At 32.2% G+C, this 57,671-nt stretch carries 49 protein-coding genes, 7 tRNA genes, 1 pseudogene and 2 riboswitches (1 of these 59 only partly in view); of the genes and pseudogenes, 14 read left to right on the top strand and 43 right to left on the bottom strand.

Annotated elements, in window-relative coordinates; genetic code table 11:
• Both ACWJJ7_RS10055 and ACWJJ7_RS10060 read left to right on the top strand, forming a co-directional pair.
• A protein-coding gene (locus ACWJJ7_RS10055; RefSeq protein WP_462962016.1) for a SulP family inorganic anion transporter crosses the window boundary here: on the top strand, positions 1-1,449 show its 3' portion. Its footprint begins 225 nt before the window's first position; 1,449 of the gene's 1,674 nt are visible here — the last part of the coding sequence; the start codon falls outside the window, past its left edge; the stop codon is at positions 1,447-1,449.
• A 259-nt stretch (positions 1,450-1,708) separates the two neighbouring features.
• Positions 1,709-3,709 (top strand): fructose-1,6-bisphosphatase, encoded by a 2,001-nt coding sequence (locus ACWJJ7_RS10060; RefSeq protein WP_462962017.1) that lies wholly within the window; start codon positions 1,709-1,711, stop codon positions 3,707-3,709.
• Between the two features lie 122 nt (positions 3,710-3,831).
• Here the strand turns inward: ACWJJ7_RS10060 and ACWJJ7_RS10065 are convergent, their stop codons facing one another.
• From ACWJJ7_RS10065 to ACWJJ7_RS10080, 4 genes are all read right to left on the bottom strand, one after another.
• Positions 3,832-4,023, bottom strand: coding sequence for a hypothetical protein (locus ACWJJ7_RS10065; RefSeq protein WP_462962018.1), 192 nt, complete (start codon positions 4,021-4,023; stop codon positions 3,832-3,834).
• A 136-nt stretch (positions 4,024-4,159) separates the two neighbouring features.
• On the bottom strand, positions 4,160-5,449 hold the full coding sequence (locus ACWJJ7_RS10070; RefSeq protein WP_462962019.1) for a S1C family serine protease: 1,290 nt from the start codon (positions 5,447-5,449) through the stop codon (positions 4,160-4,162).
• A gap of 400 nt (positions 5,450-5,849) precedes the next feature.
• On the bottom strand, positions 5,850-7,076 hold the full coding sequence (gene pepT, locus ACWJJ7_RS10075) for a peptidase T (protein ID WP_462962020.1): 1,227 nt from the start codon (positions 7,074-7,076) through the stop codon (positions 5,850-5,852).
• 179 nt (positions 7,077-7,255) lie between these two features.
• Positions 7,256-7,846: a DUF1836 domain-containing protein gene (locus ACWJJ7_RS10080; RefSeq protein WP_462962021.1), complete on the bottom strand. Its 591-nt coding sequence runs from the start codon at positions 7,844-7,846 to the stop codon at positions 7,256-7,258.
• Between the two features lie 381 nt (positions 7,847-8,227).
• On the opposite strand from ACWJJ7_RS10080, the gene trhA reads away from it, so the two are divergent.
• The gene (gene trhA, locus ACWJJ7_RS10085; protein WP_462962022.1) at positions 8,228-8,881 is read left to right on the top strand and encodes a PAQR family membrane homeostasis protein TrhA; all 654 of its coding nucleotides are present in this window, start codon (positions 8,228-8,230) and stop codon (positions 8,879-8,881) included.
• A gap of 128 nt (positions 8,882-9,009) precedes the next feature.
• Here the strand turns inward: trhA and nth are convergent, their stop codons facing one another.
• The 10 genes from nth to ACWJJ7_RS10135 form a co-directional block, all read right to left on the bottom strand.
• Complete coding sequence (gene nth / locus ACWJJ7_RS10090; protein ID WP_462962023.1) at positions 9,010-9,645, bottom strand: endonuclease III; 636 nt, start codon at positions 9,643-9,645, stop codon at positions 9,010-9,012.
• Positions 9,646-9,664: 19 nt separating this feature from the next.
• A complete protein-coding gene (locus ACWJJ7_RS10095) occupies positions 9,665-10,624 on the bottom strand; it encodes an L-threonine 3-dehydrogenase (protein WP_462962024.1) in 960 nt (319 codons plus the stop codon).
• Positions 10,625-10,722: 98 nt separating this feature from the next.
• Positions 10,723-11,916 carry a glycine C-acetyltransferase gene (locus ACWJJ7_RS10100; protein WP_462962025.1) on the bottom strand — a complete coding sequence of 398 codons (1,194 nt, stop codon included), beginning with the start codon at positions 11,914-11,916 and terminating at the stop codon, positions 10,723-10,725.
• Between the two features lie 222 nt (positions 11,917-12,138).
• On the bottom strand, positions 12,139-12,846 hold the full coding sequence (locus ACWJJ7_RS10105; RefSeq protein WP_462964975.1) for a lysophospholipid acyltransferase family protein: 708 nt from the start codon (positions 12,844-12,846) through the stop codon (positions 12,139-12,141).
• Between the two features lie 38 nt (positions 12,847-12,884).
• Positions 12,885-13,877, bottom strand: a complete 993-nt coding sequence (gene queG / locus ACWJJ7_RS10110; RefSeq protein ID WP_462962026.1) for a tRNA epoxyqueuosine(34) reductase QueG — start codon at positions 13,875-13,877, stop codon at positions 12,885-12,887.
• Positions 13,878-13,891: 14 nt separating this feature from the next.
• Entirely contained in the window at positions 13,892-14,485 is a 594-nt protein-coding gene (epsC, locus tag ACWJJ7_RS10115; protein ID WP_462962027.1) for a serine O-acetyltransferase EpsC, read from the bottom strand.
• A gap of 188 nt (positions 14,486-14,673) precedes the next feature.
• Positions 14,674-15,585, bottom strand: a complete 912-nt coding sequence (cysK, locus tag ACWJJ7_RS10120; protein WP_462962028.1) for a cysteine synthase A — start codon at positions 15,583-15,585, stop codon at positions 14,674-14,676.
• A gap of 604 nt (positions 15,586-16,189) precedes the next feature.
• Positions 16,190-17,170 carry an NAD(P)/FAD-dependent oxidoreductase gene (locus tag ACWJJ7_RS10125; protein WP_462962029.1) on the bottom strand — a complete coding sequence of 327 codons (981 nt, stop codon included), beginning with the start codon at positions 17,168-17,170 and terminating at the stop codon, positions 16,190-16,192.
• A gap of 125 nt (positions 17,171-17,295) precedes the next feature.
• Positions 17,296-17,371: transfer RNA gene (locus tag ACWJJ7_RS10130), tRNA-Trp, on the bottom strand.
• 32 nt (positions 17,372-17,403) lie between these two features.
• A tRNA-Trp gene (locus tag ACWJJ7_RS10135) sits at positions 17,404-17,479 on the bottom strand.
• A gap of 130 nt (positions 17,480-17,609) precedes the next feature.
• On the opposite strand from ACWJJ7_RS10135, the gene tsaE reads away from it, so the two are divergent.
• The 4 genes from tsaE to ACWJJ7_RS10155 all read left to right on the top strand — a co-directional run bounded on the left by tsaE (position 17,610) and on the right by ACWJJ7_RS10155 (position 20,270).
• Complete coding sequence (gene tsaE, locus ACWJJ7_RS10140) at positions 17,610-18,068, top strand: tRNA (adenosine(37)-N6)-threonylcarbamoyltransferase complex ATPase subunit type 1 TsaE (protein ID WP_462962030.1); 459 nt, start codon at positions 17,610-17,612, stop codon at positions 18,066-18,068.
• Complete coding sequence (gene tsaB / locus ACWJJ7_RS10145) at positions 18,065-18,778, top strand: tRNA (adenosine(37)-N6)-threonylcarbamoyltransferase complex dimerization subunit type 1 TsaB (protein WP_462962031.1); 714 nt, start codon at positions 18,065-18,067, stop codon at positions 18,776-18,778. Before tsaE ends, tsaB begins: the two co-directional genes overlap by 4 nt.
• Entirely contained in the window at positions 18,771-19,220 is a 450-nt protein-coding gene (gene rimI / locus ACWJJ7_RS10150; protein WP_462962032.1) for a ribosomal protein S18-alanine N-acetyltransferase, read from the top strand. Before tsaB ends, rimI begins: the two co-directional genes overlap by 8 nt.
• Positions 19,221-19,352: 132 nt before the next feature.
• Complete coding sequence (locus tag ACWJJ7_RS10155) at positions 19,353-20,270, top strand: polysaccharide deacetylase family protein (RefSeq protein ID WP_462962033.1); 918 nt, start codon at positions 19,353-19,355, stop codon at positions 20,268-20,270.
• 67 nt (positions 20,271-20,337) lie between these two features.
• Here ACWJJ7_RS10155 and ACWJJ7_RS10160 read toward each other — a convergent pair whose 3' ends face one another.
• Complete coding sequence (locus tag ACWJJ7_RS10160) at positions 20,338-20,967, bottom strand: ECF transporter S component (RefSeq protein WP_462962034.1); 630 nt, start codon at positions 20,965-20,967, stop codon at positions 20,338-20,340.
• Between the two features lie 91 nt (positions 20,968-21,058).
• A riboswitch (FMN riboswitch) is annotated at positions 21,059-21,237 on the bottom strand.
• A 59-nt stretch (positions 21,238-21,296) separates the two neighbouring features.
• A complete protein-coding gene (locus ACWJJ7_RS10165) occupies positions 21,297-23,459 on the bottom strand; it encodes a Tex family protein (RefSeq protein ID WP_462962035.1) in 2,163 nt (720 codons plus the stop codon).
• A 518-nt stretch (positions 23,460-23,977) separates the two neighbouring features.
• Between ACWJJ7_RS10165 and proS the strand changes: the two genes are divergently transcribed.
• Positions 23,978-25,414 (top strand): proline--tRNA ligase, encoded by a 1,437-nt coding sequence (proS, locus tag ACWJJ7_RS10170; RefSeq protein ID WP_462962036.1) that lies wholly within the window; start codon positions 23,978-23,980, stop codon positions 25,412-25,414.
• Positions 25,415-25,639: 225 nt separating this feature from the next.
• On the top strand, positions 25,640-26,980 hold the full coding sequence (locus ACWJJ7_RS10175) for a Na+/H+ antiporter NhaC family protein (RefSeq protein WP_462962037.1): 1,341 nt from the start codon (positions 25,640-25,642) through the stop codon (positions 26,978-26,980).
• 157 nt (positions 26,981-27,137) lie between these two features.
• On the opposite strand, the gene aroD is transcribed toward ACWJJ7_RS10175, so the two are convergent.
• Positions 27,138-27,902, bottom strand: coding sequence for a type I 3-dehydroquinate dehydratase (gene aroD, locus ACWJJ7_RS10180; protein ID WP_462962038.1), 765 nt, complete (start codon positions 27,900-27,902; stop codon positions 27,138-27,140).
• A 731-nt stretch (positions 27,903-28,633) separates the two neighbouring features.
• On the opposite strand from aroD, the gene arcA reads away from it, so the two are divergent.
• The 4 genes from arcA to arcC all read left to right on the top strand — a co-directional run bounded on the left by arcA (position 28,634) and on the right by arcC (position 33,434).
• Complete coding sequence (gene arcA / locus ACWJJ7_RS10185) at positions 28,634-29,857, top strand: arginine deiminase (RefSeq protein WP_462962039.1); 1,224 nt, start codon at positions 28,634-28,636, stop codon at positions 29,855-29,857.
• A 27-nt stretch (positions 29,858-29,884) separates the two neighbouring features.
• The gene (gene argF, locus ACWJJ7_RS10190) at positions 29,885-30,883 is read left to right on the top strand and encodes an ornithine carbamoyltransferase (protein WP_462962040.1); all 999 of its coding nucleotides are present in this window, start codon (positions 29,885-29,887) and stop codon (positions 30,881-30,883) included.
• A gap of 102 nt (positions 30,884-30,985) precedes the next feature.
• Positions 30,986-32,398: a basic amino acid/polyamine antiporter gene (locus tag ACWJJ7_RS10195; RefSeq protein ID WP_462962041.1), complete on the top strand. Its 1,413-nt coding sequence runs from the start codon at positions 30,986-30,988 to the stop codon at positions 32,396-32,398.
• An 85-nt stretch (positions 32,399-32,483) separates the two neighbouring features.
• Entirely contained in the window at positions 32,484-33,434 is a 951-nt protein-coding gene (gene arcC, locus ACWJJ7_RS10200; RefSeq protein WP_462962042.1) for a carbamate kinase, read from the top strand.
• A 41-nt stretch (positions 33,435-33,475) separates the two neighbouring features.
• Here the strand turns inward: arcC and ACWJJ7_RS10205 are convergent.
• The 13 genes and pseudogenes from ACWJJ7_RS10205 to ACWJJ7_RS10265 all read right to left on the bottom strand — a co-directional run bounded on the left by ACWJJ7_RS10205 (position 33,476) and on the right by ACWJJ7_RS10265 (position 44,733).
• Positions 33,476-33,756 (bottom strand): annotated as a pseudogene (locus tag ACWJJ7_RS10205) (alanine:cation symporter family protein).
• Positions 33,749-34,856, bottom strand: a protein-coding gene (gene prfB / locus ACWJJ7_RS10210; protein WP_462962043.1) for a peptide chain release factor 2 whose coding sequence is annotated in 2 segments (ribosomal slippage) — positions 33,749-34,777 and positions 34,779-34,856 — 1,107 coding nt in all. Because the reading frame shifts where the segments join, the coding sequence is not laid out codon by codon here. The pseudogene ACWJJ7_RS10205 and the gene prfB overlap by 8 nt, the downstream one beginning before the upstream one ends.
• A gap of 138 nt (positions 34,857-34,994) precedes the next feature.
• The gene (secA, locus tag ACWJJ7_RS10215) at positions 34,995-37,496 is read right to left on the bottom strand and encodes a preprotein translocase subunit SecA (RefSeq protein ID WP_462962044.1); all 2,502 of its coding nucleotides are present in this window, start codon (positions 37,494-37,496) and stop codon (positions 34,995-34,997) included.
• 173 nt (positions 37,497-37,669) lie between these two features.
• Positions 37,670-38,203, bottom strand: coding sequence for a ribosome hibernation-promoting factor, HPF/YfiA family (hpf, locus tag ACWJJ7_RS10220; RefSeq protein WP_165413081.1), 534 nt, complete (start codon positions 38,201-38,203; stop codon positions 37,670-37,672).
• A gap of 422 nt (positions 38,204-38,625) precedes the next feature.
• On the bottom strand, positions 38,626-39,306 hold the full coding sequence (locus ACWJJ7_RS10225) for a ComF family protein (RefSeq protein WP_462962045.1): 681 nt from the start codon (positions 39,304-39,306) through the stop codon (positions 38,626-38,628).
• The gene (locus ACWJJ7_RS10230; RefSeq protein ID WP_462962046.1) at positions 39,279-40,307 is read right to left on the bottom strand and encodes a hypothetical protein; all 1,029 of its coding nucleotides are present in this window, start codon (positions 40,305-40,307) and stop codon (positions 39,279-39,281) included. The genes ACWJJ7_RS10225 and ACWJJ7_RS10230 overlap by 28 nt, the downstream gene beginning before the upstream one ends.
• Positions 40,308-40,352: 45 nt before the next feature.
• Positions 40,353-42,584 (bottom strand): SF1B family DNA helicase RecD2, encoded by a 2,232-nt coding sequence (gene recD2, locus ACWJJ7_RS10235; RefSeq protein WP_462962047.1) that lies wholly within the window; start codon positions 42,582-42,584, stop codon positions 40,353-40,355.
• 203 nt (positions 42,585-42,787) lie between these two features.
• A complete protein-coding gene (metK, locus tag ACWJJ7_RS10240; RefSeq protein WP_462962048.1) occupies positions 42,788-43,963 on the bottom strand; it encodes a methionine adenosyltransferase in 1,176 nt (391 codons plus the stop codon).
• A gap of 86 nt (positions 43,964-44,049) precedes the next feature.
• Positions 44,050-44,152: riboswitch (SAM riboswitch) on the bottom strand.
• Between the two features lie 101 nt (positions 44,153-44,253).
• Positions 44,254-44,338, bottom strand: a tRNA-Tyr gene (locus ACWJJ7_RS10245).
• A gap of 5 nt (positions 44,339-44,343) precedes the next feature.
• A tRNA-Thr gene (locus ACWJJ7_RS10250) sits at positions 44,344-44,418 on the bottom strand.
• Positions 44,419-44,450: 32 nt separating this feature from the next.
• A tRNA-Val gene (locus ACWJJ7_RS10255) sits at positions 44,451-44,526 on the bottom strand.
• Positions 44,527-44,568: 42 nt separating this feature from the next.
• A tRNA-Tyr gene (locus ACWJJ7_RS10260) sits at positions 44,569-44,653 on the bottom strand.
• 5 nt (positions 44,654-44,658) lie between these two features.
• Positions 44,659-44,733: transfer RNA gene (locus ACWJJ7_RS10265), tRNA-Thr, on the bottom strand.
• A 351-nt stretch (positions 44,734-45,084) separates the two neighbouring features.
• Here ACWJJ7_RS10265 and yyaC point away from each other — a divergent pair.
• Positions 45,085-45,639, top strand: coding sequence for a spore protease YyaC (yyaC, locus tag ACWJJ7_RS10270; RefSeq protein ID WP_462962049.1), 555 nt, complete (start codon positions 45,085-45,087; stop codon positions 45,637-45,639).
• A 105-nt stretch (positions 45,640-45,744) separates the two neighbouring features.
• On the opposite strand, the gene mreB is transcribed toward yyaC, so the two are convergent.
• The 13 genes from mreB to atpE form a co-directional block, all read right to left on the bottom strand.
• Complete coding sequence (gene mreB / locus ACWJJ7_RS10275; RefSeq protein ID WP_462962050.1) at positions 45,745-46,779, bottom strand: rod shape-determining protein MreB; 1,035 nt, start codon at positions 46,777-46,779, stop codon at positions 45,745-45,747.
• Between the two features lie 126 nt (positions 46,780-46,905).
• Positions 46,906-47,160 carry a sporulation transcriptional regulator SpoIIID gene (spoIIID, locus tag ACWJJ7_RS10280; RefSeq protein WP_462962051.1) on the bottom strand — a complete coding sequence of 85 codons (255 nt, stop codon included), beginning with the start codon at positions 47,158-47,160 and terminating at the stop codon, positions 46,906-46,908.
• 119 nt (positions 47,161-47,279) lie between these two features.
• The gene (locus ACWJJ7_RS10285) at positions 47,280-48,059 is read right to left on the bottom strand and encodes a peptidoglycan DD-metalloendopeptidase family protein (RefSeq protein WP_462962052.1); all 780 of its coding nucleotides are present in this window, start codon (positions 48,057-48,059) and stop codon (positions 47,280-47,282) included.
• Between the two features lie 237 nt (positions 48,060-48,296).
• Positions 48,297-49,340, bottom strand: a complete 1,044-nt coding sequence (gene spoIID, locus ACWJJ7_RS10290) for a stage II sporulation protein D (RefSeq protein WP_462962053.1) — start codon at positions 49,338-49,340, stop codon at positions 48,297-48,299.
• A gap of 311 nt (positions 49,341-49,651) precedes the next feature.
• Positions 49,652-50,917, bottom strand: coding sequence for a UDP-N-acetylglucosamine 1-carboxyvinyltransferase (murA, locus tag ACWJJ7_RS10295; RefSeq protein WP_462962054.1), 1,266 nt, complete (start codon positions 50,915-50,917; stop codon positions 49,652-49,654).
• Positions 50,918-50,943: 26 nt separating this feature from the next.
• Positions 50,944-51,663 (bottom strand): YwmB family TATA-box binding protein, encoded by a 720-nt coding sequence (locus tag ACWJJ7_RS10300; RefSeq protein WP_462962055.1) that lies wholly within the window; start codon positions 51,661-51,663, stop codon positions 50,944-50,946.
• 295 nt (positions 51,664-51,958) lie between these two features.
• Positions 51,959-52,357, bottom strand: coding sequence for a F0F1 ATP synthase subunit epsilon (locus ACWJJ7_RS10305; protein ID WP_462962056.1), 399 nt, complete (start codon positions 52,355-52,357; stop codon positions 51,959-51,961).
• 43 nt (positions 52,358-52,400) lie between these two features.
• On the bottom strand, positions 52,401-53,798 hold the full coding sequence (gene atpD, locus ACWJJ7_RS10310; RefSeq protein WP_462962057.1) for a F0F1 ATP synthase subunit beta: 1,398 nt from the start codon (positions 53,796-53,798) through the stop codon (positions 52,401-52,403).
• 15 nt (positions 53,799-53,813) lie between these two features.
• Complete coding sequence (gene atpG, locus ACWJJ7_RS10315) at positions 53,814-54,668, bottom strand: ATP synthase F1 subunit gamma (RefSeq protein WP_462962058.1); 855 nt, start codon at positions 54,666-54,668, stop codon at positions 53,814-53,816.
• Positions 54,669-54,785: 117 nt separating this feature from the next.
• Positions 54,786-56,303, bottom strand: a complete 1,518-nt coding sequence (gene atpA, locus ACWJJ7_RS10320; RefSeq protein ID WP_462962059.1) for a F0F1 ATP synthase subunit alpha — start codon at positions 56,301-56,303, stop codon at positions 54,786-54,788.
• 16 nt (positions 56,304-56,319) lie between these two features.
• Positions 56,320-56,853 carry a F0F1 ATP synthase subunit delta gene (locus tag ACWJJ7_RS10325; protein WP_462962060.1) on the bottom strand — a complete coding sequence of 178 codons (534 nt, stop codon included), beginning with the start codon at positions 56,851-56,853 and terminating at the stop codon, positions 56,320-56,322.
• Between the two features lies 1 nt (position 56,854).
• Positions 56,855-57,328, bottom strand: coding sequence for a F0F1 ATP synthase subunit B (locus ACWJJ7_RS10330; protein WP_462962061.1), 474 nt, complete (start codon positions 57,326-57,328; stop codon positions 56,855-56,857).
• A 94-nt stretch (positions 57,329-57,422) separates the two neighbouring features.
• On the bottom strand, positions 57,423-57,671 hold the full coding sequence (gene atpE / locus ACWJJ7_RS10335) for an ATP synthase F0 subunit C (protein WP_165413064.1): 249 nt from the start codon (positions 57,669-57,671) through the stop codon (positions 57,423-57,425).

Below are 57,671 nucleotides of genomic sequence, written 5' to 3' on the forward strand. Positions count from 1 at the left end.
GGTGCTTTTGTAGTTATTGTATTTGGTATTGTTGAAAAATATGGCATTGACGGTCTAATTGTATCTACAATCCTCGCAGGCATTTTTATTATAATAATGGGGCTTCTTAAATTTGGCGGTATGTTAAAGTTTATTCCCTACCCTATTACCACTGGATTTACAAGCGGTATCGCTATTATTATTTTCTCCACTCAGATTAAAGACTTCTTTGGGCTAACCATGCAAACCGTGCCTGCAGACTTTATTCCTAAATGGATTGCTTACTTTAATAGCTTAAACACTTTAAACATGCAAAGTATGATTATTGGTATTCTTTCACTTTTAATAATTATATTTTGGCCTAAAGTAAATAAAAAAATTCCAGGTACGCTTATCTCAATAGTGATAGCCACTATATTAACCCTTGTATTCAATTTGAATATAGAAACTATTGGAAGTCGTTTTGGCGAAATTTCAAGTTCATTGCCTAGTATTTCTCTTCCTCATACTTCTTTTAGTATGATAAAGGAACTCATGCTTCCAGCTCTAACAATTGCAATTTTAGGCGGAATAGAATCCTTACTATCTGCAGTAGTCGCTGATGGTATGATTGGTGGTTCACACCGATCTAATATGGAACTTGTAGCTCAAGGGTTTGCTAATATTTGTTCTGGTCTTGTGGGTGGTATTCCTGTAACTGGTGCAATAGCACGAACTGCAGCTAATGTAAAAAATGGTGGCAGAACTCCTGTTGCGGGTATTGTTCATGCTTTGGCACTACTCGTAATACTTTTATTGTTTATGCCATTTGTAAAACTTATACCTATGTCGTCTTTGGCCGCAATATTAATTATAGTGTCATACAATATGGGAGAATGGGAATCCTTTAAACAAATATTTAAAGCTCCTAAAAGTGATGCCTTAGTTCTCTTAGTTACTTTTTCTTTAACACTCTTCTTCGATTTAGTAATCGCTATAGGAGTAGGCTTACTTCTTGCATCGTTACTATTTATGAGAAGAATGGCAGATGTTACAGATGTACGATTTATTATTGATGAACATAAAGACGAAGACCAAATAGAGCTTATAGATAGTATAAAAACTCCAGAAAATGTATCTCTATATGAAATTAATGGACCTTTCTTTTTCGGTGCAGCAGATAAATTTGTACATGCTATTAGAGAAATAGGTATTCCCACTAAAATTTTAATTGTAAAAATGTCCAATGTACCTGCTATAGATGCTACGGGATACCACGCTTTAAAAATGCTTTACTCCCTTTGCACAAAACATCACACTCAGTTAATAATATTAACTCTTCAAGGACAGCCTACTAATGCTCTTGAAAAATATGGATTTATAGATATTCTAGGAAAAGAAAATTTCTGCAGTAATGTTGAAGAAGCTATTGATAGGGCTAATTTATTACTGAAAACTCCTAAAGTCTCATTAAAAAATCAAATTTTATAAAATAGTAAGAGATATCTTACCTATACTAAAAAGTACATTGGCATAAGTCAGTGCACTTTTTATTGTTTAAACTCTACCTGTTTCAAATACAAGCCCCCTTCAAAAGCATATTTTTGTAAATTAATCTATATTTAAAATAAAAAAATATTTTGCTTTAATATTACAATAATCTATAATAATGTATTATACTATTAACTGTAGCCTTTATATTAAATGGGCTACACAATAGAATTATTTCTATTATAAAGGAGAGTCAAAAATGATATTTTCTAGTGAGACACCAATTGATACTATAGAGGAAGATTTGAGATATGTTAAGTTGTTGGCTAGCAAGTATCCCACAATTCCAGATGCTTGTACCGAAATAATAAATCTACAAGCTATCTTAAACCTACCTAAAGGAACTGAGCATTTTCTTACAGATATTCATGGCGAATATGAATCCTTCAACCATGTTCTTAGGAATGCCTCTGGCGTAATCAAAAGAAAGATTAATGATATTTTTGGTAATTCACTGAGAGATAGTGAAAAAAAAGAACTAGCAACCCTTATATATTACCCTGAACAAAAGTTAGACCTAGCGCTTAAAGAAGAGGATGATATAGACGATTGGTACAAAATCACTCTTCATAAACTTATTAAAATTTGTAGAACCATCTCCTCAAAATATACTAGATCTAAAGTCAGGAAAGCACTGCCTGTAGATTTTTCGTACATTATTGAAGAATTACTTCACGAACAACAAAGCACTTTTAATAAACAGGAGTATTACAATGGAATTATTCAAACCATAATTAAAATTGGGAGAGCTAAAGAATTTATAATTGCTATTTCAAACCTAATTCAAAGGCTTACTGTAGATAGGCTTCATATTTTAGGTGATATTTATGATAGAGGACCTGGAGCTCATGTAATCTTAGATACCCTTATGCATTACCACTCTATCGATATACAATGGGGTAACCACGATATACTTTGGATGGGAGCAGCCTCCGGCTCTGAAAGTTGTATTGCTACTGTTCTTCGTATTTCAACGAGGTATGCAAATTTAGATACTATCGAAGAAGGTTATGGCATTAACTTATTGCCCCTGGCAACCTTCGCTCTACATTTTTATAAGGATGACCCATGTAAATCCTTTAAACCTAAAGTTCTTTCTGAAGATAATTATGGAGAAAAAGACCTTAAACTAATGTCTCAAATGCATAAAGCCATTTCTATAATTCAATTTAAGCTTGAAGGCGCGATAATAAAAAGGCGTCCTAATTATGAAATGCAGGACAGGCTACTTCTTGATGAGATAGACTATGAAAAGGGTATCATTGAAATTGCGGGAAAAGAATATACGCTAAACGATACTAATTTTCCAACTATAGATCCAAGTGACCCTTATAAATTAACTGAAGAGGAAAGGGAACTTATTGACAAACTTAAATCTTCTTTCTCAAATAGTGAAAAGCTCCAAAAGCATATACATTTCTTATATTCTAAAGGTAGTATGTACTTAAGATATAACTCCAATTTGCTTTATCATGGATGCGTTGCACTGAATGATGATGGTAGTTTTAAGAAAATGAAAATAGATAATATCACTTATAGTGGGAAATCCTATATAGATAGAACTGAACGAGTAGCAAGAGAAGCCTATTTTGGCAAAGCAAATTCAGAATCCAAGCTTTATGCTTTGGACACCATATGGTATTTGTGGTGTGGTTGTAATTCCCCTTTATTTGGGAAGGATAAAATGACTACCTTTGAGCGATATTTTATAAATGACAAAAGCGCTCATACAGAAGTCAAAAATCCATACTATAAATATAGGGATGATGAAACAATATGCAATAATATATTAACTGAATTTGAATTACCCCCACATGATTCACATATTATAAATGGTCATGTTCCTGTAAAAACTATACAAGGGGAGAGTCCTATAAAAGCTAATGGTAAACTTTTAGTTATCGATGGTGGTTTTTCTAAGGCTTACCAACCAGAAACAGGCATTGCTGGTTATACCCTTATTTATAATTCCTATGGATTGCTTTTAGCATCCCATGCACCTTTTGAATCTACGCAAAAGGCTATCGATGAAGGTAAGGATATTCTTTCTTCTACTATAGTTCTAGAAAAATCTACAAATCGTATACGTGTAATAGATACGGATGTAGGCCTCGATATTCAGGATCAAATTAAAGATTTAGAGTCACTTCTTACAGCATATAGAAAAGGGCTTATTAAAGAACAACGGGTAAACTTATAAACCTTAGAATTTAAAGCCACTTGATGCTCACTGAGCCAAGTGGCTTTACCCTTGTTAATTATCACTTTTAGTGCTTAATATAATATGAGTTATGGGTAACTTAATTTAGATAGCTAATATTGCTACTTACCATCATGCATGTTTAACAATTCTTGTAATTTTTGAGCTTGCATTGCAGATTGTTCTGCAAATTCCCTAAATGTATTACTTACTGCTTCTTCCGATACTTCCTTTGCAAATGATTGATAATCTCTAGTATTTTCTTGTGCGTCTAATAATTTTTTCATAATAGTATCTCTGGTGTTCATTTCCATTATCATCACTCCTTCACTGCTATTTTCCCACAAAAGATATTTTTTATGTGTTTTAAATTTAAAAATTCGTTAATAAATAAAAGAAACAAGGAATCATACGATTCCATGTTTCTTTTATTTACCATATACATTGAATTTATTCAGAAAGTGTTAAATTTACTTTTATTGTATTTCCTTTTCTAACCAATTCTATTTTAATTACATCACCTGCTTTATGTGTACCTTTAATCTTATTTATTTCTTCCACAGTTTTAATCTTTTTACCATCGAACTTTGTAATTGTATCTTCTGCTAGCATTCCAGATTTTTCTGCCGCACTAAACTCTTTAATTTGTGCAATGTATACTCCCACTGGAATATCATATTCCTTTGAAATATCTTCAGTGATGTCTCTGCAAGAAATTCCTATGTTGAGAATCGGTTTAAGCAAACTTTCAATTTTAGGGTTTATTGTATTAATTGGTATTGAAAAACCCAATCCTTCTACCCCTTCTTGACCTATTTTAGCAGTATTTATTCCTATAACTTGACCCTTAGAATTCACAAGCGGGCCACCACTATTACCTGGATTAATTGCTGCATCCGTTTGAATAAACTTCAAATCTTTATTTTCAATACTTATTTGCCTATTAACTGCACTAATAACACCTGTAGTAACAGATCCCAGTAATTCTTTCCCTAAAGGATTACCTATTGCCACAACTGATTCTCCTACTTGAAGCGTATCTGAATCTCCAAATTCAGCCACACCTGGAACCTTAGTATTGTCAGCCAATTTAATTACAGCTACATCAGCTGTAGCATCATAGTTGATTACTTTTGCAGAAACTTCCTTTCCATCACTAAGCATAACTTTAATGTTCTGAGCCCCGCTTACGACATGGTAATTAGTCAAAATATATCCATCTTTACTAAATATTATCCCAGTTCCCACACCTTCTTGCTGTTGAGCTTGCCTACCAACATCTCTACTTACACTAGAAGTATTTGTAGAAATTGCAACTACAGCGGGTCCTACCTTTTTTACAATTTCAGGTGTAGTTAAATTTTCTGTACTATTAGCAGAAATAAGCTTTGCACTTGAATTGCTAGAAGCCGTTGTATTAGTTTCTTTAGGCGTAACAGGAGTGCTTGTATCCTTCATCATACTCATTGTTACAACAGCAGAACCTACACCTCCAAGTGTAGAACATATTACCCCTACTATTATGTAAGATAATATTCTCTTACTCATCCCACCTTTATTTTTTTTCATCTTTTTATTGTTTACTTCCGTATAATTGTTATTTTCTAACTTAGGATTAATGTTTTCACTTTCTTTTTCGTTATACCCATCATTAACTACATTTACCGTAAGGTTTTCGTTAAGCCCTTCACTATGGATTATAGTTTCGTTCATTTCATTATTATTTGTACCGTCGCTCATATTATTTCCCTCCTCATTTATCCCTGTGTATAGATATTAGTCATTAACTGTTATTCCCTCAAACATTATAATAAATTTGATTTATATATACTTTTTTTTATTTTGGCTTATGTTTTATCTTTAATTACATTCTAAGACCTTTATGTTACAATTTGGTGACAAATTTGTTAACAAACTTTTAATTAATATTATTGTTTAACGATATTTCAGAAGGGAAATCTACCACTTCTATAAGTGGTAGCATAAATTTCCTTCTGAAGTCGTTAATGCATCTTCTCGAAGCTGTGCAGCTCCGCAGGAGATGATTTAATAATAAAGAAACCATTATATAAAAATATAATGGTTGTTTTCTTTATTGTAAATCGTTATTTATTTTCATTATTTCGGATGATTCACAGCATTATTTACCAGCATATAACTCAACTATTTTAAGTATTACTTCAACAGCTTTTTCCATAGAAAATGTTGGAATGAATTCATATTTACCATGAAAATTATGGCCACCTGTGAACATATTGGGCGTTGGAAGCCCCATAAAGGAAAGCCTTGCGCCATCCGTACCGCCTCTAATCGGCTGCATTATAGGATTTATTCCCACTTCTTTCATAGCCAAGAATGCTGTATCTACAATATGTTTAACTGGCTCTATTTTTTCTTTCATATTATAATATTGGTCCTTAATATCTATTTCAATTGTTCCATTACCATATTTTTCATTTAGTTTATATGCTACATCTTTGATAAATACCTTCCTATTTTCAAATCTTTCACTATTAAAATCTCTTATAATATATTGAAGTTTTGTTTCTTCAACTTCACCATTAAAACTAATCAAATGATAGAATCCTTCATAACCTTCTGTATTTGATGGTGTCTCATTTTGTGGCATTGAATTTACAAATTCGTTTGCTATAAGTGTAGAGTGAATCATCTTTCCTTTCGCTGAACCTGGATGAACATTTCTTCCATGAATACAAATTTTTGCTCCTGCGGCGTTAAAATTTTCATATTCTAGTTCTCCGATAGTTCCTCCATCCATAGTATATGCGAAATCTGCATCAAATTTTTTCACATCAAAAATATCTGCACCGCGACCTACCTCTTCGTCCGGTGTAAATCCAATGCGAATAGTACCATGTGGAATATGGGGATTTTCTATTAAGTATTCTACAGCAGACATTATTTCTGAAATCCCTGCTTTATCATCAGCTCCTAGTAAGGTGTTTCCATCGGTGGTTATAAGTGTTTTCCCTACGTAGTTCTTTAATTCTGGAAAATCCTTTGGAGACAGTACTATATTATTTTCTTTATTTAATATTATGTCATCTCCATCATAGTTTTCAATAAATTTAGGATTAACATTTTTTCCTGATATATCTGGTGCAGTATCCATATGTGCTATAAATCCTATAGTTGGTATGTTTTTTTGTACATTTGCGGGAACAGTCGCCATTACATATCCATTATCATCCACACTTGCCTGTTTTAGCCCCATTGCCTTTAATTCCTTAACTAATTCTGTCGCAAGTTTCATTTGCCCAGTTGTACTTGGAACAGTAGTTGATTCCTCATCAGATTTTGTATCGTAACTTACATATTTTAAAAATTTTTCTACAACTTTTGACATATGCTCATCTCCTTAATCTTCATAAACTAATTCACTGGTTATATACCATTATATTACAATCACCTCAAATTTTAAACACTTTTTATAAGCATATTTAAATAAAATAAGTGTTAATAGTTTATTTTACATTAGAAAAGTTTTATATCAGAACTACATAAATGAAATATGTACAAAATTTATTATTCTTTCTTCAAAAAGTTATCAATTAATTTTTCTGCCATTCTCTTTTGCATATTAGCTTTATTAATAAGTAGCAATATCATTAGTATTAATTCTATTAACTCCCCATCCTTTTTTCCCATTTCTTTAATTTTCTCTTTTATAAAATCGGTATCTTTATCAATATCTCCTGCAAACTCTTGATTTTGAACTTCTTTAATTGCTAAAAAGTTATTATATAAATCTTTTAATGGAATACTCATACTTTGAGGAGCTTTTATATCAATAATAGGATCAAACATTGTATTAATATCATTAATTGATATAGTCTGCTTCAAATTATAGATAAGTGTCAGCAGAATCATATGTTCATTTGTATATTTTTTATTTTTTGCTGGCATCAAAACTTTACCTTTAGTATAGTTATTAATCATAGTTTTTGTAAGAATTTTATCTTCTTCATTTCTTCTAAGGCTTCCAAGCTTTTCGTTAAAAAAAGTTGTAACCTGATCCATGTATAAATCCACGCATGGTATTTCCATTAATTTAATATCTTTTGTTCCTGTAATCTCTTCAACTAATTCATTTAGACTTTCCTTGTTATAATCCATTTATTCCACCTCACCTTCATTATATAGTATAGCTTACTCATAATCCACTATGAATAACCTACAATTATAAGCACTCTATACTTATGACTTTTGTTTGATGGTACCCGTATCATTTCTAATCCATACTTTGTAGTTTGTAATAATTAAATGATCATCTTAGATGTTGCAATATTAACTATAAATATAATATTATTACTATTGATTTTTATCACTTTATGATGTAGTATTAATATATATCCAATCTAGTTTTAAAAACTATGTATAGACTTATTATAACTGGATAACATATATTTAACTAGTAAATATTATAAATATTTTATCCTTATTTTTCAGAATCATTAGATTTAAATAATAAATTTTAATTTTAAAGGAGTGAGTGATTTGTTATCAAAATTTAGAGAACCTGTAAGCAGTCTTACACATTTAGCTGGCGCTTTTTTATCCCTAATAGGTTTAATACTTCTAATTAAATATTCCTTAATCATTTCGAATATATATAACACTATTATACTTACAGTATTTGGAGTAAGTTCAATGCTCCTTTACTGTGCAAGTTCAACTTATCACCAGTCTTTATCTTCACAAAGGGTTATAAAAATACTTAGAAGAGTAGATCATTCTATGATATATGTTCTAATTGCAGGAACATATACTCCTATTTGCTTAATTGCTTTAAAAGGCACCATTGGAACTCTGCTTTTCTTCGGTATTTGGATTTTAGCTCTTATAGGAATTGTTTTGAAGATAGTTTGGTTTGATGCCCCTAGATTGTTATACACTGGATTTTATATTTTAATGGGTTGGATTTCTGTCATTGCTATTGTCCCTATTATAAAAGCTGTATCCTTAGGTGGTTTTATGTGGCTACTAGCTGGTGGGCTCTTTTATACTGTAGGTGCTGTTATATACGCTACTAAACGTCCCAAAATAAACCTAAAACTTTTTGGATTTCACGAGATATTTCATATTTTCATTATGTTCGGAAGTCTTTGTCATTTTATACTTATGTTTAAGTACATAATGTACATTAACTAAGTTTGCTATAGTTAGAATTTTTAAAAATATAATTCCATTAAGCATATTCAAAAAATAAAAGCTCTTTAATATTTTCAAAATATAAAGGGCTTTTATTTTTCAATTTTCAGCTAGCTAAAATTTGCTACCTATTTTCCTTTTCCATTTAGAAATTCACAATAAGGCGCTATTGGACACACCTCACAATTGGGTTTCCTAGCTTTACATATTTTTCTTCCATGCCATATAATATAATGATGAGCATCACTCCACATTTTTTTAGGGATATTTTTCATAAGCTTCTGCTCTACCTCGTGAACGTTCTTTCCTGAGGCAAGCCCTATTCTGTTTGAAACTCTAAAAACGTGGGTATCTACAGCAATCGCTGGAATACCAAATGCATTCGCCAAAACCACATTAGCAGTTTTTCTTCCAACTCCTGGAAGTTCTATTAATTCTTCCATTGTGCTTGGCACTTCGCCATTATGTCTTTCTAATATAAGCTTTGTAGCTCCCAAAATATTTTTACTCTTATTATTATAAAATCCACAGCTTTTAATTTTTTCGCCTAGTTCTGAGTCTGATAAGGCAATCATGGATTCTGGTGTATTATACTTCTTATACAACTGCTTTGTAACTATATTTACTCGATCATCTGTGCACTGTGCTGATAGTATGGTTGATACTAAGAGCTCATAATGCGTTGTAAAATCTAACCCACACTTTGCCCCCGCATACGTTTCGTTAAAAATTTCAAGTACCGCTTTTATTGTTTTTTTATTCATATAACTCCCCTACTCTACATTACTCAGCGCCAATTCCTTTAGTTCTTAATTTTTCAAGCATATCAGTAGTCATTTTTGGCAAATTATATTCAGCAATAAATCCCCACTCATCTTTAGCACAGGTTGAATCCATTGAATTTGGCCATGAATTAGCTATTCCTTGTCTTACTGGATCTACATTATAATCCATTTTAAATCCTGGAATATGTTTTTTAATTTCATTAGCTATTTCTTCTGGTTCAAAACTCATAGCTGCAATATTAAATGCATTTCTGTGTATTAATTTTGATGCATCAGCTTCCATTAACTTAATTATTGCATTTATTGCATCTGGCATATACATCATATCCATTTTTGTTCCGCTGCCAATGAATGAAGTGTATTTACCTGACCTTAATGCTTCATAATATATATCAACAGCATAGTCAGTTGTCCCTCCACCTGGAAGAACTTCATAAGAAATTAAACCCGGAAAACGTACGCCCCTTGTATCAACTCCAAATTTCTTATAGTAATAATCACATAATAATTCTCCCGAAACTTTATTTACACCATACATAGTTGTTGGTCTTTGAATTGTATCTTGGGGAGTATTATCTTTAGGTGTAGATGGTCCAAATGCTCCTATAGAGCTAGGTGTAAAGAACTTACACTTAAGTTCTCTAGCAACTTCTAAAGCATTTACAAGTCCACCCATATTGATATTCCAGGCTAGTAGTGGTTTTGCTTCAGCTGTTGCTGATAATAAAGCTGCTAAATGAATTAATGAATCTATTTCATATTTTTTACAAAGTTCAAGCATAGCTCTATGATCAGTTACATCCAGTATTTCAAAAGGTCCTGAAGTAACTACTTGACTATCCTCAGATTTCCTTAAATCTGTAGCTATTACATTATCACTGCCATAAATTTCTCTCATTTTCATTACGAGTTCTGAACCTATTTGTCCTAATGCTCCTGTTACTAATATTTTTTTCATTTTACACCCTCCATATTAAATAAATATTCTTAACATTTAATATTAATTTAGGTATAACACCTAGTAACTATGTGTTATACCTAAATTAGATATATTTTTTATTTTATTACATTCATTTCTCTACCAACTTTTTCATAAATAGCTAACGCTTCATCTAACATTTGTTTTGTATGAGCTGCCGTAGGCATATTTCTTACTCTTCCAGTCCCTTTTCGAACAGTTGGGAATACTATTGATTTTGCGTAAACTCCTTGGTCAAATAGCTTCTTACTAAATTCTTGAGTTTTAACTTCGTCTCCTATTATACATGGAGTAATCGGAGTTTCACTATTTCCAATATTAAAGCCAAGTTCTTTTAAACCCTTCTTTAAGTAATTTGCATTTTCCCAAAGTTTATCATGTAACTGCGTACTTTCCGTAAGAATATTAATAGCTTCAATAGCAGCCCCTGCTGCTCCTGGAGTTAGTGATGTAGAGAATAGGAATGGTCTAGCCCGAACCATGAGCCAATCAATCAAATCCTGCGAACCGGCTACGTATCCACCTACAACTCCAATAGCCTTTGATAAAGTTCCAATTTGGAAATCTATTTTATCTGACAAACCAAAGTGATGTACAGTGCCTGTACCTTTTCCAAGGACTCCTGAGCCGTGAGCATCATCAACATATGTTATTAAGTCAAACTCTTCTGCTATCTTGACAATTTCCGGAAGCTTAGCAATATCGCCGTCCATAGAGAATACACCATCAGTAATAATCATTATTTTTTCATACAAACCTGATTCTACTGCTTCTTTTGCCTTATTTCTTAAATCCACCATATCAGAGTGTTCCACTCTTATGATTTTCGCACCAGATAATCTACATCCATCTATTATTGATGCATGATTCAATGAATCTGAAAGAATTGCATCTTTTTTATTCATTACTGCTGAAATTGCGCCCATATTACAATTAAACCCTGACTGAAAAGCAATAGCTGCTTCTGTATGTTTAAATTTAGCAAGTTTTTGCTCTAATTCGATATGAATTTCTAAAGTACCATTTATTGTTCTAACAGCACCTGCTCCTGCACCATATTTTTTAGTTGCTTCAATAGTAGCTTCAATCATTCTAGGATTAGTAGCAAGACCTAAATAATTATTTGAAGATAAATTGATTAACTTTTTATCTCCAATTGTAATAACAGGTCCATTTGCACTCTTTAGTGTATTTATCACATTATATAAACCTTTACTTTTTAAATCATCTAAATTTTCTTTTAAAAATTTTCCTAGTACTTTACTCCCCATGGTAACATACCTCCAATTTTTTATTTTGTAAATTCTTATAAAAATATAAGAATTTTGTATTTAATTACAACTCTATTATATATCATTTAATAGTAAAATGCCGTTAAATTATAAAAATTTTTACAGCTTAGTGTAAAAAATACTTTTTATATGTTTTTCAGATCAAATAAAATCTATATATAAAGGTTTTTTCATTTTTTTTATACTAATGAAATTTTTCTTTCATTTACAATTGGAATATACTCCTCTATACTGCTCTGGTAGCATCACAGCTATACTTGACATTATTTCATGCATAACCCTATCGTAATACTCATTTTTATCTTCATCTTGGTTTTTACTTGGAAGTGTAACAGGCCCACCAATATTAATATTTACATCTGCATAATTAAATCTTTCTGATGCCATGTCATTATCATTAATTGGTAGTAACTTCTCGGTTCCCCAAATACCCATGGGAACGATTGTTGCCTTTGATAATTTAGCCATTAATATAAGCCCCTTCTTGCCCTCTATCATTTTTCCATCTCTACTTCTAGTACCCTCTGGAAAAATCATAATGTTATTACCTTGTTTTAGCGTACTAACAATTTTAGATATAGCTTCCTTATCTGCTGAATTGGGTTTTAACTGTATAGTCTTAGCAACATGAAAACCTAGTTTTGTAAGCTTATTATCTGTTAGCTTTACGCCGGCAACAAAAGTTACATTGTGGTCCTTTAATAACTTATTCATAACTATACCATCCGCATTGCTTAAATGATTGCATATAAAAATTATAGGAGATTTTATATCATTAATTTTCTCCATTCCGTAAGTTTTAATGTTTGCGTATTTATTAATATATGAATCAATTAATTTATTTGCTATAAAGGATACAACTTTATCTGGCAAAATGTCTATTATTCTTAACACCGCTTTAGAAACCATCACAATTCCACCTTTCATAATAAATAACTATACCATTATTATAATTTTAAAAGCTTTAAAAGTCTATAATAATAATCTCTTATATAAGGCGATGTATCCTTCTCTATAGTTATAATTTTACATTTTTCAGTAATAATCTCATTAATCATTGCATTCCTTTTAAGTATATTTTTACCTCTCCATCCACAAGAAGTTATTTTGTACTTATCTTTAAATAACCGATTATCAATATTGATTAATGATTGCACGTCGATTCTCTTCATATGTTCATAAGGTTTAAATTCTTTAATAGCACTAAATTCAATTGCTTTATTAAAGGGACATACTCTCTGACAAGTATCACAACCAAATAGTCTACCATTTAATTTTTCAAACCAAGAATCCTCTATATCTTTTTTCTGTGTTATGTAGGATAGACATATATTTGCATCATTATTTATTCCTGCCGTTCCTTTGACTATAGCATTCGTAGGACATGCTGCTAAACACATATCACAATCACCACATTTTTGCTTAAGTGGCTTGTTTGGCTCTATTACTAAATCCGTTATTATTTCTCCTAAAAAAACATATGAGCCATACTTTTCCGTTATCAAAGCATTGTTTTTTCCTATGAATCCCACTCCACTACTGCACGCAATATATCTTTCCGGAAGCGCATTGCTATCCACAAAGCACATAGCTTTTGCGCCCATACCCTCAATGAATTTGCAAATCCTCTCCATATATTCAGTTGTAACTACATGATAATCTCTGCCCATCGTATATTTTGAAAAATGTGTCCTCTGATTAAAATCTATATCATATAGATATGGAAATGCGATAGAAATTATAGTTTTTCCACTGGGCATATATATAAATGGATTTATTCTCTTGTCAACATTCTGCTCCTCAAACTCATTTTCTAGTCCTAGTTTTTTTCTTTCCTCAAAATAAGGACTTAGCTCATAGAAAATCCTACATTCGCTAAATCCTATTACACCTAATCCATTTTCTTTACAAAACTTTATTATTTCTTCCTTAATATTCATATCGTCAGTCCCTTTTATATTACCATATCGTTATATATTCTTTTAGTATTCCCTGCATAACCATTAATCTCTATTATAGTCGAAGTTTTCACAATAATTACTCTAGCTGGAATCCCTACAGCAGTTGCCTTATCTAATACATCTTTTAAAACTACAGCATTGGCACCAATCTTACTACCCGTTCCTATTTTAATCGGGCCCAAAATCTTTGCACCGGCGCCTACCACTACATCACTGCCTAAAGTAGGATGCCTTTTTCCTGTATCCTTACCTGTTCCACCTAATGTAACTCCTTGATACAAGGTTACATTGTCCCCAATTTCTGTAGTCTCTCCAATTACTACTCCCGTTCCATGATCTATAAATAATCCTTTTCCTATTTTAGCCCCTGGATGAATTTCTATTCCAGTAAAAAACCTAGCTAGTTGAGATATAGCTCTAGATATAAAATAGATTTTATGCTTATATAATAAATGAGCTATTCTAAATATTATTATAGCATGAATAGATGGATATAATAATATTACTTCAACCCAATTCTTAGCTGCTGGATCCTTTTCTAATACATTATTAATTTCATATCTTAGCAATTTAAACATTTTAAACATATGATAATTACCTCCTATAGAATTACAGTTTGTAAATATCCAAATCCATACTTTTAAATATAAATTTAGATATTTTCAAACCCTCATACTAAGCACATTTCAATAAATAAAAAGTCAGTATGTTAGTATATTGCATGTGCCTTATTTATCTATAGAGTAAAAGAAAATGTTTTAACCTTATTAAGAATTTATTCATAAATCCCCATTGAAATATACTTTTCTCCTCCATCAGGTGCAACAGTAACAATCTTTCTACCCTTGCCTACTTTACTCGCAATTTTTATAGCTGCTGCGATATTAGCCCCTGCTGAAATCCCTACTAATATACCTTCCTCTTTAGCCATTAGTTTTGCTATTTCAAAAGCCTCTTCATCAGATATTTTTATTATTTCATCAACCACATTACTATCATAAATATCCGGCACAAAACCTGCCCCTATTCCTTGTATTTTATGAGGTCCAGGTTCCCCCCCTGATAATACAGGAGAATTTTCTGGTTCAACAGCAACTACTTTAATCCCAAGTTTAACTTCTTTTAATCTTCTTCCTATCCCAGTAATTGTTCCTCCAGTTCCTACTCCAGCTACAAAAATGTCTATGTCTTCTACATCACTAATTATTTCTTCTGCAGTAGTAGCATAATGTTTTTCTGGATTTGCTGAATTAATAAATTGCTGTGGTATAAAAAATTTAGAATTTCCCTCAGCTATTTCCTTAGCCTTATTTATAGCGCCCTTCATCCCTTTTATCCCATCTGTAAGCACAAGTTGTGCTCCATATGCCTTGATTAAGTTTCGTCTTTCAACACTCATGCTATCTGGCATTACAATAATTACTTCATACCCTTTAATTCTTCCAATCATAGCCAAAGCTATTCCCATATTTCCGCTAGTTGGTTCAACTATAGTGAATCCTTCTTTTAATAGTCCTAATTTTTCAGCTTTTTCTATCATCCCGAGGGCCGCTCTATCTTTAATACTTCCAGCTGGATTGTATTTTTCTAGTTTCACAAAAATATCGGCCATATCACCCTTGACTACTTTATTTAATTTTAGAACCGGTGTTGCTCCTATCATATCTAAAACATTGTTATACATCATAATAATATCCCTCCAATTTTAAAATAAGCAATTTGCCTTCAAAAGCTATCCATATTTCTATATTATTAATATTTTCTAAAATAAAAATCAACACATATATAATTATCCTTCTATTATTCCAAAAGTTTTTGGGTACAAAAAAAACTCCCTCTAAATTTAGAGACGAAGTTTTACTTCGTGGTCCACTCTAAGTTATAATCACTAAATTGATTATAAAGCCACTTTTTCAAGCACAGCGCTATGCTCTATCACTATAACGGGTGAATCCCGATGCAGCCTACCAAAGTCACATTCGTGTGACTATTTCGGTGCATAACTCCAAAGGGCACTTCATATAAGTCGACCATAAGAATCCTCTCAGCTTTAGACTCTCTCTCTGTAAATTCTTCTTGTACTACTTTCCTTTTTCTAAGTATTTCCTAGTATTTTAGTATGAATTGCTTTTCTTTATTATATTCTTAACATTAAAATATGTCAATACTATTTTTTTAGTTTTTAGGTTATCATTTTCCATGATTACATTTGCACAAATAAAAAAAACCGTTTAAATAATCTAACAGTTTCTTAAATTTACTTATATTGTCAAATCATAAAAATTTACGTACTAAATATTAGAATTCTTTATGTATTGCGAAGTGCTAATACCTATATTATAACTTTGCTTTACCACATTTTCAGAAGAATCATAACCAATAGCTACACTTCCGCAGGCAAAGACACCCGCTATATTAGTTTGTGAACTTTCATTTAATTCAATTTTTCCTGTTGATGAATTAATTAGCATTTTTGCTTGTTTTGCTAATTCATTATCTGGATGTAAGTCTACAGATAAAAGTAACGCATCACAAGGAATATATTCCTCACTACCTTTAATAACTTCATTATTTTTATCCAGCTTTACTAAAGTGATCCCTTCAATCCTGATTTTACCTTTAATATCCGCAACCTTATGTTTTGTTTTTAAAGGTATATTAAAATCATTCAGGGAATTGATGAGTTTTTTATCAGTTGCCTCAATAAAATCTTTACTTTCAACTACAGCTTTAACATTAGCTCCTTCAATTGCTAACCTACTTGCTACTGTTAATGCAATATCTCCTGTACCCGATATAACTATTTCTTTTCCTGGCATATATCCTTCTATATTTATAAATTTCTGTGCACATCCTACAGTGTATATACCTGCACATCTACTACCTGGCAGATTCAAAAATCCCCTTGGCCTTTCTCTGCACCCGGTCGCAATTATTATAGCTTTCGCTCCAATTTTAAAAATTCCATCACACGCATTCACTGCATTAATTTCTTTAGTATTACTTAAATCTAAAACAGTAGTATTTAATTTATATGAAATATCTAATTTATTAACTTTATCTATAAATTTCTGTACAAACTCCGGTCCTGTCAATTCTTCACTAAAAATATTCTTGCCAAATCCATTATGAATACACTGATTTATTGTTCCGCCCAATTGATTTTCTCTTTCTAAAATCAAAATTCTACATTTATAGTGTTCTTTAGCTGAAATAGCAGCTGCAAGGCCTGCTGGACCTCCCCCAATTACTACTATGTCATATAGTTGCATTACATACCCTCCTGTTTTTTTCAAATGCTTAATGTTAAATCATCTCCTGCGGAGCTGAAATATTATAATGCATATTTAAATAAGTAAACGTAAAAACCCGTGAAAATAATTTCACAGGTTTTATTTGGCAGGGGTAGTAGGACTCGAACCTACAACCAATGGTTTTGGAGACCACTACTCTACCAATTGAGCCATACCCCTTTATTAACTTTTAAAATGCAAAAATGTAAAGATGGCAGGGGTAGTAGGACTCGAACCTACAACCAATGGTTTTGGAGACCACTACTCTACCAATTGAGCCATACCCCTAAAATACATCTGAATTATATCACGTGTTATAAATAAATGCAAGATTTTTTTATATTTCAATCTATTAAAAAACCCTGAGGCCTTTTCTTTTTTTATGTTTTAGGATAAAATATTTAGTGAGGTGAAACTTATGGAATACATAGTAACTACAGTTGACGAAACTTATAAAATAGGAGAGCTAATAGGCTCACGTGTAAATTCAGGGGACATAATCTGCTTAATTGGTGACTTAGGTACTGGCAAAACTCATTTAACAAAAGGAATTGCAAAAGGCTTAGATATAAAAGATCATATTACAAGCCCTACATTTACAATTGTAAATGAATATACAGGTCGATTAAAATTATATCATTTTGATGTCTACAGGGTAAATGACCCTGACGAAATAGCAGCTATAGGCTTTGATGAATATATATTTAGTGATGGCGTTAGTGTTATTGAATGGGCTAATTATATTGAAGAGCTGATTCCACCCAATAATTTATCCATTACCATAGAAAAACTTCCTAGATTGGGAGATGATTTCAGAAAGATCAACATCCGATATTCTGATAAAAGATATGATTATATAAAGGAGATAAAACTATGAAGATTTTAAGTCTGGATTCCGCTACACAATCAGCAACTTGTGCTATCCTTGGCGATAACAAAGTTCTTGGTGAAATAACTTTTAATTATAAAAAACAACATTCTCAAATACTTATGCCTATAATTGACGAATTATTAAAAAATATAGGAATAAATATTAGCGATATTGATGCCTTTGTAGCATCAAAGGGACCTGGCTCCTTTACAGGCCTTAGAATAGGGATGTCCACCATTAAAGGATTAAGCCAAGGCTCGAAAAAGCCTTTTGTAACTGTATCTACCTTAGATTCTTTAGCCTATAACTTAGCATATACAGATGGGATTATTTGTCCTTTGCTAGATGCTTTAAGAGATAATGTTTATACAGCCTTATATACTTTTAATAATTATGAGCTCACTCGCATCAGTGACTATATTAACGTTTCCTTAGATGAATTAATAAATATGCTTAAAGAGAAAAATTGCAATATTTCCTTTGTAGGAGATGGAGCTTTCAAATTCAAAGAAAAACTTATAGCAAATTTACCTAATGTCAGTTTTGCGCCAGCGCATTTAAACTTAGCTAAGGCTTCATCCCTAGGAGAATTAGGGCTCAAGCTTTTATCTAATGGAACATTCGATGATATATATGCGTCAGTGCCTATCTACCTTAGGCAACCCCAAGCTGAGAGGGAGTACGAAGAAAAGATGAGGCAAATAAAAAATGAATAGCGATTTTAAAATTTACCCAATGGACGCATCATCCATTAAATCAATACTCAATATTAGCGAATTAAGTTTTCCTATTTCATGGAGCTACGAATCACTCCAAAGTGAACTAAATAATAAATTTGCTAAATATGTTGTATTAAAAAAGGGCAATTCTATAGTAGGTTATGGAGGAATGTGGGTAATTATAGATGAAGCCCATGTTACTAATGTTGCAGTTCACCCTGAGGCCCGTGGTCATGGCGCCGGCGACATCATCGTGGAAGCATTATTTAAAATTTGCAGGAAACAAAAAGTTACAGCAATAACCTTAGAGGTTAGAAGTTCAAATTTTGCTGCTATAAACTTATATCAAAAGTATGGCTTTGAAAATGAAGGCATTAGACGTCATTATTATGAAGATAACGGGGAAGATGCAGTAATTATGTGGAATCGACACCTATAGCAGATAGCGTAAAAAGACTAGCTCTTGCCAGTCTTTTTTTATATTCTCTACTAAAAATTTAGCAAGCACGAGAATAAAATGGTATAATGTGGGTGAACTGTTTAAAATATATTAGAGTAAGGGGTAATATTTATGACCAAAAAAATTATATTAGCACTATTTTTTGCATTACTATTGGTTGGATGCAATTCCTTAGCTAGTCCAACTTCCAGTAAAAGCACAATAGTTTCAGATGATTCTCAGAGTAAATCACCAAAACCAGTAGATAATTCATCTAACATCCCACGCTTATCAACAACGCTTAAAGATCCGATTGTTAGAACATTTGATCAAACTGAAGGTGTGTCAAAAAAAATACCAATATTGATGTATCATCATCTACTAAAGAAAAAAGAAAATACATTTACAAATAATGGTGTAGTATTAAATCTTGAAAATTTTCAGCAACAAATGGACTACTTATACACTAATAAATATACTACAATAAATCTAGCTGAATTAGAACAGTGGCTTTTGGGGAATATGGAACTACCTAAAAAATCAGTATGTATAACATTTGATGATGGATATTTAAGTAGCTACATTTATGCCTATCCCATTTTGAAGAAATATAATTTTAAAGCTGCACAATTTTTAATTACATCTTATGTTAAAGATAATAGCGTTGAATTTAACCCTAAAACACAACAGTTCTTAAGCTGGAAAGATATCGCTAAAACTACCGATGTATTTGAATATTCAAACCATACCCATAATTTACATAAAACAGAGAATAACAAGGGTTATTTAATTACAAAGTCTTTAGATTTTGTAAAAAAAGATTTAATAAAAAATACGGAACTAACCGGTAGCCATTATCTTTCTTATCCTTATGGTCACCATAACGACGATGTATTAAACCTTCTACCTAAAATAGGAATACGAATGGCCGTTACTGTTAATAACGGAAGCGTAAAGAGAGGAGATTCTTTACTAGATCTCAATAGATATGGAATATATCCTAAAACATCCATATCTACATTTAAACGCATGGTTAATTGTGAATGGTGAATAATAAAGCTAAAGGATGACTTCTGCATTTTGCAGAAGTCATCCTTTAGTTTGTTAGTACCCTTTTTTATATTTTTTGTTCTCTACTTTTGTATTCTCTCTCCATATTCTCTTTATGAAGTATAGGCGAAACACTTTTATATAAAGCTAAAGTCATTGCTGATAATACTATTCCTTTAAGTAAATTAAAAGGGATAATAGACCAAATAATGAAAGTATTCAAATCCACAATGTTATGATTTATTTTTGATCCCATTTCTATAACAGCAGCTACTGGGAATCCTAATACTTTTTCGTATAAAGGTAAAACAACAAAATAGTTTAATATCCCTGCAAAAATCGACATACAAATTACTCCTATTAATAATCCAGCAATAGCTCCACCTTTACTTTTGCGGGCCTTATAAATATATCCAGATACTAATACTAAACATGAACCCACTAGAAAATTTGCTACTTCTCCAACGAAGGCTGTTTTAGTAGCTAGCATCCCATGTAGTATATTTTTAAAGAGTTCAATAACTACTCCCGCTATTGGTCCTAATGCAAAGGCTCCTAAAAGTGCTGGCAGGTCGCTGATGTCAATTTTTAAGAAATCAGGGAAAATCGGTATTGGTAACTCAATGTACATCAAAAGAAAAGCCATAACAGATAAAAGTGAAATTTTGATTAGTTTAACAAGTTTTTCGTCTCTCATTTTTAGTGCCCCCTAATTAACTATATCTCCTAGGGATGGATATAATAAAAACCCTGACATAGAACTATGCCAGGGCGAATTTATATATATATCACATCTTCTTTTATCCAGACTATACTGTCGGCTTCGGAATCAAATCATCACCCAAGGGTGCTGTCTTAACGACTTCGGAAGGAAAATCGCCTTCCAAAATGTCGTTAAACCGAATCAGCCTTACGGCTCGCGGGCTTTACCGCCGGTGGGGAAATTAGCCCCGCCCTGAAGATTATTAAATTTTATTTTTATATTTTATATTATATACAAATACAGTAAAATAAGCAACACATTAATTAATTATTTTTCATTGATAATGATATTCTTTTTCTTTTCTCATCAACTTCAATAACGCTAACCTCTACTATATCTCCAACACTTACAATATCTAATGGATGCTTCACAAATTTATCTGATAATTGGCTTATATGTACTAATCCATCTTGATGAACTCCAATATCAACAAACGCTCCAAAGTCAGATACGTTTCTAACTGTTCCCATAAGTTTCATTCCTGGTTTAAGGTCTGCCATTTGAACTACACCAGTCTTTAATATAGGCTTCGGTAGTTCTTCCCTTGGATCTCTACCAGGCTTTTTAATTTCTTTAATAATGTCTCTAAGCGTTGGACCGCCTAATTCTAATGTTTGTGCAAGTTCATTTAGATTAATATCTTTTAACCTCTCATCCAAATCTTTAAAATTTAAAGATTTGAGATCTTCTTTTGTATAACTTAAAAAATCCAATAATTTTTTAGTAGCATTATAAGTTTCTGGATGAATTGACGTGTTGTCTAAAAATTCATTACTCTCCATAACCCTTAAAAATCCTGCACATTGCTCATATGCTTTTGCTCCTAATCTTTTCACTTTTAATAATTCTTTTCTAGTTTTAAATTTACCATTTTCTTCTCTATACACTACAATATTTTGAGCTATAGCAGCATTTATCCCTGATATATAAGTTAATAAAGAAGGTGTTGCAATATTAAGATCTACACCAACAGCATTAACGCAATCTTCAACTACTCCTTTTAAGGATTCATCGAGTTTCTTAGGAGCCACATCATGTTGGTATTGGCCCACTCCAATAGCTTTTGGATCAATTTTCACAAGTTCGACCAGTGGATCTTGAAGTCTTCGTCCTATAGAAATAGCTCCTCGAATAGACACGTCTATATTTGGATATTCTTTAGACGCAAGCTCAGACGCAGAATATACTGACGCACCTGCCTCTGAAACTATAACATAATATAAATCTTTTGAGCACTCATCTTTAAGTTCTTGAATTATCTGAGCTAAAATTTCTTCAGACTCACGACTAGCAGTTCCATTTCCCAGTGATATTACTTCTACATTATGCTTAATTACCAATTTTTTAATAATATCTATAGATTTTTGGATACCGTCCTTACTGCCCGCAGTAGCGTATACTGTAGCTATATCTAAAAGCTTACCAGTATCATCAAGTACTGCTATTTTACAACCAGTTCTAAACCCTGGGTCAAATCCAAGCACAACCTTTCCTTTTATAGGTGATTGCATTAAGAGCGCCTTTAAATTAGCTTTAAATATATTAATAGCACCAATTTCACCTTTTTCTGTAAGTTCAGCTCTTACTTCTCTCTCAATGGAAGGAAATATAAGTCTTTTTACTGAATCAATTATACTTAACTCTATATACTTATCGGTTATATTATTTCCTTTTAAACATTTTGCTCTTAAGTATTCAATAATCTTATCATTATCAGCTTTAATTTTAACGGAAAGTATCTTACTAGTTTCGCCTCTATTTATAGCAAGGATTCTATGCGGCGGAATAGATTTAACCCCTTCTTTATACTCATAATACATTTCAAATGGAGTAGTATCGTCAGAACTACCTTTAGTTTCAACGTTCCCTTGATTATGCACTAATGCTCTAATCCACTTTCTGTAATCAGCTTCGTCTGAAATCATTTCACTAATAATATCTCCAGCACCTTGAAGTGCATCCGAAATACTATTTACTTCTTTTTCTTCATTTACAAATTTCTCTGCATACTCATTTATGTCATCTTTAAGCTCACCACTAAAAATAATTTCAGCTAGAGGTCTAAGCCCCTTCGCCATTGCTATTGTAGCTCTCGTTCTTTTCTTAGGCTTAAACGGTCTATATATATCCTCTATTTCTGTAAGCGTCTCACATTTTTTTACTGAATGCTCAATTTCCTCTGTTAGTTTTTCTTGTTCACCTATAAGACGTATTACATCTGTTTTTCTTTCTTCTAAGTTCCTAAGATATATAAGCCTCTCTGTGAAATTTCTAAGGATTATATCATCAAGTCCCCCAGTTCTCTCTTTTCTATATCTAGCTATAAAAGGAACTGTATTCCCTTCATCTAATAATTCAATTACACTTTCCACCTGTTCTTTAGTTATTGAAAATTCTTTAATTAATCTATTATTTATGTCTCCCATGTTTTTTAGCTATTTTTGCAAGTCACATTCAAATAAATAACAAGTCACTATGCTAATCTATTTTCATGTACCTAAATAGCCATTCCTCCTCACATAATTTATATTTTAAATTTAATGTACTAAAATTAACATATTTAATCATACCACGAATTTTATCCTCATATCTATATAAAATATAGAAATTTTTAGGAGAACTATATGAAAGATTTAATATGTTCTTGTTTTTTAACCCTTTGTCTTATATTGTTTATTTATAGTTCACATATATATTATACCCTATATAGATTCAATCCTACAAATTTATACCAATCATAAAATATATTTCAAAAAATGATTTGTTAGCAAAGAGCTAGCTTTCGATTAGCTCATTTTTAAACTCACCCACGGTATTAATAACACTTGCGAATTGTTTTCTTGACATATTATTATTTTTATTCTATGATTGATTTTAGAGTGCCCTGTTACGGGTTTTTTTGTATTTATTTCAAAATATTTTATTGAATCGGAGGAAAATAATTATGGCAAAAGGAAAAAAATTTGTAGAATCTATTACCTCTATGGAAGAAGATTTTGCAAAATGGTATACCGATATTGTAAAAAAAGCGGAACTTGCTGATTATGCGAGCGTTAGAGGTTGCATGGTAATCAGGCCTTATGGCTATGCTATTTGGGAAAATATTCAAAAAACTTTAGATCAAATGTTTAAAGATACCGGTCATGAAAATGTATATATGCCAATGTTTATTCCTGAGAGCTTACTTCAAAAGGAAGCAGATCACGTTAAAGGCTTTGCACCAGAGGTTGCCTGGGTAACACACGGTGGCAACGAGCTACTAGCAGAGAGGCTTTGCGTTAGGCCAACTTCTGAAACATTATTTTGTGATCACTATTCAAAAATAATTCAATCTTACAATGATCTCCCTAAATTATATAATCAATGGTGTTCTGTTGTGCGTTGGGAAAAAACCACAAGACCTTTTCTTAGAAGCTCAGAATTTTTATGGCAAGAAGGCCATACCGCTCATGCAACTGCGGAAGAAGCAAAAGAAGAAACTCTTAGAATGCTTAATATATATGCAACTTTTTGTGAAGAAACCCTTGCTATTCCAGTTATAAAAGGCAAGAAAACAGAAAAAGAAAAGTTTGCAGGAGCAAATGAAACTTACACAATTGAAAGTTTAATGCATGATGGAAAAGCACTTCAATGTGGTACTTCTCATAATTTTGGAGATGGTTTTGCAAGAGCATTTAACATACAGTATTCAGACAAAACAGGTAAACTTGCTTATGTTCACCAAACTTCTTGGGGAATGTCTACAAGACTTATCGGGGCTTTAATTATGGTTCATGGTGATGATAACGGTCTAATACTGCCCCCAGCAGTAGCTCCACTTCAACTTATCATCGTTCCAATTGCACCTCATAAAGAAGGCGTAATTGAAAAAGCTACAGAACTTAAAAATATATTATCAAAGCTTGCAAGGGTAAAAATGGATATTAGCGACAAAATGGCTGGATGGAAATTTAGCGAATACGAAATGAAAGGTGTCCCACTACGTTTAGAAGTGGGTCCAAAAGATATAGAAAACAATCAAGTAGTACTTGTAAGACGAGATAATAGGGAAAAAATGATCATTCCAATGCCTGAATTAGAAACAAAAGTACCCGAGATTTTAAAAGATATTCAAAAATCTTTACTTGAAAAAGCTAGAAATGCACAAGATAACAGAACCTTTAATGCAAACACCGTAGAAGAATTAAAAGAACTTCTTGATAAAACTTTAGGATTTGTTAGTGCTCCATGGTGTGGAGAACTCGCTTGCGAAGAAAAAGTAAAAGAAGTAGCTGGTGCGTCTTCTAGATGTATGCCATTTGATATGCCAGAAGAAAAAGGCGTTTGCCTATGTTGTGGAAAACCATCTAAAGCTACAGTTATTTGGGGAAGAGCTTATTAAATTTAAATATTAAAGCGATTGGTTTATGCCAATCGCTTTTAATTTTTTAAATTTATACCTCTATCCCCTCTTGGTAAATTGATTAAATCGTTACCTGTAGCGCTGCAATATTAGCAACTTATGGTTATGCTTTTTATTGAATACCTGTATTATTTTTGTTATACTAATGATATAAATAAAATGCTTATAGGCTTAATTTAAAATTTTTTAAAGTAGGTGATGACTTTGGATTTAATTATAGCTTTTCTTGTTACATTTGCACTTTTAGTTTTGAGTGTTTTAAAAGGCATATTTCTTGCATATCCATTAATATCCGGGCTAATTCTCTTTATTTTAGTGGAGTTTAAAAGAGGGATTCCCCTAAAACGCTTGTTAAGTATGTCTTTTAATGGCGGCAAAAAATCCCTCATAATTATAAAGATTTTTATTCTTATTGGGGCTATTACATCTATATGGATTGTCTCTGGCACTGTACCTGCAATAGTTTATTATTGTATAACTCTAATAAGACCCAATGTGTTTATTTTATCTGCATTCTTAACTAGTTGTTTTGTATCTTTTTTAATAGGTACGTCTCTCGGAACGTCCGGTACAATAGGTGTGGCCCTTATGGTTGTTGCAAGAAGCGGCGGTATAAACCTTGCTGCCACAGCTGGCGCAATTATTGCTGGAGCATACTTTGGTGATAGATGTTCTCCTATGTCTTCTAGTGCAAGCCTTATTGCATTTCTTACAGAAACAGATATTTATAAAAATATAAAAAACATGTTTAAAACCTGCATAGTTCCCTTTGGTATTTCAATTATTTTCTACACTATAGTGTCAATTATATTCCCCTTGCATAGTTCTGTAAACGGAATAAATAATGAAATAATTAAGGCCTTCTCTATAAATATAATTGTTTTGCTTCCTGCTTTGGTTATACTTGTTTTTTCAGCATTTAAGATAAATGTTAAAATATCTATGATTGTAAGCATAATAACGGCTTTTTTATTGAGCATCTTTATACAACACGAAACTCTAGTACAATGCATAAAGTTTACTGTTTTCGGATATAACACAGACAAATCAAGTCCCCTTTACACGATACTTAAAGGCGGAGGAATCATTTCTATGCTAAAATCATCCCTCGTGATATATATAGGCTCTGCATTTGCAGGTTTAATAGAGGGAAGTAAAATGTTAGACAGTGTTGAAGCTATAACTTTGAAGGCAAATTCTAGGTATGGGGTTTTTCAAAATATAGTCATTTCAAGCATATTCACCGCTACTGTAGGCTGCAGCCAATCCGTTGCTGTTATGTTAACTCATATGTTAAATAAAAAGGCTTATGAGAAAAATGAACTAGATAACTCATTCTTAGCTATTGATTTAGAAAATACAGCAATAATGATTTCCGCTTTGATTCCTTGGAACATTGCTTTACTTGCTCCACTTACGATTTTAGGTGCTAATGTTTCCTGCATGCCATACCTATTATATATATATATGGTACCTATAACAAATTTGATCTTAATCCGATTTAAATCAAATACTAACAATATAGAAATAAATATCAATCATTAAATCATCTCCTGCGGAGCTGTAATATTAACGACTTCAGAAGGAGATTTATACTCCCACTGAAGTTTTCTATTTGTTAGGGCATGTAACTTCCACCTATAGAAGTGAGAGACTTTCCTTCTGAAATGTCGTTAAATCATCCTATTGCAGTCTAATTTTTTTACGTATTATTATGAAGTAATTGAATAGTTCTACGTAATTCTACTACAGCAATTTGACCTGGTGCAGAAGCCTTCTTGACTGCGCCAAATGTTAATGCGGAGCCAAATAATTCACCTGATAGTCTACTGATAAGCCCTTTTTCTGCCATAGAAATTGTAATAATAGGCCCTTCCGCATATCTTTCATTCATAATACGCGTTGCATCTAACAGTACAATCACATCCTCTGCACAAGTAGGCATTACTGCGATTTTAGGAATATCTGCGCCTAATCCTTGAGCCTTACGTAATCGAGATATAATTTCTTCTTTCTCTGGCGTATTATGAAAATCATGATTAGATATAATAACCGCTACGCCATTTGCATGTGCTGCTTCAACTAATTCTTTTACATCTTTTTCATCGTTAAATAATTCAATATCTATAACTTCAACAAGCTTTGTTTCAGAAATTAATCTATTTAATTCAAAATAAAATGCAGTACTAATCTCCTTTTGTCCACCCTCTTTAGCACTACGGAATGTAAAGATAATGGGCTTGTCAACTAGCACTTTCCTAATTGCTTGTAATGCTTTCTTAACTCTCTCTATATTTGTAGCGTTCTCGAAAAAATCTACACGCCATTCTACAACATCTAAGTCAATCCTTTTTAAAATTTCAGCTTCTTCTATAAGCTGTGGAATAGTTTCTCCAACCATTGGAACGCAAATTTTAGGTAGGCCTTCACCAATTGTAACAGCTTTAATAGTAACTACTTTTTTCATTAACACCCACCCCTTCAATATAAATTGCGACACTAATTCTTTTCTAGATATAATACCAGTCATTACTAATATAGTAAAGGTTTCTTGTTTTTTCTTCCCCATATAAACTATGAATAATTCACTCAAAAATCAAAGGGAGGTAAAGCCCGCCCTTAAATCAACTTATTTATAATATTAGATTAATAAATATCTTTTAATTTCAAAACCCTTTTACCTTAAAAAATAATCCTAATAAAATTATTTTTTATTTTAGCTCTCGCTATTACTTTTTAGACATTAATATTATGAACATTTTGTTAATAAATAATATTGTTAACGATTTTAGTGCACTATTATGGGTAAAAATAAGTTTATATGCATAATTATGAGCATATTAATCAATAACATATAAGCTGTGCACCTTTTATCTAGATATTCTTATACATTTATAGGTATAAATAACCAAAAAAAAGTTTTATGAATGTTTATACTTTATTTGCAATGTTATGCATAGTAAATTAGATTATTGTGAATATTTATACAAAAAATCTAATATTCTAAATTTTCAATCGGAAACATTCATAGTATTATCGAGCAAAATAGAGCTTAGCATAAATACAATGTGTTAAATCAATAACAGAGCTTACATGTGCGATATATATAGAATTACAGTAAAATACTCGGTTTTCCTTATGTAAGCGTACACTTTATAATGATGGCATAAACAAAAACGAATAGGGGGACCAAATTAAATGGAATCATTTATAAATGTAACTTCTGAAATAGGAAAACTTAATAAAGTAATGCTACATAGACCCGGTAGAGAAATAGAAAATTTAACACCAAATCTTCTTGAAAGATTACTTTTCGATGATATTCCTTATTTAGAAGTAGCGCGAAAAGAACATGATATATTTGCAAAGATATTAAAAGAAAACGATGTGGAAGTTCTTTATTTAGAAGAACTTGCTACAGATGCTTTGAATGAAGATAGAACTAAAAAAATATTTTTACAACAGTTTTTACAGGAAAGCCACATTAGTAATAAAGAAATATATAAATCTCTTTATGATTATTTAATGTCAAAACCTACAAGAGAAATGATTGATACTCTTATGGCTGGAGTTAGAAAAAATGAGATTGATGTTAAGGAAATGCAGTCTCTAAGAGGATTGATAGGAAATCAGTATCCATTCTACTTAGATCCTATGCCTAATCTTTACTTTACTCGCGATCCAGGTGCTTCAATTGGAAATGGCATTACTATAAATACTATGCAAACTGAAGCTAGAAGACGTGAGACGTTGTTCCTAGAATTTATTCATGAATATCATAGTTCTTTCAAACAAAATGAAGTGCCACTTTGGTATGATAGAAGCCTTCCTAATAATATCGAAGGTGGGGACGAGCTTATATTATCTGCCACAACTCTTGCAATAGGATGTAGTCAAAGAACTTCACCTGAAGCTATAGAAGTGGTAGCAAGAAATTTGTTTGAAAAACATACTACTTTTGAAAAAGTATTAGTATTAGAAATCCCATCTAGTAGAGCATTTATGCATCTTGATACTGTATTTACTATGGTTGATTATGATAAATTTACAATACACCCAGAGATAGAAGGACCACTTAATGTTTTTGAAATTACAAAAGGTGTCAATGGAGAATTAAATATTAAGCAAGAAAAAGATATATTACAAAATGTATTAAAATCTGCATTAAAAGTGCCTTCAGTTGATTTAATAAGATGCGGCGGTGGTGACGCTATTGTAGCGGCGAGAGAACAATGGAATGATGGATCAAACACTCTAGCTATTGCACCAGGAAAAGTTATAACTTATGAGAGAAATTATGTTACTAATGAAATTTTATCAAAACGTGGTGTAACAGTGATCACAATGCCAAGTTCTGAACTTTCAAGAGGAAGAGGCGGCCCAAGATGTATGAGTATGCCACTAAATAGAGATAACTTATAAAAACAACAATATTAGGAGGAAATTATTATGTTTAACTTAAGAAACAGAAGCTTTTTAACTTTGATGGACTTTACTCCAAAGGAAATAAACTACTTTTTAGATTTAGCTATGGATTTAAAAAAAGCTAAGTATGCAGGTACAGAACAACAGAACTTAAAAGGTAAAAACATTGCGCTAATATTTGAAAAGAGTTCTACAAGAACAAGATGTGCGTTTGAAGTAGGCGCACTAGACCAAGGAGCCCATGTAACGTACCTTGGACCTACAGGAACTCAAATTGGTAAAAAGGAATCTGTAGCAGATACAGCTAGAGTTCTTGGAAGAATGTATGATGGGATAGAATATAGAGGATATGGCCAAGAAATAGTTGAAGAACTAGCAAAATATGCAGGAGTGCCTGTATGGAACGGATTAACAACTGAAGACCATCCAACACAAATTCTTGCAGATTTTCTAACTATAAAAGAACACTTTGACAAACCATTAAGCAGCATTTCATTTGTATATGCTGGAGACGGAAGAAACAACATGGCAAATGCATTGATGATAGGTGCTGCTAAAATGGGTATGGACTTTAGAATTGTATCACCAAAGAGCTTATTCCCAGAAACATCATTAGTTGCAAAATGTAATGAAATTGCTAAAGAAACAGGAGCAAAAATTACTATTACAGACAGCGTTGATGCAGGAGTTAAAAATGCAGATGTAATCTACACAGACGTATGGGTTTCTATGGGCGAAGCAGACGAAGTTTGGGCATCAAGAATAGAACTATTAAGACCATACCAAGTTAATATGGAAATGCTTAATAAGACCGGTAATAAAAACGTTAAATTCATGCACTGTTTGCCAGCTTTCCATGATTTAAAGACACTTGTTGGTAAAGATATATTTGAAAAATATGGTCTTGAAGGTTTAGAAGTTACAGATGAAGTATTTGAAAGTAACCATTCTATTGTATTTGATGAAGCAGAAAACAGAATGCATACAATCAAAGCAGTTATGGTTGCAACACTTGGAAACTAGCCTAAAATAATTTATAATTATAAAATTAATTGGTGAGGGCAATATTATTGCCCTCACCAATTTAAAATATGGCTAATATATTAATCAAAAGGAGATTATAAAATGGAAAAGGATAAAGATAAGAAGTTAAACTTGTCTCTATTAATCGCTCTTGGAGTTGGTTCCATGATTGGTGGAGGCATCTTTAATAGTCCAACTGATCTTATCGGTAAAGCAAACCCTCAAGCAGTAATTATTGCATGGGTAATTGGTGGACTTGGTGTGGCATTTTTAGCACTAGTATTTCAATTGCTTGCAAACAAAAGACCTGAGCTTACAGGTGGGATATTTACTTATGCAAAAGAAGGCTTTGGAGAATTTATTGGATTCAATTCAGCCTGGGGATATTGGTTAAGCGCTTGGCTTGGAAATGTTGCATTTTTTATTCTTATATTTAAAACTTTTAATAGTTTAGTAGGTGACGTGAAACCTATAGTATCATTTTTATTAGCATCTGCACTATTATGGATAATTCATTATATACAAATGCGTGGAGTTAAGAGCGCCGGAATAATAAATGCAGTTGCCACAGTTGCAAAAATCATACCATTATTAATGGTAATTGTATTTGGTCTTGCAATATTTAAATCTGGAACTTTTAATGTTGATAATTGGAAAACAATATTAGCTTCTACGGGGAATTCTACTACAGTGTTCTCTCAAGTTAAAGGAGCAATGGGTACAATTTTGTGGTGCTTTATTGGTATTGAAGCTGCAACAGTACTTTCTGAGAAGGCAAAATCTCAAAAGATAGTTGGAACAGCTACAATAATAAGTTTAATTATAACTTTAGTGCTTTATATACTTGTTTCAACAACCGCTATGGGAGTAATTTCAGCTAATACTCTTGCTGGTTCGCAGACCCCTCTAGCGGATATGCTATCAATTACTGTGCTTGGCAGTGTTGGAGCTGTAATTGTTAAAGTTGGTTTAATTATTTCACTTGTAGGCTGCCTAATTAGTTGGGTTATGCTTGCAGCAGAAATTCCTTATGTAGCGGCAAAGGGTGGCACAATGCCAAAATGGTTTATTAAACAAAACGACAATGGTGCTGCAGTAAATTCATTATTACTAACTGATGGATTAACGCAAATATTTTTACTATCGCTACTTTTGCCAGCACTTCAGTCTGCGTATGGTAATGTATTTTTAATTTCTACAACTTGTATTTTAATCCCATATTTACTTTCATCATTATATGCAGTTAAGGTTACATTTACAGATAGGCTAGGAGCTAAAGATAAGATAGTTTCTATATTAGCCTGTATCTATTCACTATATGTAATTTATGCAGTAGGAATAAATTATCTAGGAGCGGCAATAATACTATATGCAGTTGGTATATTTGTATATCTAAAGGCTAGAAAAGAAAAGAATGAATCTATTAGAATAAACGAAAAAATAGGAATGGCAGCCATTATTGTAGTTGCAATCTTAATGATTATACTGCTTTCAACTGGAAAAATTCAACTTTAAACATTATTTCAATGAAATTTTATAAAATACCTTTAAGTTGTTAAATAAATTATATTTTATATATAATATAAAAGGAGAAATGTATATGTCAAGAATAGTAATAGCACTTGGTGGAAATGCCCTTCAAGCAAATCCAAAGGATACTACAGCAGAAGCACAGTTAGTAACAGCAAGACAGACTTCAGAAGCCATTGTAGATTTAATTGAAGAGGGCCACGAAGTTATTGTTGCTCATGGTAATGGACCTCAAGTAGGTCAACTTATAGCTACTTATGAAGCAGCAGCTTCTATAAATGAAAATAGCCCAATAATGCCTTTTCCTGAATGTGGCGCTATGAGTCAAGGTTATATAGGATATCATCTGCAACAAAGCATTAGGGCAGAGATGGGAAAAAGAGGAATAAATAAGGACGTTGCAACAGTAGTTACTCAAGTAATTGTTGATCAGAACGATCCAGGATTTAAGAATCCAACTAAACCAGTAGGTTCTTTCTTTACAGAAGAACAAGCTAAGAAACTAATGACTGAAAAAGGATATACAATGAAAGAAGATTCAAATAGAGGCTGGAGACGCGTAGTGGCTTCACCACTTCCAAAATCTATAGTTGAAGAACCTATTATTAAAACATTAGTTAACGCCGGACATGTTGTTATAACTGTTGGAGGTGGCGGTATACCTGTAATTGATAATGGAAATGGTAACCTTGAAGGCATTCCAGCAGTAATAGATAAAGATTTTGCTTCTTCTAAAATAGCTGAATTACTAAATGCTGATGCATTAGTTGTCCTTACAGCAGTTGAACAGGTTGCTATTAACTTTGGCACTCCAAATCAAAAGAATCTTTCGGTAATAACTGTTGAAGAAGCTAAAACCTATATTAAAGAAGGACATTTTGCTCCTGGTTCTATGCTTCCAAAAATAAAAGCAGCTCTTGCTTTCGTTGAAGCAAAAGAAGGCAGAAAAGCAATTATAACATCACTCGAAAAGGCTAGAGAAGCAATAAGCGGAACAGCAGGAACAGTGATAACTAAATAATACACTTTGCATGTAAATCATAAGATGAAAATGCTTATGACCTATACATAACAAAAATAAAAAATCCAGTAGAATATGTAATATATTCTGCTGGATTTTTTATTTATACCTATCTTTTTCATTCGCCCTTTATAAACTTGACCAAGAGTACATTCTATGAAGGAAGAACCTGCACCAAGAAAAGCAATAGCCCATATCCCAAAACAGCACCAGGTCCGCCCATTGCTATGCCAGTAGCAAGGCTGGCTATATTACCTGTGCCGACGTGACCAACCACTAACATTGCAAATGCTTGAAATGAGATACACCTGAAGTTATTTATTGTTCTGCCTTAAGTACGCCTCAATGAAAATATCAATATCCCCATCCATAACTGCATCTACATTACCCATTTCTGTATTAGTCCTATGATCCTTGACCAAATTATATGGATGAAATACATAAGATCTAATTTGACTTCCCCAACCATTTTCTTTCAAATCCCCGGTTAAGTCTTCTATTCTATCTTTTTTAGCTCTTTCCTTTAAATCTAATAATTTTGCCATAAGCATCTTCATCGCAGTTTGTTTATTACTATGCTGACTTCTTTCATTTTGACACTGTACTACTATACCCGTAGGTATATGGGTAATCCTTATGGCTGAGTCAGTTTTATTTACATGTTGACCTCCTGCCCCTCCAGATCTATAAGTATCTATTCTGAGGTCATCAGGCTTTATTTCAACATCTTGATTATCGGTAAGCTCTGGAAGTACTTCACAAGATGCAAACGAAGTCTGCCTCTTACCATTTGCATTAAAAGGTGAAATTCTTACTAACCTATGCACTCCCTTTTCGGCCATTAAATATCCATAGGCATATTCGCCAGTTATTTTTAATGTCACTGCTTTAATACCCGCTTCATCAGATGGCTGATAATCTAAAACTTCGATCTTATATCCCTTCTTTTCACACCACCTTGAGTACATTCTATAAAGCATTTCTGTCCAATCTTGAGCATCACTTCCACCTGCACCGGTATGAAGCGTTAAAATCGCATTATTTATATCATAGTTCCCAGATAATAAAATTTCTATCCTGAACCTATCTGTATCCAGCGTTAGGTCTTTTAATTCACTTTTCATTTCTGCTATAGAGGAATCATCTTCTTCCTCCTCACTTAGTTCAATTAACACTTCCAAATCTTCTATCTTACTAATTATTAAATTAAATCTATCAATTCTATCTTTAATACCCTTAGCTTTTTGAGTAACTTGTTGTGCCGCTTTTATATCCTGCCAAAAGCTCGTCTCCTGCATTGTAAACTCAAGTTCTTTTAATTGTTTTTCCATAGATGCTACGTCAAAGAGACACCCTAATCTCTTCTACATTACTTTTTAATACGTTTAATTCACTTATTGTTTCTTCGATTAGTATTATCAATTATAGCACCTCTTTCATTATATTTGAAAAGGGATAAGCAAGAATCAATTGCTCATCCCTTTTCAGTTGAAAATTGACAGTTTTGTATTTCCAACTATTATTATCCCTTATGCGGTTGTCTGAAGTTATTAATAATTATTAACCTCTGCCACAGCAATTTTTGTATTTCTTCCCTGAACCACAAGAACATTCATCATTTCTTCCTTGTTTAGTTACTTTTTTAATTGGCTCATTTTTAATGGAATTATCATGATTTGTTGATGTAATCTTAGAAACCATTTCTCTCTCAGGTGCTTTTTCTATTTGCACGTGAAATAAGTATTTAACAGTTTCCGTCTTTATAATTTCAATCATCTCAGCAAACATATCGCTACCTTCCATTTGGTAGGCTTGTGATGGATCCTGTTGCTTATAAGCTCTAAGTCCAATGCCCTGCTTTAAATGTTCCATCTCATCGATATGATCCATCCATTTACTATCCACTACCCTTAGAAGAATAACCCTTTCGACTTCTCTTATTTGTTCGTCACCAAAATTTTCTTCTTTTTGATCATAGATTTTTTTAGCTATTTCTAAAAGAGTATTTTTAATTTCCTCATTAGATGTTTTAGAAAGTTCTTCTATTGAAACCATACCCTTTGGAAGATATATTTCTTCAAGATAGTTAATAAGTTTTACTAATTCCTCATCAAAACTTTCCTCAATTCCACTAATATGTGAATCAACTGCAGTGAAAACAACATCTTGTATCATTTCTTCAATTTGATCTTTTATGTTTTCGCCTTGAAGAACCTCTGTTCTTTGTCTATAAATTATTTCTCTCTGTTGGTTCATTACATCATCATATTGAACAACATTTTTTCTTATATCAAAGTTATTTCCTTCAACTTTCTTTTGAGCACTTTCTATAGCACCACTTACCATCTTGCTTTCAATAGCGTCCTCATCAGTTAATCCTAATTTTCCTACAACCCCTTGAAGTCTTTCAGACCCAAATATTCTCATTAAATCATCTTCGAGTGATATGTAAAATCTTGAGCTTCCAGTATCTCCCTGACGACCAGCACGGCCCCTAAGCTGATTATCAATACGTCTAGATTCATGTCTTTCAGTTCCAATTATCTTGAGTCCACCAACTTCAACAACGCCTTCTTCAAGCTTAATATCTGTACCACGACCCGCCATATTAGTTGCTATGGTAACCATGCCACGTGCTCCTGCATGAGAGACTATGTCCGCTTCTCTTTCATGATATTTAGCATTAAGTACTTGATGAGGAATTCCTCTTTTTTTAAGCATATCAGATAATAATTCTGATTTTTCTATACTAACAGTTCCTACGAGAACGGGCTGCTTGTTTTTATAAGTTTCAACTATTTCATCTACTATAGCTTTATATTTCCCATTTACAGTTTTAAACACTAAATCTGCGTTATCAATTCTTGTTAATGGCATATTCGTAGGTATTACTATTACATCCAATCCGTATATTTCTCTAAATTCATTTTCTTCTGTAAGCGCAGTTCCAGTCATGCCCGATAACTTATTATACATTCTAAAATAGTTCTGGAAGGTAATGGTTGCAAGAGTTTTTGACTCTTTTTCAATTTTGACGCTCTCTTTCGCTTCAATAGCTTGGTGAAGCCCATCGCTATATCTTCTGCCTTCCATGAGTCTTCCAGTAAACTCATCCACTATAATAACTTGACCATCCTTTGCCATATAATCTTTATCTTTTCTCATGATGAAGTTTGCTTTTAAAGCTTGAACTGTATGGTGCTGTATACCCATATTTTCTGCATCAGCATAATTCTCTAAATGAAAATATTTTTCCGCTTTATCTATACCAGCATCAGATAATATGACAGCACTAGCTTTTTCATCTATAGTATAATCTTCTTCCTTCACTAGACCCTTAACAAAATAATCTGCTACTTTATAGAAATCCGTAGATTTTTCTCCTTCTCCAGATATTATAAGCGGTGTTCTAGCTTCATCTATTAATATAGAATCAACCTCATCCACGATTACAAAGTTTAATTTTCTTTGAACTCTTTCTTCTTTATAAACAACCATATTATCTCTTAAATAGTCAAACCCAAATTCGTTATTTGTCCCATATGTTATATCTGAATTATAGGCCGCTTGCCTTTGTGTTTGATCTAAATCATGAATAATTACGCCTACAGAAATACCTAAGAATTCGTGTATTCGTCCCATGTCATCGCTATCTCTTTTGGCAAGGTAGTCATTAACTGTAATTATGTGAACACCATTTCCTGTTAACGCATTCAAATATGAAGGAAGTGTAGCCACTAAGGTCTTTCCTTCACCAGTTTTCATTTCTGTTATTCTTCCTTGGTGCAGTACTATTCCACCAATTAGTTGTACTCTAAAATGCTTCATGTTAAGAACTCTCCATGAAGCTTCTCTAACCACCGCAAAGGCTTCAGGTAATATATCCTCTAAAGTCTCTCCTTTATTTAATCTAGTTTTAAATTCTTCTGTTTTTGATTTAAGTTCTTCATCACTTAAACCAGTCATAAACGAATCCAATTCTTCTATTTTATCTACTGTTGAAATTATTCTTTTTATTTCTCTATCACTATAACTACCAAATAACTTTTCAAAAAATTTCATACTTTTCATCCTCACTATTCATTTTAATAGTTCCTAAATATATACCTAAAATTATACCACTTAATTTGTTGCTGTTCAACTTATATAAACTTTGAAAAATATTATAATATTTTTCAAAGTTAAAAAGGATTAAAGTAAGTAAATTTACTTTAATCCTTTAAATTTAATATATTTTAAAATTCTGGTTCTATCAAACCATAATTTCCATCTTTTCTTTTATATACTACATTTACCTCTGAACTACCATCACTCATATATACGAAGAAACTATGACCAACGAGTTCCATTTGAAGTACTGCTTCCTCTGCTGACATAGGTTTAAATGCAAATTTTTTCATCTTTACTATCTTAGGATCTATACCATCATCTTCGTTCTTATCATATTTTGGTATGCCTTGAAATTTAAGAGACGTTCCCCTATTCCTTTTTTCTAATTTTGTTTTATTTTTTCTAATTTGTCTTTCTAATTTATCAACAACAATATCTAATGAGGTATACATATCTTCATTTTGCTCTTCTGATCTTAAAATAACTCCATTAAAAGGGATTGTAACTTCTATTGTATGTCTATTCTTACAAACGCCTAATGTTGTCTGTGCTTCCACATCTGGACTAAAATACTTATCCAATCTTGCTATTTTCTTGTCTATAATATTTTTCAAGGCTTCTGTTATCTCTATATTTCTTCCTATTACTTTGACTTTCATACTTCCAGCCCCTCTCTAATATCTACATACTGCTTAATTACTAAGCATGATATATGTTTTATATTTCAATTCTATTACTTTAAATGCTAAATAGCAACCATTAAAATCAGAATTCACACAATATTAATACAATTTAAATTATATTCGATATTTTTAGGTACCAATAAAATAAAAACTCCTAATATAATATTAGGAGTTTTTATATATTAAGTTAGTTGACCTGGTCTTTGACCCCACACTCGCCTGCTGGAGCTTTTGCTACCCAGAATTACCCTCTCACTACTAACACTCTCGTCTACTAAACGGCAGGACTAACCTCTAAGCCGCACCATGCTCACTAAACTTTGTTTAACTTACGTGGATCGTTTCGCCTGCGACTGGCATCGACTTTCAACCACAAACCTAACTTACTACAATAAATATTATACATTACTTTTTGCTATAGTCAATATACAAATATTATTTATTCCCTTTTCTTTCAGTCTACGCGCACAATGAAACACTGTAGCCCCAGTGGTTATAACATCATCAATAAGCAAAATATTTTTATTTTTTATAATCTCACTTTTTTGGATTTCAAAACACTTTTCCATATTGCTCCATCGCTCTTCGCCATTGAGACCTATTTGATCTTTAGTGTCCTCAGTTTTAATCAAGTTGCACACTACTGGAATATTTAAAAATCGGGATAAATAGCTTGCCAAAAACTCGCTTTGGTTATACCCTCTATTTTTTAAAGCTTTTTTAGTCATAGGTACATAAGATATTAAGTCAAACTGTAATTCATTGTTTTTTACAAGTTGTAACATGTATTCAGCTAAGATCTCACCGCATATAAAATCGCTTTTATATTTAAGCCTAATAATTAATTCTTTTACTATATTAGAATAATAAAACACTGACCAAACAAGATATTTTTCTTCATTGCGACCTATATAAAAGCTTTGTGCACAGCGCTTCAATTTTTCTCTGCATTTAGTACACAAAGCTTCACTTTCCTCACTATATCCACTACAGATTACGCACTGTTCATCGCCTGAATATATGAGCTGAACTAAACAATAAAGTATTTTTTTTATATATTTAATAATCCTCGCTCCCACGCTTTCTCATTAAATTTTCTAGCTATATTTTTAGCTTTATCCATTTGCACAGTTTCAACATTAGCTAGAAATATAGCCTCTCCCCTTTGTATACTTTCATATCTCCCAACCTTACTTGATAAATATAATAGCTGCTTATGATTATATTTAATATTATCAGCAAAATAAACTATAACATCAATTGAATGAAATTCTAGGTAACTTTCTTCAAAGTCATTAGTGACTATTATACCCTCCTCTTCATTCATGAACTTTACTTTAATATTAGCATCGCTTTTCTTACTAATAAATAAAAATATATTTTCACTTAACTTTTCTTTGAAATTACTTAGATACTCAAAGACCGCTATAGTTTTTTCCTCATCTGGTGTAAATATTATTACCTTTCTATTAGATATAATTGACCAATTCAAATATTGATAAACAACCAAAGGTATATCCATACTAAGATTTATTCTTGTAGTTATGATTCTAGGCTCTATAATCGGAATATTATTGTTTTTTAACGGAAACATTATTGGTGTGCCCTCGCTTAAAACATTCTCTACAGAATAGGCTATAGCTACACCATTTGTTTTACACATTCTTAATAATACTTTTTTTATTTGTTGCCTAGTGTATTTAGGAAAACTCCTAATATCATTATAAATAATCAAATCAAATTTTTCTTGGAGTTTTAACGCATTTCCATGATTGCATATATGTAAATACTCATTCACACTGCCATAATTCGTTTCAGGTGAATATACATATTGACCTAAATTACTAAATTTATTTATGAAGTAAATAATATCAATACTCCTCTGGTTTTCATTAGTTATATACAATATATTTTTCTTTTCATTAACATATGCAATTATAGTTTCTAACAATATATCAGAGGAGTTGTAAAACATAGATACAACATCAATTCTTTTTTTTCCGTTTAAAGAACATTTTAAAATTTCTTTGCTAATTTCATCTTTTTCTTTACTAAGGTTTAATTTTGCGTAGAAAAGCATGTAAAATCTCCTTTGCAATTTAATATTTGTTCTAAACAAATCAATCTAGTTTTCATCATGGTCCACATTTGTAACTACTATTTGCCTTATTCTCCAGCCCAAAGCAGAATACCGTTCGAAACTTCTGTTGTTATCTTTCATGAAATTAACAGCTTTTATTGCTCCCACTAAAACAACCATATTCTTTGCTCTAGTTATCCCTGTATAAAGTAAATTTCTGTTCATTAAAAGTGGGGGACCCATAAACATAGGCATAATTACAACTTCAAACTCACTACCTTGACTTTTATGTATTGTAATAGCATACGCTAAGGCTAGTTCATCTAAATATACACCTTCATATTCTACCCGTTTGTCATCATCAAAAATCACAATAACATTTTCATTATCTTCATCAATATCTTCAACATACCCTACATCACCATTAAAAATCCCCACTCCATCTTCGGCTTTTGCATTAATTTTTTTCCATTTTATAGAGTAATTATTTTTAATTTGCATAACCTTGTCGCCTACCCTAAATATAGTATTCCTATATTCCTTTTCCTTTTTATACTTAGATTTAGGGTTTAATATTTGCTGAAGCTTTCCATTTAGATTTTCTATACCCAATACCCCTTTTCTCATAGGAGAGAGTATTTGAATGTTCTTCATCTTATCCCACTCTTTGTTAAATTTCGGCAATCTGGTATTAATTAAAGCAATTATACTGTCTAAGATTTTCTCTGGCTCATTATTTTCAATAAAATAAAAATCTTTATCCTTTTTATTTAAAATAGGCATCTCGCCATTGTTAATTTTATGAGCATTCACAATAATCATACTTTCTTGTGCTTGCCTAAAAATCTCCTTAAGCTTAACTACTTTAACACATTTACTGTCAATAATATCTCTTAGTACATTACCCGGTCCGACAGATGGCAATTGGTCAACATCACCAACGATTATAAGTCTAGTTCCTACGCTGATAGCTTTTAATAAACTATTCATAAGCATTATGTCTATCATAGATGCTTCATCAATAATTAGCACATCACAATCTAAAGGTGATTCCTCACTTCTAGAGAACTGCGACCCATCATCTCTGCCTACTCCAAGTTCTAATAACCTATGTATGGTTTTGGCTTCGCGACCAGTAGCCTCTGTCATTCTCTTGGCGGCCCTTCCGGTGGGCGCAGCCATATAAACTTTCATTCCCGCTTCTTCAAATACCTCTATAATGCAATTAATTATAGTAGTTTTGCCAGTACCTGGACCTCCAGTTATAATTTCAATACTATTTTCTGCAGCACCACAAATAGCTGTCTTTTGAGACGTTGCAAATTTTATGTTTTTTTCTTCTTCGAAGTCATTAATCTTTTCTTCTATGTCTATTTCTAATTCGTCATACTTTTCTATAGATAATGTTATAATTTTTTTAGTAATAGCTAATTCACAATAATAGAAAGGCATAGTGAAAACACAGTCTTCTTCATCAATATTTTCAACTTTCAATTTCCCCTGCAATACATTATCATAAACATTTTTCTCAATTTCTTCAGCCGTAACCCCAAGAATATTTTTAGATTCTTTGTATAATTTGTTTAAGGGCATATAAGTATTTCCCATAGCACAAAATTCATTTACCACATAATTAATTCCACTTTGTATTCTAAAAGGCGACTCTTTGTCGATGCCTAAACTTTGTGCTATCTTATCCGCAATTTTAAATCCTACCCCAGAAATGGTTTCAGTTAACACATAAGGATTATCCTGCACTACCTTTATAGAGTCTCCTCCATATTTTTTATAAATTTTCACACATTGGTTAGGTGTTACTCCATATGTTTGAAGAAATATCATTATGTTTTTAACTTCTCGTTGCTTAGAATATGATTCAAAAATTAATTGAATCTTTTTTTGTCCTACACCATCAATCTCTTTTAATCTTTCAATTTCATTATCTAATATATTCATGGTGTTTTCACCAAAGTGCTGTACAATTTTTTTAGCAGTTATTGGTCCAATTCCTTGAATAACTCCTGAAGCTAAATATTTTTCTATACCTTCAAGTGAACTAGGTATTATTTCCTCACATTGTATTATTCTAAATTGCTTGCCAAATTGAGGATGAGTAACCCATTCCCCCGTTAATTTCAGGTTCTGCCCTTCACTTATATATGGCACAATGCCTACCACAGTTATCTGCTTTTTATTATCATTCAAATGAGCAATTATATATCCATTTTCTTCATTATGAAATACTACATCTTCGATTATCCCTTGTATTTCCGGCATAAAATCTCTCCTATTTATAAATTCATATAATAACATTAATAATATTATTAACAATAATATTATTATTAATGTTATTATATCATATGTATTTTACATCTCTTATGTTCAGTATACCCCTATCTTAGGTTTTATCAAAATACTGCTTAATAATCACATGCACTAAAAAGGGATAACAATTAATAATTGTTATCCCTTTTTTTATATTATACGTACTTTTTTATTTCATCAACCTTGTTTAGTTTTTCCCATGAAAGATCTAAATCAATTCTTCCAAAATGTCCATAGGCAGCTACTTGTTTATAAACAGGTCTTCTTAGTTCTAATTCTCTTATAATTACAGCTGGCCTTAAATCAAATACTTTTTCAACTATTTGAACTATTTTATCATCGGCGATTTTTCCTGTTCCGAAAGTTTCAACCTCTATAGACACCGGTTTAGCTACACCTATAGCATAAGCTAACTGAATTTCCAATTTATCTGAAACTCCTGCAGCAACTAAATTTTTAGCAACCCATCTTGCAGCATATGCAGCAGATCTATCAACTTTTGTCGCATCTTTTCCTGAGAATGCTCCACCGCCATGTCTTCCATATCCACCATAAGTATCTACTATTATTTTTCTTCCTGTTAAACCAGAGTCTCCTTGCGGTCCTCCAATTACAAATCTACCTGTAGGATTTATATAATATTTAGTATTTTCATCTAATAATCCACTTGGAACTACAGGTTTTATTACATACTCTTTTAAATCATTTTCAATTTGATCATGAATTACTTCTTCTGCATGTTGAGTTGAAATAACAATAGTATCTATTCTTACTGGCTTATTATCTTCATACTCTACAGTAACTTGAGTCTTTCCATCTGGTCTTAAGTAATCTAATGTGCCATTTTTTCTTACTTCGCTTAATTTCCTTGCTAATCTGTGAGCCATAGCAATCGGTAGTGGCATGTACTCCGGTGTCTCATTGGTTGCAAACCCAAACATCATGCCTTGATCACCAGCACCTATTGAGTCAACCTTATCAACCTCACCTGATTTAGATTCTAAGGCCTCATCAACTCCCATAGCTATATCTGGCGATTGTTCATTAATAGATGTAAGTACTGCACATGTACTAGCATCAAAACCATATTTTGCTCTAGTATATCCTATGCCTTCAATGGTATTCCTAACAACTTTAGGAACATCTACATAACAATTAGTTGTTATCTCTCCCATAACTAAAACCATTCCTGTAGTAACTGCTGTTTCACAAGCAACTCTAGCATAAGGATCTTGTTCTAAAATAGCATCGAGTACTGCATCTGAAATTTGATCACAAATTTTGTCTGGATGTCCTTCTGTAACAGATTCTGATGTAAATAGTCTTTTCATTATAATTCTCCTTTCTACTGCTCTGGAATTTCCTTGTAAAAAAATAAAACCTCTTCCAAATATAAGAAGAGGTGATTTAACCATCTCCCTTATCTTGCAGATTATAACTGCAGGAATTGGCACCATGGTGCATTGCACCGGTTGCCGGGTTTCATAGGGCCTTTTTCCCTCCACCTCTCTTGATAAGAGTTATCAATTATTAAGTTTTAATCATAATACCACATGCATTCTATAGTGTCAACAAAATCTAAACTCTCCTAAAAATAAAAAAGACATCTATAGATGTCTTTTGGTGGAGGAGGACGGATTCGAACCATCGAAACATTACGTAACAGATTTACAGTCTGCCCCCTTTGGCCACTCGGGAACTCCTCCATATATGGAGCTGGCAATAGGAATTGAACCTACAACCTGCTGATTACAAGTCAGCTGCTCTACCGTTGAGCCATGCCAGCATGCATTTTATTCTATTTTAAAGAGATTATTATGGTGGGAACAACAGGGTTCGAACCTGTGACCCTCTGCTTGTAAGGCAGATGCTCTCCCAGCTGAGCTATGCTCCCATAATTTATTGTAAACCATAATTTATTGTAAATCATTATAAATGGTGGAGGAGGACGGATTCGAACCATCGAAACATTACGTAACAGATTTACAGTCTGCCCCCTTTGGCCACTCGGGAACTCCTCCACTTATGGAGCTGGCAATAGGAATTGAACCTACAACCTGCTGATTACAAGTCAGCTGCTCTACCGTTGAGCCATGCCAGCATATTATATTTTTTATCATTTTGCCGTTTTACCGTGTCGACAAGAATTATTATACAACTTTAATTAATTAATTTCAAGTCTATTTTCTTTTAATAAACGACTTCTCCTCTACATAACTATATTATTCGCATATTTGCTCAATATTAAGCATTGATACAACTTACTATTCCCCACAAATAATTCATTATATTTTTTATTTGGTTTTCCTTTATATAATTAATATACATATGTATTATTTTCTATTAATCATTTTTTTATTCTTTTATTATAATAATACGCGGGATTTATTCATATAAATTATTCATAGGAAACTAATTATTTTTCCCAGCGCAATACAAGGAGGTATATTTCTTGAGTAAAGCTAAAATCCATTATAAAGATCCTTTAGCATACTATACACTTTCTAATTTTCTAAAAGACTATATTGACAAAAATACTTTAGTTGTTTGCATAGGTACCGATAGATGTATAGGTGATTGTCTAGGTCCTTTAGTTGGTACACTTTTAAAAAATAGTTCCTTTCCATTACCTGTATATGGCACTATAGATAATCCAATTCATGCCTTAAACATAGATAGTAAATTATCTAAAATAAATGCTTTGCACCCAAATTGTACTATAATAGGTGTAGATGCTTGTTTAGGAGACATTTCAAACATTGGAGAACTCCAAGCTAGAAATTATCCAATTCATCCTGGCAAAGGTGTAGGGAAAACCCTTCCTAAGGTAGGCAATGTTTCATTAATAGGTATAGTAGATTCAAGTGATGACAGTGAATTGTTTACTAATAGAAACATAAGATTGAGTTTGGTAATGGAAATTGCTAATGTTTTAAGCAGATCTCTTTTGCATTCATATTATTTGTACTCCCTTAACAATGAAGAAAATAATTTAAGTCCTGTTTAAATAATTATCCACGATTTTAATTCAGAAATTTCATATAATATAAAAATAAGCAATACAATTAAACTAATAATTGTATTGCTTATTTTTATAGCTTGTTTATACTTTTTATTCTGTTAAGTATAATTCTCTTCCATTGAACGAATTATCTAACTTATCCATATAATCCAATACTTTACCTGTTCCGAGTGCTACGCATGAAACCGGATCCTCCGCTAGATATACCGGTACTTTAGTAACCTCTTGTACGAGCTTACCTAAGCCTTTTAACAATGCACCTCCACCAGTCATAACTATACCTTTATCAGCTATATCTGCTGAAAGTTCAGGTGGAGTTTTTTCTAATACGGAATGTGCACATCCTGCTATTAAAGATACCGTCTCTTTTAAAGCTTCTCTCATTTCGTCTGATGATACTTCTAAATTCTTAGGAAGACCTGTAATTAAATCTCTTCCTCTTATCTCCATGCTTGTCTCTTCTTCTTGTTTATAAGCACAACCTATGTTTATTTTTAAATCCTCTGCAGTCCTCTCACCAATCATTAATTTATGTTTTTTTCTGATATATTTTATAATCTCTTCATCAAACTTATCACCAGCTACCTTAACTGATTCACGTACAACCATGCCTCCTAAAGAAATAACTGCAATATCAGTTGTACCTCCACCAATGTCAATAACCATATTACCACTTGCTCTAGTAATATCAAGTCCTGCTCCGATTGCCGCTGCTAGTGGTTCTTCTATAAGTTGGACTTTCTTAGCTCCAGCATTTCTACCTGCATCTTCTACCGCTCTTCTTTCTACTTCCGTTGCTTCGCAAGGTACACATATTACAACTTTTGGAGAAGATAGCCTTCTTTTTCCACAAGCCTTCTTTATAAAATGATTTAACATTTTTTCAGTTATATCATAATCCGAAATAACACCGTCCCTCATAGGACGTATTGCCACAATATTGCCTGGTGTTCTTCCTATCATTTGCCTTGCTTCTTTTCCTACTGCCAATACCCTATTATTATTTCTATCTATGGCAACAACAGAAGGTTCTTTTAATATAACACCTTTTCCTTTAATATATACAAGCACTGTAGATGTACCCAAATCTATTCCCATTTCTGTACCCACTCTAAAAAAAAACATTTCAAAACCACTCCTGCTCTTTAGTATATTCAATATTTAAATTATACTAAACTCTATTCTATAAAGCTATAAGAAAACCCTTTTTTAATTTTAAAATTTTTTTATAGTTTTTAGCTTCGAATGTTTTTATCCTTGTGCTTCTTTGTATTTCAATTTAGTTGCTCTTCCACCTCTTATATGTCGCTCAGCTTTATTTATATCTAAAATTATTTTTGCATCGCTGGCAATTTGAGGATTTATTGTAGGCAATCTTTCCGTCATATCCTTGTGTATAGTACTTTTGCTAACGCCAAACACTTTGGCAGTTCTTCTTATTGTAGATTTTGACTCAATAATATACTTAGCAACTTCTAGTACTCGATTTTCAATATAGTCTTTCAAGTGTTGCCTCCTTAACCCTTATATATTTATAAATATGCATTATCTTGCTTTTAAATTCCATTCCAATTAGTCATCTTCCAATATATTTTTAAAAAATGGCTAATTGAGATGGTTATTGGTTATTTCTTAGTTTCTTCAGGTTGATATTTCTCATATTTTACATATTTAGCAGGATCAACATTCTTACTACTCTGCAAAACTTCAAAATGTAAGTGAGACCCATATTCTTCCTTGAATGAATTTAAGCTTGTGTTTCCCACTGTACCAATTTGCTGCTTTTTAGTTACTTTATCCCCTTTTTTTACTAATATTTTTTCATCTAAATTAGTACTATTAGTAACAAATCCATTTTGATGATCTATTTGAACCATCTTACCTTTTTGACCATCAACGTCAGTACCAACTTCTTTAACTATTCCATCCATAACCGCTACAACTGGCTCACCTATTTTTGCTTGAATATCAATACCTAAATTTGTTCTATAACTTCCATCCGTCTTCCATACTACTGAGTCAATATCTTTTGAATATGCCCTTGCGAGTAATCCATTTGCTACAGGATTTACAAATTTAGCATTAACTGATTTAGAAACTGCTGATGCTGCATTTCCTGTTGTAACCTTTTTGATGTTTGGTACTGCTTTAAGTGCTTTATCCTTAGCTTGTTTTTCTTCTTTTACTTGAAGAGCACCCTCATATTCTTTTTGTTGCGCTTTTATAACATCTCCTGCATTTGCTTGTTCCTTTTGTAACACTTCTTGCTTGCTTGAAAGTTTCTTATTATTATTTGCTGTTATAGACGCTACTGTAGCTACTATACATAAACAAACAAATAAAATTACATAGAATCCTTCCTTCTTAAAAAAGTTTAATGTCTTATTGTTTGCGTTCTTATCCATACAAACACCTCCATTTGTATTTTTGTCCATATTGTATTAAAACATACATATTTTCTAAAATTTATTTAAGTTTATACTACATTTTAAATTATTTACTCTTAGTTTTGCTTATATTATCTCCTGCGGAGCTATTTATTATCTCCTGCGGAGCTATTTATCATCAAGTTTCTTTTTATAAAAAGCAAAGCTGATTATCCATTTTTTTATAGAGGATAACCAGCTTTGGTATATTATTTTTTATTTGGATATAACAGTCCCTTGATAATAATGAGTTAATATTTCAATATAAGTTTTCCCATCTTTCGCCATAGCATCCGCACCCCATTGACTCATTCCTACACCATGACCATATCCACTGCAATCTATTTCTACGTTGCTTAAATTAAACTTCATTTCAAAATTCGATGATTTCAAACCTAGCATAGTTCTAAATTTACTACCTGTCATTGTTATATTCCCTACCTTAATATTCTTAACACTTCCTGCCTCAGTCCTATCAATTACTGTTATTAGTTTCTTAATATTAGTTGAGGTTACCTTAGCATTATTGTAGTTGTTATTTATAATTCGGCTTAGATCTTTATACTTAAAAGTTTTACTACTCTTAAAGCTTCCTGCTCTTTCTTCACCTGGGCTTTCTACGCTCCTTAAATAAGGTATACTATCGCTAAATACCTCTTCGGAATTTTCCGTTTTTCCACTGCTAGTTGCAAAATAATAAGGTTCCATTACTAAGTTGTTGTTATATGTTAAGACCTGTCCTAGTGTCCCTTCAACTGCCATTTTAATCTTATTCCAATTTTCTTCACCAGAAGTTCCCCATTCTTTTATATGTTCTCCCTTAGTCCTATAAACTTGACAGTGGACTGTATCGCATAAATCAGCTCCATTACCATTTTTACATGTGGTTCCACCCATTTCTGTGACATGAGCTAAAGCATAAGTCCTAGCCGCCACTGCTTGAGATTTTAAGGCTTCTATTCCAAAAGCAGCTGGCATTTCCGCTGCAACAACTCCCGTAACATATTCTTCTAAATTAAGTTCTTTTGTAGTATTTTCTTTTGACATAAAAACTTTAACTTTAGTGATTTTAGCTAGTGAACTATATTTGGTAATACTTTCATTGTCTTCTACCTTAATTGCAGAGTTTTTAGTCTTATTTATACTTTTATTATTTCCTACCCCCACTATTAAAACAGAAGTAATAACTATAAATGCAATAAATGCAGTTATTAATAGAAGGATATTTTTTAAATGTACTGTAATAAAAACTCTTCTCATTTTTTTCTCCTCTCGTTACAAAACAGCCTTTACTTTATACATATTAAATAACTATAAAAAATATTACTTTTTCCATTGACTAAATTCCTGTATACTATTATGCATTTACTAATAGGGATAGTGAATAAAAAGGTTTAGACAATTTGTAACCAAAAGGCACCAAAAAAAATAACTAGTCATTATGCTAGTATATTATTTTTAGGTGCCTATTATAAAATAATTGGAATATAACAACTTACATATTCCAATTATTCAAGTTTTAAATTATAAATGAACCGCAATATATTTTTATTGATTATTGAATTTCCCTGTTATTTATGAGAACCCACTCTTTCTATGTCCGCCCCTAGACCCTTTAATTTCTCTTCAATAGAAACATAGCCTCTATCAATATGATATATATCATATATTGTAGTTGTACCCTCCGCTGCAAGTCCTGCAAGTATTAATGCTGCTCCCGCTCTCAAATCTGTAGCCGTAACTTCCGAACCTGTAAACCTATCTATACCTTCTATTACAGCGCTTCTACCATTTATTTTTATATTTGCTCCCATTCTCTTTAATTCTGTGGCATGCATAAATCTATTCTCAAAAATAGTTTCTGTAATTATACTTGTTCCTTTTACTGTACACAATAAACTCATCATCTGAGCTTGCATATCTGTAGGGAATCCAGGGTATGGCATAGTTTTTATATCTATCGGATTTAACTTTTTCCTACCATCAACTATTATGCTATTTTTATTTACTTCTATTTCTACTCCCATCTCTGTAAGTTTTGCTATTATTGGTTTTGAATGAATTTCATCAATGCCATTAATCTTAAACAAGCTTTTCGTTATTGCTGCAGTTATCATAAATGTACCCGCCTCTATCCTGTCATATATCGGCTTATAAACAACTTCTTTAAAGTCTTTAACGCCTAAAATTCTTATAGTGTCTGTTCCTTCCCCATATATTTTCGCTCCCATAGCCCTTAAGAACTTTGCTAGATCTACAATTTCTGGTTCTTCTGCTGCATTTCCTATTATTGTTTCTCCCTCAGCTAGCGTTGCTGCCATCATTATATTTTCTGTAGCACCTACTGAAGGATAATCTAAATATATATTGCTTCCTATTAGTTTTTTTGCTTTTGCTTCCACATATCCGCGACCTACTGATACTTCTGCACCTAAAGCTGCTAATCCTTTTAAATGAAGATCAATAGGCCTAGTTCCAATATTGCATCCACCCGGTAGAGAAATTTTGAAGTTTCCGAATCTTCCAAGCATAGGACCCATTATTAAAAAAGATGCTCTCATTTTTCTAACTAATTCATCGTTAGCTCCATTATTAAATAAATTAGCAGTATTAATTTTCACCATTTTAGTAATTTTATCTATATTAATATCTGCCTTAAGAGATTTTAATACATCACAAATTACAAATACATCTTCAAGCATAGGAGCATTTTCAATGGTACAACTATTACCGTTTAATATTGTTGCTGCAAGTATAGGAAGAACCGAATTTTTAGATGCACTAATATTCACTTCACCTTCTAATTTTTTCCCACCTTTTATAACTAATTTATCCATTTACTTCCTCCATTATATTGTTATTTTTAATAAGTTGTAATTATTTCAGGTGTACCAATGATAATGTATCTTCCAGATGAATAATTACATATAGCATAATTAAAATCAATTAACTTTTTATCGACTACCAGTTCATCGTATTTTTTAGTATATGCTATAGTACTTAGTCCATTATTTATACTCACGGTCTCAATATTGTAAGTTCCATGTGATTTCAAAACTTTTATTATCCTATTATTAACACCATAAATATCTCCGGTTTTAACACTTTTCCTACTATCTCCAATTTTCGCCTTTAGGTATTGAAAATATTTGATGTCTTTACCTCTATAGCCAATGCTAGCCCTAACTTTATTTTTAAGAGATACTAGTCCATTTTCATTACCTATCTTGCTTATGTTTATCGTTATATCATTCTCATTTTTGTATTTTAAGGCCTCTATATATCCTTCAACGTTTTCACCAGAAAACTCTATACAATAAGACTCCTCATTCTCAGCAATGTTTAATTTTGTTTTTTTATTATTAAATTCTAAATCTTTAATTAAATAGTCACAAACTTGTTTTGGTTCTTCCCCAGTTTTAAAACATGTTTTCAATCCATACTCCACAGTTTTACTTTTAGTTTGGAGTAATATTTCATCGAATAAACTAACTGCCTCCTGCGCATTTGAAATTTTAACATTAATTTGTAAAATAATTAGACTTAATACTATACACAAAAGTGCGATACTTTTTCTTTTCATTCTAATCCCCCTACCCTTCAATTAAATTCTTGACCATAATTTATTTTTTTATTCTATAAATAATGGTTTTTTAATATTCATGTTATTAAAAAAATCATCCCCCAGCACAAGTGTGAAGAGGGCTATTTGATTCATTATATAGGTAGGGCTATTGTAAGAATTGATATTTATTATATATCTATTCTTTATATTATTAATATATAAAATTTTAGTGGAAATGTGCTAAAAAAAATCAAATGCGATTTTTAAGCATAAAAAAAAATGAAGATATATTAATATCCTCATTTTACAATCTCTATCCTTTTGTCTTGATTCTTTCAAGTGCTCTTAAAATAGCATTCTCTGTTCTCATAAAACCAATTCCATGCTTATGTCTCAATCTTTCTTCTGCTCTTTCTTTCGCCTGCCTTGCTCTTTCAACGTCTATATTCTCTGGCCATTCGCAGGCACTACATAACATTTCTACCTCACCTTGAAGCACTCTTAAAACCCCCGTTGATGTAAAAGCTTTTAACTTTTTACCACTTACATCTGTAAATGTTGTCACCGTAGGTTTTAATGGAGATATCATAGGAACATGATTGGCAAAAATACCAAATCTACCATCATCGCTCTCCGTGTTCAAACTCAGTATTTCACCACTATAAAACTCTTTTTCTGGAGTAAGTATAGTAAGCTTTATATGATTTTCCATATAAAAACACTTCCATTTCTATGCACATATTCTTAAAAATACTTTATTCACCAGCCATAGTTTTTGCTTTTTCTACTGCCTCTTCTATAGATCCAACAAACATAAATGCCGCTTCAGGTAAGTCATCATGCTTTCCTTCAATGATTTCTTTAAATCCTCTTACCGTTTCTTTTACTGGTACAAATTTACCTTTCATTCCTGTAAATTGCTCAGCTACAGTAAATGGTTGAGATAAAAATCTTTGAACCTTTCTTGCTCTTAATACTACCATCTTATCTTCTTCAGATAATTCATCTATCCCTAGTATTGCAATAATATCTTGAAGTTCCTTATATCTTTCAAGGATATGTCTAACTTTTATTGTAACATCATAGTGTTCCCTGCCAACTATTCTAGGATCAAGCATTGTTGAAGTAGATTCTAGTGGGTCAACTGCTGGATAAATGCCCAGTTCAACTATCCCTCTAGAAAGCACTGTAGTAGCATCAAGATGACTGAATGTAGTAGCTGGTGCAGGATCAGTTAAATCGTCTGCCGGTACATATACAGCTTGAACAGATGTAATAGATCCTTGTTTTGTAGATGTAATTCTCTCTTGTAATTGTCCCATTTCCGTAGCAAGTGTTGGTTGATAGCCAACCGCACTTGGTATTCTTCCAAGTAGTGCAGACACCTCTGAACCTGCTTGTGTAAATCTAAATATATTATCTATGAATAAGAGTACATCTTGACCATGATCTCTAAAATATTCTGACATGGTAAGCCCAGTTAACGCAACTCTCATTCTAGCTCCAGGTGGTTCATTCATCTGTCCAAAAACTAAAGCTGTTTTAGATATAACTCCTGATTCTTTCATTTCATTATAAAGATCATTACCTTCCCTAGTTCTCTCACCAACTCCGGTAAATACTGAAAGTCCATTATGTTCTTTTGCAATATTATTCATAAGTTCTTGAATAAGAACCGTTTTGCCAACTCCTGCACCACCAAAAAGACCAATTTTACCACCTTTTTGATATGGTGCTATTAAGTCTATTACTTTAATACCTGTTTCAAACATTTCTGGTTCAACAGACTGTTCTTCAAATGTTGGGGCTAATCTGTGAATAGGCATGTATTTATCTACTTTAACTTCTCCCATTTCATCCATAGGCTTTCCAAGAACATTAAACAGCCTTCCTAGTACTATATTTCCGACTGGAACTGATATTGGATTACCCGTATCAAACGCCTCAAGACCACGTCTTAATCCTTCTGTGCCTTCCATAGCTATTGCTCTTATAATATCATCACCAATATGCTGTTCAACCTCAGCTACAACTACTCTATCATTCATCTGAATTTCAATACTGTTGTAAATATTGGGAAGACTATCTGAATCAAACTTTATATCTATAACAGGCCCTATTATTTGAACTACTTTTCCTATATGTCCTGGCATTGTTTTCACTCCCTTTTACCTTTGAGCTTCCGCTCCTCCAACTATTTCTGAAATTTCTTGTGTAATTGCACTTTGTCTAATTCTATTATAACTTAAATTAAGTTTATCAAGTATATCATTGGCGTTATTAGTAGCTGATCCCATAGATTCCATTCTAGCTCTGTGCTCACTTGCTTTTGAATGCAGCATAGAATTCAGCATTTTACCACTTAAAAACAATGAAGTAATCTCATACATTGCCTTTTTGTCTATTTCCGTAATATCTACATACTCGTTACTAGCATTCTCTTCATTATCAGAACTTAGAGGAAGTACCTTTTCAATTATAACTTCATTTTTCAATGCCGAAATTAGTTTTTTATAAACAATATAAACTTCACCAACATCACCGCTACTATACATATTAAGTGCATGATTAATAATAGTAGTAGCCTCCTTTGGAGAAGGTGTATCTAAAATCTCAACGTATTCAGCCACAGTTTCAATATTAAGCTTTTTAAGTAAAGCTCTACCTTTTTGACCTACGATAATTACATTATAATCTTCTTTATTGCTTTTTATTCTATTAGTTAGTCCATTAACTACTGACCAATTAAATCCACCACAAAGGCCTGTATCTGATGTCAATACAACATACAATTTTTTGCTATTATTATTTCCTCTTGTATAGATACTATCATCTTCATAATTATCTTTAACCTGTTTAACAGTTTCCTCAAGCCTATATAGATAATTATTGTTAACATCTACCTTATTTCTTATTTTTTTATATTTAGATGTGGCAACTAACCCCATGGCTCTGGTAATTTTTGTAGTATTTGTTATGGATTTCATTCTTCGCTTAATTGCAATAAGCCCCATACCTGCCATGTTTCACCTCTCTTTAGTCTTGATAAATATTTTATCAAGACAAATTAATTATCACCTAAAGGCGCTATTAATCATCACCTTTAGGTGCTACACTAACGACTCACTTCTGAAATGTCGTTAATATTTTTCAATTAAGAATATTTTTTTAAACTCATCTATAGCCTCAATAAGTTGCTGTTTTATATTATCATCCAGTACCTTATTATCCACTATTGCTTTACCTACTTCTCTATGATGGGTGTCCATATACTCCAAAAATTCACTCTCGAATCTTGTTACTTGATGTACTGGAATATCACTAAGATAGTTATTTGTTCCAGCAAAGAAAATCATAACTTGTTCCTCTACTGACACTGGCATATATTGATCTTGCTTTAATATTTCAATTAATCTCTTGCCTTTTTCTAGTCTCATTTTTGCATCTTTATCAAGATCAGTACCAAATTGAGCAAAAGCTGCAAGTTCTCTATATTGAGCAAGTTCTAACCTTAAAGTTCCAGTAACTTGTTTCATAGCTTTTATTTGAGCATTTCCACCAACTCTTGATACAGATATTCCAGCATTAACAGCCGGTCTTTGTCCTGAGTGGAACAATTCAGCCTCAAGAAATATTTGCCCATCTGTTATAGAAATAACGTTAGTTGGTATATAAGAAGTAACATCTCCCGCAAGAGTTTCTATTATAGGAAGGGCCGTTAATGAACCTCCACCTAATTTTTCTGAAAGTTTTGCTGCTCTTTCTAATAGTCTTGAATGAATATAAAATATATCTCCTGGATAAGCTTCTCTACCTGGCGGTCTACGAAGTAATAGAGACATAGCCCTATATGCCACCGCATGTTTAGATAAATCATCATATACTATTAGTACATTCTTACCATTATGCATAAAGTATTCTCCCATACTACATCCAGCATAGGGTGCCAAATACTGTAATGGTGCTGAATGAGACGCTGTAGCTGCTACAACTATTGTATAATCTAGTGCTCCCATTTCAGATAAGGTATTAACAATATGTGCAACAGTAGATTGCTTTTGACCAATAGCTACATATATACATATAACATCTTTGCCCTTTTGATTTAAAATAGTATCTATAGTTAAAGCTGTTTTACCTGTTTGCCTATCTCCAATTATAAGTTCTCTTTGACCTCTTCCAATTGGTACCATAGAGTCTATTGCTTTTATTCCAGTTTGAAGCGGTTCTTTAACTGATTGTCTTTCAATAACTTCAGGCGCTTCGACTTCTACCGCTCTTGTCTCCGTAGTCTTAACTGGGCCTTTACCGTCTATTGGCACACCTAAAGCATCTACAACTCTTCCTATTAAAGCCTCACCTACAGGAACTTCTACCACTCTACCAGTTCTTTTTACTATGTCCCCTTCTTTGATGCCCTCTTCTGGTCCTAAAAGTACACATCCGACATTATCCTGTTCTAGATTTAGTGCCATGCCAAATATTCCATTAGGAAACTCTAAAAGTTCATTTTCCATGCATTCATCTAACCCATATACTCTAGCAATTCCATCACCTATTTGAATTATTGTTCCCGAGTCAACAGTGTCAATTGTCTTTTCATATCTTTCAATTTCTTTCTTTATTATGGATGTTATTTCTTCTGGTTTTATATTCATAAACTCACCTCCATTCCTATTTAAACATTAATTTTTTCATTTCCTCTAATCTACTTTTTATCGTGCCATCAATAACGTCATCGCCAACCCTTATATATACTCCGCCTATAACGCTTTTATCTAATCTTTCATCAAATATGATTTTTTTATCATACATTTTGTATAATTTCATGCGCAAGTTTTCTCTTTCGGTTTCCTTAAGAGGTATTACTGTTTTAACCACCACTAATAAAGTGTTATTACGCTCTAAGTGGATTTTTTCCATCTGCTTAAGTTTTTCCTCTGTAAACAATATTCTATCTTTTTCTATAAGAATAAGTAAAAAAGATAAAAGATCTTCATCAATTTTGCCTTTAAAAATCCTAATAAACATCTTCTTTTTTGCAGAAGTACTTATTTGTGGGTATTTAATAACTTTTAAAAACTCAGAGTCATTCTTCATAAGTGAAACTATTTCTCGCAAGTCATTTAAATATTCTTCAACTTTCCCTTTTTCCTCAGCAACTGTATATAGTGCAAGTGCATATCTTTTATCTAAGTATTCATACATTTTAGCTACCTACCTTAAAAATAAAATCCTCAATCAGTCTTCTGTGTTCTTTTTCATCTATGTGCTGCTCAAGAGCTTTTTCAGATAATACTAAAGATAAATCTATGACTTGCTTTTTAACTTCACTTTGCGCCTTTTCTCGCTCTCTCTCTATTTCGACTCTTGATCTTTCAATAATAAGTAATGCCTCTTGTTTTGCGTCTTTAATTAATTCTCCAGATATTTTTTCTGCCTTTTGTTTGTATTTTTCAACTATTTCCTTACCTTCTTTTTTTGCTAAGTTTAATTTTTCACCATTTTCTATTTTCAATCTCTTAGCTTCTTCTTTATCATTTCTTGCTTGTTCAAAAGAAGAATTTAATTCTTGTTTTCTTGCATCTAAAATCTTATTTACTGGTGTAAATAAATAACGTTTAGCCATAAAAAGTAGTATAAGGAAATTTATCATTGCAGCTATAATATTACCTAAGTTCATCCCTATCTCCATATATATAAAATCTCGGTTTATAAATTTATTTTGCCATTACGAAACCGAAACTTTCACCTACCTTCCCTTTACCTATTTCTTTTTAACCTTTTACACCGAATAAAATTAATAATAACGCTATTAAGAAACCATAGATAGCTGTTGCTTCAGATAGTGCACCACCTATAACTAACACTCTTGTTATTTTATCACTAGCTTCTGGTTGTTTTGCAATACCCTCCACAGCCTTCGCTGTAGCATTTCCTGTTCCTATACCACCACCTATAACCCCAAGTGCTGCTATTCCTGCTCCTATTGCTGACATTCCTGCGACAAATCCTGTTGAAACCAT

The organism is Clostridium sp. CM042 (assembly GCF_055080995.1).

Coding starts and splice junctions, on each gene's coding strand:
- secA (WP_462962044.1), bottom strand. CDS start 37,496: ATGAAATTTTTTGAAAAGTTATTTGGTAGTTATAGTGATAGAGAAATA.
- ACWJJ7_RS10325 (WP_462962060.1), bottom strand. CDS start 56,853: ATGTATGAATACTTAGATAAAAGATATGCACTTGCACTATATACAGTT.
- ACWJJ7_RS10125 (WP_462962029.1), bottom strand. CDS start 17,170: ATGCAACTATATGACATAGTAGTAATTGGGGGAGGTCCAGCAGGCCTT.
- tsaE (WP_462962030.1), top strand. CDS start 17,610: ATGGAATACATAGTAACTACAGTTGACGAAACTTATAAAATAGGAGAG.
- murA (WP_462962054.1), bottom strand. CDS start 50,917: ATGGATAAATTAGTTATAAAAGGTGGGAAAAAATTAGAAGGTGAAGTG.
- recD2 (WP_462962047.1), bottom strand. CDS start 42,584: ATGCCGGAAATACAAGGGATAATCGAAGATGTAGTATTTCATAATGAA.
- ACWJJ7_RS10105 (WP_462964975.1), bottom strand. CDS start 12,846: ATGGTTTCTAAAGCGGTGTTAAGAATAATAGACATTTTGCCAGATAAA.
- arcA (WP_462962039.1), top strand. CDS start 28,634: ATGGAATCATTTATAAATGTAACTTCTGAAATAGGAAAACTTAATAAA.
- ACWJJ7_RS10065 (WP_462962018.1), bottom strand. CDS start 4,023: ATGGAAATGAACACCAGAGATACTATTATGAAAAAATTATTAGACGCA.
- arcC (WP_462962042.1), top strand. CDS start 32,484: ATGTCAAGAATAGTAATAGCACTTGGTGGAAATGCCCTTCAAGCAAAT.
- epsC (WP_462962027.1), bottom strand. CDS start 14,485: ATGTTTAAAATGTTTAAATTGCTAAGATATGAAATTAATAATGTATTA.
- ACWJJ7_RS10195 (WP_462962041.1), top strand. CDS start 30,986: ATGGAAAAGGATAAAGATAAGAAGTTAAACTTGTCTCTATTAATCGCT.
- spoIID (WP_462962053.1), bottom strand. CDS start 49,340: ATGAGAAGAGTTTTTATTACAGTACATTTAAAAAATATCCTTCTATTA.
- atpE (WP_165413064.1), bottom strand. CDS start 57,671: ATGGTTTCAACAGGATTTGTCGCAGGAATGTCAGCAATAGGAGCAGGA.
- mreB (WP_462962050.1), bottom strand. CDS start 46,779: ATGTTTTTTTTTAGAGTGGGTACAGAAATGGGAATAGATTTGGGTACA.
- ACWJJ7_RS10305 (WP_462962056.1), bottom strand. CDS start 52,357: ATGGAAAATCATATAAAGCTTACTATACTTACTCCAGAAAAAGAGTTT.
- atpD (WP_462962057.1), bottom strand. CDS start 53,798: ATGCCAGGACATATAGGAAAAGTAGTTCAAATAATAGGGCCTGTTATA.
- proS (WP_462962036.1), top strand. CDS start 23,978: ATGGCAAAAGGAAAAAAATTTGTAGAATCTATTACCTCTATGGAAGAA.
- argF (WP_462962040.1), top strand. CDS start 29,885: ATGTTTAACTTAAGAAACAGAAGCTTTTTAACTTTGATGGACTTTACT.
- ACWJJ7_RS10230 (WP_462962046.1), bottom strand. CDS start 40,307: ATGCTTTTCTACGCAAAATTAAACCTTAGTAAAGAAAAAGATGAAATT.
- ACWJJ7_RS10095 (WP_462962024.1), bottom strand. CDS start 10,624: ATGAAAAAAATATTAGTAACAGGAGCATTAGGACAAATAGGTTCAGAA.
- ACWJJ7_RS10155 (WP_462962033.1), top strand. CDS start 19,353: ATGACCAAAAAAATTATATTAGCACTATTTTTTGCATTACTATTGGTT.
- pepT (WP_462962020.1), bottom strand. CDS start 7,076: ATGTCAAAAGTTGTAGAAAAATTTTTAAAATATGTAAGTTACGATACA.
- atpA (WP_462962059.1), bottom strand. CDS start 56,303: ATGAATATAAAACCAGAAGAAATAACATCCATAATAAAGAAAGAAATT.
- ACWJJ7_RS10285 (WP_462962052.1), bottom strand. CDS start 48,059: ATGGATAAGAACGCAAACAATAAGACATTAAACTTTTTTAAGAAGGAA.
- ACWJJ7_RS10330 (WP_462962061.1), bottom strand. CDS start 57,328: ATGAACTTAGGTAATATTATAGCTGCAATGATAAATTTCCTTATACTA.
- rimI (WP_462962032.1), top strand. CDS start 18,771: ATGAATAGCGATTTTAAAATTTACCCAATGGACGCATCATCCATTAAA.
- hpf (WP_165413081.1), bottom strand. CDS start 38,203: ATGAAAGTCAAAGTAATAGGAAGAAATATAGAGATAACAGAAGCCTTG.
- nth (WP_462962023.1), bottom strand. CDS start 9,645: ATGAATAAAAAAACAATAAAAGCGGTACTTGAAATTTTTAACGAAACG.
- ACWJJ7_RS10060 (WP_462962017.1), top strand. CDS start 1,709: ATGATATTTTCTAGTGAGACACCAATTGATACTATAGAGGAAGATTTG.
- metK (WP_462962048.1), bottom strand. CDS start 43,963: ATGAAAAGACTATTTACATCAGAATCTGTTACAGAAGGACATCCAGAC.
- ACWJJ7_RS10160 (WP_462962034.1), bottom strand. CDS start 20,967: ATGAGAGACGAAAAACTTGTTAAACTAATCAAAATTTCACTTTTATCT.
- tsaB (WP_462962031.1), top strand. CDS start 18,065: ATGAAGATTTTAAGTCTGGATTCCGCTACACAATCAGCAACTTGTGCT.
- atpG (WP_462962058.1), bottom strand. CDS start 54,668: ATGGCAGGTATGGGGCTTATTGCAATTAAGCGAAGAATGAAATCCATA.
- queG (WP_462962026.1), bottom strand. CDS start 13,877: ATGAATATTAAGGAAGAAATAATAAAGTTTTGTAAAGAAAATGGATTA.
- ACWJJ7_RS10100 (WP_462962025.1), bottom strand. CDS start 11,916: ATGGGGAGTAAAGTACTAGGAAAATTTTTAAAAGAAAATTTAGATGAT.
- ACWJJ7_RS10300 (WP_462962055.1), bottom strand. CDS start 51,663: ATGAAAAGAAAAAGTATCGCACTTTTGTGTATAGTATTAAGTCTAATT.
- cysK (WP_462962028.1), bottom strand. CDS start 15,585: ATGATGTATAACAATGTTTTAGATATGATAGGAGCAACACCGGTTCTA.
- ACWJJ7_RS10080 (WP_462962021.1), bottom strand. CDS start 7,846: ATGGATTATAACAAGGAAAGTCTAAATGAATTAGTTGAAGAGATTACA.
- aroD (WP_462962038.1), bottom strand. CDS start 27,902: ATGAAAAAAGTAGTTACTATTAAAGCTGTTACAATTGGTGAAGGCCTA.
- ACWJJ7_RS10070 (WP_462962019.1), bottom strand. CDS start 5,449: ATGAGCGACGGTACAAATAATAATGAAATGAACGAAACTATAATCCAT.
- ACWJJ7_RS10165 (WP_462962035.1), bottom strand. CDS start 23,459: ATGGGAGACATAAATAATAGATTAATTAAAGAATTTTCAATAACTAAA.